General features: G+C 61.7%; 73 protein-coding genes (1 of these 73 running past the window's edge). 7 read left to right on the forward strand and 66 right to left on the reverse strand.

The features are described from left to right. Window positions 1–64: 64 nt before the first annotated feature. The 9 genes from B5E43_RS07205 to B5E43_RS07245 all read right to left on the reverse strand — a co-directional run bounded on the left by B5E43_RS07205 (window position 65) and on the right by B5E43_RS07245 (window position 6,835). A complete protein-coding gene (locus B5E43_RS07205; RefSeq protein WP_087395092.1) occupies window positions 65–1,141 on the reverse strand; it encodes an aminotransferase class V-fold PLP-dependent enzyme in 1,077 nt (358 codons plus the stop codon). 79 nt (window positions 1,142–1,220) lie between these two features. Then, complete coding sequence (gene jag, locus B5E43_RS07210) at window positions 1,221–2,228, reverse strand: RNA-binding cell elongation regulator Jag/EloR (protein ID WP_087395095.1); 1,008 nt, start codon at window positions 2,226–2,228, stop codon at window positions 1,221–1,223. A gap of 5 nt (window positions 2,229–2,233) precedes the next feature. Then, window positions 2,234–3,727 carry a YidC/Oxa1 family membrane protein insertase gene (locus tag B5E43_RS07215; protein ID WP_242964757.1) on the reverse strand — a complete coding sequence of 498 codons (1,494 nt, stop codon included), beginning with the start codon at window positions 3,725–3,727 and terminating at the stop codon, window positions 2,234–2,236. Window positions 3,728–3,774: 47 nt separating this feature from the next. After that, window positions 3,775–3,993, reverse strand: coding sequence for a membrane protein insertion efficiency factor YidD (gene yidD, locus B5E43_RS07220; protein ID WP_087395099.1), 219 nt, complete (start codon window positions 3,991–3,993; stop codon window positions 3,775–3,777). Continuing rightward, entirely contained in the window at window positions 3,990–4,346 is a 357-nt protein-coding gene (gene rnpA / locus B5E43_RS07225; RefSeq protein ID WP_087395102.1) for a ribonuclease P protein component, read from the reverse strand. The genes yidD and rnpA overlap by 4 nt, the downstream gene beginning before the upstream one ends. Before the next feature lie 188 nt (window positions 4,347–4,534). Next, the gene (rpmH, locus tag B5E43_RS07230) at window positions 4,535–4,669 is read right to left on the reverse strand and encodes a 50S ribosomal protein L34 (RefSeq protein ID WP_040649988.1); all 135 of its coding nucleotides are present in this window, start codon (window positions 4,667–4,669) and stop codon (window positions 4,535–4,537) included. A 480-nt stretch (window positions 4,670–5,149) separates the two neighbouring features. Further along, window positions 5,150–6,184, reverse strand: a complete 1,035-nt coding sequence (locus B5E43_RS07235; RefSeq protein WP_087381002.1) for an IS30 family transposase — start codon at window positions 6,182–6,184, stop codon at window positions 5,150–5,152. A gap of 54 nt (window positions 6,185–6,238) precedes the next feature. Beyond that, window positions 6,239–6,481: a helix-turn-helix transcriptional regulator gene (locus B5E43_RS07240; protein ID WP_087395105.1), complete on the reverse strand. Its 243-nt coding sequence runs from the start codon at window positions 6,479–6,481 to the stop codon at window positions 6,239–6,241. Between the two features lie 150 nt (window positions 6,482–6,631). Next, the gene (locus tag B5E43_RS07245) at window positions 6,632–6,835 is read right to left on the reverse strand and encodes a hypothetical protein (protein ID WP_087380998.1); all 204 of its coding nucleotides are present in this window, start codon (window positions 6,833–6,835) and stop codon (window positions 6,632–6,634) included. 178 nt (window positions 6,836–7,013) lie between these two features. Here B5E43_RS07245 and B5E43_RS15655 point away from each other — a divergent pair, with 178 nt between their 5' ends. Both B5E43_RS15655 and B5E43_RS07250 read left to right on the forward strand, forming a co-directional pair. Next, entirely contained in the window at window positions 7,014–7,139 is a 126-nt protein-coding gene (locus B5E43_RS15655) for a hypothetical protein (protein WP_275533000.1), read from the forward strand. A 127-nt stretch (window positions 7,140–7,266) separates the two neighbouring features. Next, on the forward strand, window positions 7,267–7,812 hold the full coding sequence (locus B5E43_RS07250; protein WP_087395108.1) for a hypothetical protein: 546 nt from the start codon (window positions 7,267–7,269) through the stop codon (window positions 7,810–7,812). A 37-nt stretch (window positions 7,813–7,849) separates the two neighbouring features. Here the strand turns inward: B5E43_RS07250 and B5E43_RS07255 are convergent, their stop codons facing one another. The 24 genes from B5E43_RS07255 to B5E43_RS07365 all read right to left on the reverse strand — a co-directional run bounded on the left by B5E43_RS07255 (window position 7,850) and on the right by B5E43_RS07365 (window position 26,354). Further along, the gene (locus B5E43_RS07255; RefSeq protein ID WP_087395111.1) at window positions 7,850–8,188 is read right to left on the reverse strand and encodes a hypothetical protein; all 339 of its coding nucleotides are present in this window, start codon (window positions 8,186–8,188) and stop codon (window positions 7,850–7,852) included. Between the two features lie 18 nt (window positions 8,189–8,206). Continuing rightward, on the reverse strand, window positions 8,207–9,187 hold the full coding sequence (locus tag B5E43_RS07260) for a LysM peptidoglycan-binding domain-containing protein (protein ID WP_087395114.1): 981 nt from the start codon (window positions 9,185–9,187) through the stop codon (window positions 8,207–8,209). A gap of 16 nt (window positions 9,188–9,203) precedes the next feature. Beyond that, window positions 9,204–9,614 carry a hypothetical protein gene (locus B5E43_RS07265; protein WP_087395117.1) on the reverse strand — a complete coding sequence of 137 codons (411 nt, stop codon included), beginning with the start codon at window positions 9,612–9,614 and terminating at the stop codon, window positions 9,204–9,206. Window positions 9,615–9,630: 16 nt separating this feature from the next. Further along, window positions 9,631–10,053 carry a hypothetical protein gene (locus B5E43_RS07270; RefSeq protein WP_087395120.1) on the reverse strand — a complete coding sequence of 141 codons (423 nt, stop codon included), beginning with the start codon at window positions 10,051–10,053 and terminating at the stop codon, window positions 9,631–9,633. Continuing rightward, window positions 10,050–10,223, reverse strand: a complete 174-nt coding sequence (locus B5E43_RS15090) for a hypothetical protein (RefSeq protein WP_158098991.1) — start codon at window positions 10,221–10,223, stop codon at window positions 10,050–10,052. Before B5E43_RS15090 ends, B5E43_RS07270 begins: the two co-directional genes overlap by 4 nt. A 5-nt stretch (window positions 10,224–10,228) precedes the next feature. Beyond that, window positions 10,229–10,633 carry an isoaspartyl peptidase gene (locus tag B5E43_RS07275; RefSeq protein ID WP_087395123.1) on the reverse strand — a complete coding sequence of 135 codons (405 nt, stop codon included), beginning with the start codon at window positions 10,631–10,633 and terminating at the stop codon, window positions 10,229–10,231. A gap of 3 nt (window positions 10,634–10,636) precedes the next feature. After that, window positions 10,637–11,266, reverse strand: coding sequence for a carbohydrate-binding protein (locus tag B5E43_RS07280; protein WP_087395125.1), 630 nt, complete (start codon window positions 11,264–11,266; stop codon window positions 10,637–10,639). Continuing rightward, the gene (locus tag B5E43_RS07285) at window positions 11,263–12,390 is read right to left on the reverse strand and encodes a reverse transcriptase domain-containing protein (protein ID WP_087395128.1); all 1,128 of its coding nucleotides are present in this window, start codon (window positions 12,388–12,390) and stop codon (window positions 11,263–11,265) included. Before B5E43_RS07285 ends, B5E43_RS07280 begins: the two co-directional genes overlap by 4 nt. Before the next feature lie 413 nt (window positions 12,391–12,803). Beyond that, window positions 12,804–13,262, reverse strand: a complete 459-nt coding sequence (locus B5E43_RS07290) for a hypothetical protein (protein WP_087395131.1) — start codon at window positions 13,260–13,262, stop codon at window positions 12,804–12,806. A gap of 81 nt (window positions 13,263–13,343) precedes the next feature. Then, the gene (locus B5E43_RS07295) at window positions 13,344–15,863 is read right to left on the reverse strand and encodes a bacterial Ig-like domain-containing protein (protein WP_087395134.1); all 2,520 of its coding nucleotides are present in this window, start codon (window positions 15,861–15,863) and stop codon (window positions 13,344–13,346) included. Window positions 15,864–15,878: 15 nt separating this feature from the next. Then, complete coding sequence (locus B5E43_RS07300; RefSeq protein WP_087395139.1) at window positions 15,879–16,532, reverse strand: phage tail protein I; 654 nt, start codon at window positions 16,530–16,532, stop codon at window positions 15,879–15,881. Next, window positions 16,525–17,670: a baseplate J/gp47 family protein gene (locus B5E43_RS07305; RefSeq protein ID WP_242964758.1), complete on the reverse strand. Its 1,146-nt coding sequence runs from the start codon at window positions 17,668–17,670 to the stop codon at window positions 16,525–16,527. The genes B5E43_RS07300 and B5E43_RS07305 overlap by 8 nt, the downstream gene beginning before the upstream one ends. 4 nt (window positions 17,671–17,674) lie before the next feature. Then, window positions 17,675–17,980, reverse strand: coding sequence for a hypothetical protein (locus B5E43_RS07310; RefSeq protein ID WP_087395143.1), 306 nt, complete (start codon window positions 17,978–17,980; stop codon window positions 17,675–17,677). Then, a complete protein-coding gene (locus tag B5E43_RS07315; RefSeq protein ID WP_087395146.1) occupies window positions 17,977–18,372 on the reverse strand; it encodes a phage tail protein in 396 nt (131 codons plus the stop codon). Before B5E43_RS07315 ends, B5E43_RS07310 begins: the two co-directional genes overlap by 4 nt. A gap of 3 nt (window positions 18,373–18,375) precedes the next feature. Beyond that, on the reverse strand, window positions 18,376–18,714 hold the full coding sequence (locus B5E43_RS07320; protein WP_087395149.1) for a PAAR domain-containing protein: 339 nt from the start codon (window positions 18,712–18,714) through the stop codon (window positions 18,376–18,378). Between the two features lie 15 nt (window positions 18,715–18,729). Further along, the gene (locus tag B5E43_RS07325; RefSeq protein ID WP_087395151.1) at window positions 18,730–19,122 is read right to left on the reverse strand and encodes a hypothetical protein; all 393 of its coding nucleotides are present in this window, start codon (window positions 19,120–19,122) and stop codon (window positions 18,730–18,732) included. 10 nt (window positions 19,123–19,132) lie between these two features. Further along, window positions 19,133–20,425, reverse strand: a complete 1,293-nt coding sequence (locus tag B5E43_RS07330) for a hypothetical protein (protein WP_087395153.1) — start codon at window positions 20,423–20,425, stop codon at window positions 19,133–19,135. Next, window positions 20,422–20,634, reverse strand: coding sequence for a tail protein X (locus B5E43_RS07335; RefSeq protein ID WP_087395156.1), 213 nt, complete (start codon window positions 20,632–20,634; stop codon window positions 20,422–20,424). Before B5E43_RS07335 ends, B5E43_RS07330 begins: the two co-directional genes overlap by 4 nt. 10 nt (window positions 20,635–20,644) lie before the next feature. Further along, window positions 20,645–23,107: a phage tail tape measure protein gene (locus B5E43_RS07340; protein WP_087395160.1), complete on the reverse strand. Its 2,463-nt coding sequence runs from the start codon at window positions 23,105–23,107 to the stop codon at window positions 20,645–20,647. Window positions 23,108–23,227: 120 nt separating this feature from the next. After that, window positions 23,228–23,587: a phage tail assembly protein gene (locus tag B5E43_RS07345; RefSeq protein WP_087379261.1), complete on the reverse strand. Its 360-nt coding sequence runs from the start codon at window positions 23,585–23,587 to the stop codon at window positions 23,228–23,230. Beyond that, on the reverse strand, window positions 23,587–24,108 hold the full coding sequence (locus tag B5E43_RS07350; protein WP_087395163.1) for a phage major tail tube protein: 522 nt from the start codon (window positions 24,106–24,108) through the stop codon (window positions 23,587–23,589). Before B5E43_RS07350 ends, B5E43_RS07345 begins: the two co-directional genes overlap by 1 nt. A 3-nt stretch (window positions 24,109–24,111) precedes the next feature. After that, window positions 24,112–25,584 carry a phage tail sheath family protein gene (locus B5E43_RS07355; protein WP_087395166.1) on the reverse strand — a complete coding sequence of 491 codons (1,473 nt, stop codon included), beginning with the start codon at window positions 25,582–25,584 and terminating at the stop codon, window positions 24,112–24,114. Between the two features lie 15 nt (window positions 25,585–25,599). Beyond that, window positions 25,600–25,860: a hypothetical protein gene (locus tag B5E43_RS07360; protein ID WP_087395169.1), complete on the reverse strand. Its 261-nt coding sequence runs from the start codon at window positions 25,858–25,860 to the stop codon at window positions 25,600–25,602. Beyond that, window positions 25,857–26,354 carry a hypothetical protein gene (locus B5E43_RS07365; protein ID WP_087379273.1) on the reverse strand — a complete coding sequence of 166 codons (498 nt, stop codon included), beginning with the start codon at window positions 26,352–26,354 and terminating at the stop codon, window positions 25,857–25,859. Before B5E43_RS07365 ends, B5E43_RS07360 begins: the two co-directional genes overlap by 4 nt. A gap of 118 nt (window positions 26,355–26,472) precedes the next feature. Here B5E43_RS07365 and B5E43_RS07370 point away from each other — a divergent pair, with 118 nt between their 5' ends. After that, window positions 26,473–27,201 carry a hypothetical protein gene (locus B5E43_RS07370; protein ID WP_087395173.1) on the forward strand — a complete coding sequence of 243 codons (729 nt, stop codon included), beginning with the start codon at window positions 26,473–26,475 and terminating at the stop codon, window positions 27,199–27,201. 32 nt (window positions 27,202–27,233) lie between these two features. Here B5E43_RS07370 and B5E43_RS07375 read toward each other — a convergent pair whose 3' ends face one another. From B5E43_RS07375 to B5E43_RS07530, 33 genes are all read right to left on the reverse strand, one after another. Next, window positions 27,234–27,878 (reverse strand): hypothetical protein, encoded by a 645-nt coding sequence (locus tag B5E43_RS07375; RefSeq protein WP_087395175.1) that lies wholly within the window; start codon window positions 27,876–27,878, stop codon window positions 27,234–27,236. After that, window positions 27,875–28,210, reverse strand: coding sequence for a hypothetical protein (locus B5E43_RS07380; protein WP_087395178.1), 336 nt, complete (start codon window positions 28,208–28,210; stop codon window positions 27,875–27,877). The genes B5E43_RS07375 and B5E43_RS07380 overlap by 4 nt, the downstream gene beginning before the upstream one ends. Continuing rightward, entirely contained in the window at window positions 28,210–28,683 is a 474-nt protein-coding gene (locus tag B5E43_RS07385; RefSeq protein WP_087395181.1) for a hypothetical protein, read from the reverse strand. Before B5E43_RS07385 ends, B5E43_RS07380 begins: the two co-directional genes overlap by 1 nt. A gap of 14 nt (window positions 28,684–28,697) precedes the next feature. Beyond that, the gene (locus B5E43_RS07390) at window positions 28,698–29,030 is read right to left on the reverse strand and encodes a DUF2190 family protein (protein ID WP_087379289.1); all 333 of its coding nucleotides are present in this window, start codon (window positions 29,028–29,030) and stop codon (window positions 28,698–28,700) included. Window positions 29,031–29,053: 23 nt separating this feature from the next. After that, the gene (locus tag B5E43_RS07395) at window positions 29,054–30,610 is read right to left on the reverse strand and encodes a hypothetical protein (protein WP_087395183.1); all 1,557 of its coding nucleotides are present in this window, start codon (window positions 30,608–30,610) and stop codon (window positions 29,054–29,056) included. An 8-nt stretch (window positions 30,611–30,618) separates the two neighbouring features. Then, complete coding sequence (locus B5E43_RS07400; protein WP_242964760.1) at window positions 30,619–31,248, reverse strand: HK97 family phage prohead protease; 630 nt, start codon at window positions 31,246–31,248, stop codon at window positions 30,619–30,621. Then, complete coding sequence (locus tag B5E43_RS07405; protein ID WP_087395189.1) at window positions 31,196–32,692, reverse strand: phage portal protein; 1,497 nt, start codon at window positions 32,690–32,692, stop codon at window positions 31,196–31,198. Before B5E43_RS07405 ends, B5E43_RS07400 begins: the two co-directional genes overlap by 53 nt. A 4-nt stretch (window positions 32,693–32,696) precedes the next feature. Continuing rightward, on the reverse strand, window positions 32,697–32,930 hold the full coding sequence (locus tag B5E43_RS07410; protein ID WP_087379299.1) for a peptidylprolyl isomerase: 234 nt from the start codon (window positions 32,928–32,930) through the stop codon (window positions 32,697–32,699). Window positions 32,931–32,942: 12 nt separating this feature from the next. Beyond that, window positions 32,943–34,781: a terminase gpA endonuclease subunit gene (locus B5E43_RS07415; protein WP_343214284.1), complete on the reverse strand. Its 1,839-nt coding sequence runs from the start codon at window positions 34,779–34,781 to the stop codon at window positions 32,943–32,945. Beyond that, window positions 34,778–35,485: a hypothetical protein gene (locus B5E43_RS07420; RefSeq protein WP_087395194.1), complete on the reverse strand. Its 708-nt coding sequence runs from the start codon at window positions 35,483–35,485 to the stop codon at window positions 34,778–34,780. Before B5E43_RS07420 ends, B5E43_RS07415 begins: the two co-directional genes overlap by 4 nt. 401 nt (window positions 35,486–35,886) lie before the next feature. Then, window positions 35,887–36,396: a hypothetical protein gene (locus B5E43_RS07425; RefSeq protein WP_087395197.1), complete on the reverse strand. Its 510-nt coding sequence runs from the start codon at window positions 36,394–36,396 to the stop codon at window positions 35,887–35,889. A 2-nt stretch (window positions 36,397–36,398) separates the two neighbouring features. After that, window positions 36,399–36,875, reverse strand: a complete 477-nt coding sequence (locus tag B5E43_RS07430) for a DUF1064 domain-containing protein (protein WP_087395200.1) — start codon at window positions 36,873–36,875, stop codon at window positions 36,399–36,401. After that, the gene (locus tag B5E43_RS07435; protein ID WP_087395203.1) at window positions 36,876–37,130 is read right to left on the reverse strand and encodes a hypothetical protein; all 255 of its coding nucleotides are present in this window, start codon (window positions 37,128–37,130) and stop codon (window positions 36,876–36,878) included. 3 nt (window positions 37,131–37,133) lie between these two features. Continuing rightward, window positions 37,134–37,934, reverse strand: coding sequence for a DUF5131 family protein (locus tag B5E43_RS07440; protein ID WP_087395204.1), 801 nt, complete (start codon window positions 37,932–37,934; stop codon window positions 37,134–37,136). Next, window positions 37,915–38,097 carry a hypothetical protein gene (locus B5E43_RS07445; RefSeq protein ID WP_087379316.1) on the reverse strand — a complete coding sequence of 61 codons (183 nt, stop codon included), beginning with the start codon at window positions 38,095–38,097 and terminating at the stop codon, window positions 37,915–37,917. The genes B5E43_RS07440 and B5E43_RS07445 overlap by 20 nt, the downstream gene beginning before the upstream one ends. Window positions 38,098–38,106: 9 nt before the next feature. Next, a complete protein-coding gene (locus B5E43_RS07450; protein WP_087395207.1) occupies window positions 38,107–38,370 on the reverse strand; it encodes a hypothetical protein in 264 nt (87 codons plus the stop codon). Then, window positions 38,363–38,740: a hypothetical protein gene (locus tag B5E43_RS07455; RefSeq protein WP_087395210.1), complete on the reverse strand. Its 378-nt coding sequence runs from the start codon at window positions 38,738–38,740 to the stop codon at window positions 38,363–38,365. The genes B5E43_RS07450 and B5E43_RS07455 overlap by 8 nt, the downstream gene beginning before the upstream one ends. 27 nt (window positions 38,741–38,767) lie before the next feature. Beyond that, window positions 38,768–40,603 (reverse strand): DNA cytosine methyltransferase, encoded by a 1,836-nt coding sequence (locus tag B5E43_RS07460; RefSeq protein ID WP_087395213.1) that lies wholly within the window; start codon window positions 40,601–40,603, stop codon window positions 38,768–38,770. After that, on the reverse strand, window positions 40,600–40,902 hold the full coding sequence (locus B5E43_RS07465; protein ID WP_087395215.1) for a DUF4406 domain-containing protein: 303 nt from the start codon (window positions 40,900–40,902) through the stop codon (window positions 40,600–40,602). The genes B5E43_RS07460 and B5E43_RS07465 overlap by 4 nt, the downstream gene beginning before the upstream one ends. Before the next feature lie 12 nt (window positions 40,903–40,914). Then, entirely contained in the window at window positions 40,915–41,664 is a 750-nt protein-coding gene (locus B5E43_RS07470; protein WP_143382969.1) for a hypothetical protein, read from the reverse strand. A gap of 201 nt (window positions 41,665–41,865) precedes the next feature. Then, window positions 41,866–42,525, reverse strand: coding sequence for a DNA methyltransferase (locus tag B5E43_RS07475; protein WP_087395222.1), 660 nt, complete (start codon window positions 42,523–42,525; stop codon window positions 41,866–41,868). Continuing rightward, window positions 42,506–42,898: a hypothetical protein gene (locus B5E43_RS07480; protein ID WP_087395225.1), complete on the reverse strand. Its 393-nt coding sequence runs from the start codon at window positions 42,896–42,898 to the stop codon at window positions 42,506–42,508. Before B5E43_RS07480 ends, B5E43_RS07475 begins: the two co-directional genes overlap by 20 nt. A gap of 2 nt (window positions 42,899–42,900) precedes the next feature. Continuing rightward, window positions 42,901–43,476: a hypothetical protein gene (locus B5E43_RS07485; RefSeq protein ID WP_087395228.1), complete on the reverse strand. Its 576-nt coding sequence runs from the start codon at window positions 43,474–43,476 to the stop codon at window positions 42,901–42,903. A 14-nt stretch (window positions 43,477–43,490) separates the two neighbouring features. Beyond that, on the reverse strand, window positions 43,491–43,763 hold the full coding sequence (locus B5E43_RS07490; RefSeq protein WP_087395231.1) for a hypothetical protein: 273 nt from the start codon (window positions 43,761–43,763) through the stop codon (window positions 43,491–43,493). After that, a complete protein-coding gene (locus B5E43_RS15660) occupies window positions 43,760–44,671 on the reverse strand; it encodes a transglycosylase SLT domain-containing protein (protein WP_087395234.1) in 912 nt (303 codons plus the stop codon). The genes B5E43_RS07490 and B5E43_RS15660 overlap by 4 nt, the downstream gene beginning before the upstream one ends. Further along, complete coding sequence (locus B5E43_RS15095) at window positions 44,668–44,844, reverse strand: hypothetical protein (RefSeq protein WP_158098992.1); 177 nt, start codon at window positions 44,842–44,844, stop codon at window positions 44,668–44,670. The genes B5E43_RS15660 and B5E43_RS15095 overlap by 4 nt, the downstream gene beginning before the upstream one ends. Continuing rightward, a complete protein-coding gene (locus tag B5E43_RS07500) occupies window positions 44,841–45,449 on the reverse strand; it encodes a TraI domain-containing protein (RefSeq protein ID WP_087395237.1) in 609 nt (202 codons plus the stop codon). The genes B5E43_RS15095 and B5E43_RS07500 overlap by 4 nt, the downstream gene beginning before the upstream one ends. 3 nt (window positions 45,450–45,452) lie before the next feature. After that, on the reverse strand, window positions 45,453–45,671 hold the full coding sequence (locus B5E43_RS07505) for a hypothetical protein (protein WP_087395239.1): 219 nt from the start codon (window positions 45,669–45,671) through the stop codon (window positions 45,453–45,455). 9 nt (window positions 45,672–45,680) lie between these two features. After that, window positions 45,681–46,619 (reverse strand): DNA cytosine methyltransferase, encoded by a 939-nt coding sequence (locus tag B5E43_RS07510; protein WP_087395242.1) that lies wholly within the window; start codon window positions 46,617–46,619, stop codon window positions 45,681–45,683. Beyond that, window positions 46,597–46,947 (reverse strand): hypothetical protein, encoded by a 351-nt coding sequence (locus B5E43_RS07515; protein ID WP_087395245.1) that lies wholly within the window; start codon window positions 46,945–46,947, stop codon window positions 46,597–46,599. Before B5E43_RS07515 ends, B5E43_RS07510 begins: the two co-directional genes overlap by 23 nt. Then, window positions 46,948–47,367 (reverse strand): hypothetical protein, encoded by a 420-nt coding sequence (locus B5E43_RS07520; RefSeq protein ID WP_087395248.1) that lies wholly within the window; start codon window positions 47,365–47,367, stop codon window positions 46,948–46,950. Next, the gene (locus B5E43_RS07525; protein ID WP_087395250.1) at window positions 47,357–47,821 is read right to left on the reverse strand and encodes a hypothetical protein; all 465 of its coding nucleotides are present in this window, start codon (window positions 47,819–47,821) and stop codon (window positions 47,357–47,359) included. Before B5E43_RS07525 ends, B5E43_RS07520 begins: the two co-directional genes overlap by 11 nt. A gap of 23 nt (window positions 47,822–47,844) precedes the next feature. Next, window positions 47,845–48,120: a helix-turn-helix domain-containing protein gene (locus B5E43_RS07530; RefSeq protein WP_087395252.1), complete on the reverse strand. Its 276-nt coding sequence runs from the start codon at window positions 48,118–48,120 to the stop codon at window positions 47,845–47,847. A 263-nt stretch (window positions 48,121–48,383) separates the two neighbouring features. Here B5E43_RS07530 and dnaA point away from each other — a divergent pair, with 263 nt between their 5' ends. From dnaA to recF, 4 genes are all read left to right on the forward strand, one after another. Further along, window positions 48,384–49,697, forward strand: a complete 1,314-nt coding sequence (gene dnaA, locus B5E43_RS07535; RefSeq protein ID WP_087395254.1) for a chromosomal replication initiator protein DnaA — start codon at window positions 48,384–48,386, stop codon at window positions 49,695–49,697. A gap of 229 nt (window positions 49,698–49,926) precedes the next feature. Next, window positions 49,927–51,033 (forward strand): DNA polymerase III subunit beta, encoded by a 1,107-nt coding sequence (gene dnaN / locus B5E43_RS07540; protein ID WP_087395257.1) that lies wholly within the window; start codon window positions 49,927–49,929, stop codon window positions 51,031–51,033. Between the two features lie 16 nt (window positions 51,034–51,049). Next, window positions 51,050–51,265, forward strand: coding sequence for an RNA-binding S4 domain-containing protein (locus tag B5E43_RS07545; RefSeq protein WP_087395260.1), 216 nt, complete (start codon window positions 51,050–51,052; stop codon window positions 51,263–51,265). After that, window positions 51,262–51,818, forward strand: the 5' portion of a protein-coding gene (recF, locus tag B5E43_RS07550; protein WP_087395263.1) for a DNA replication/repair protein RecF. It continues 547 nt past the right edge of the window; 557 of the gene's 1,104 nt are visible here — the first part of the coding sequence; its start codon is at window positions 51,262–51,264; its stop codon lies beyond the right edge, outside the window. The genes B5E43_RS07545 and recF overlap by 4 nt, the downstream gene beginning before the upstream one ends.

A 51,818-nucleotide genomic window follows, 5' to 3' on the forward strand; every position in this document is an offset into this window, starting at 1 on the left:
CCTTTGGACAAAAACAGGCGGGAGGATGGTGGTCCTCCCGCCTGACTGGCTTGCTGTGTGGTTCTTACTTCTGACCGGGGGCATAGGCCACCACGGTACGGCGGTTGGGCTCCAGACGGACAAAGGAGTCCTCGCTATCGCTTCCGGTGCAGATGAGGACCACATGGCCCCCGTCCTCCATCTCGGGATAGATCCCGCGCTCCTCCAAAGCCCGGGCAAAGGCAGGGCCGTCCTTCACCTTTAGGGTCAGGCGGGTGGGGTCCAGGGGCAGCTCCCCGCCCAGGCTGGGAAAGCGCTCCCGCAGCCCGGCCACCCGGTCCCGGACCCGGCGGTACTCCCCCTTCCCCTCCCCTTCCAACCAGTCCCGGCACAGGTCCAGGGAGGCCAGAATGGGATAGGAGGGGCTGGAGGTGCCAAAGACGCTGGACCACCGGCGCACCCGGTCCTCCACCCCCCCCCTGTAAAACAGCAGGGCCCCCTGTCCCAGGGCGGGGAGGGTTTTATGGGCGGAAACCACCACCCCGTCTGCCCCGGAGAAGGCGTCCACACCCAAACAGGGCAGATGGGCCCCGTGGGCTCCATCCACAAACAATTTTCCACCCCGGCGGTGTATTTCCCCAGAAATGGCGGGGATATCCGACAACAGTCCGGCATAAGTTGGAGAGGTTATACAGACCGTTTTCACATCCGGGTGGACATCTAGAATTTTTTCCACATCTTTTTGAGAAAAGGGCCCGATAAGGTTTTCTTCTCCCAGCCAGGGTCGCTCCAAAAATACCGGCTCCAGGTCCAGCAGGGCCAGGGCATTGTACACCGAGCGGTGGCAGGCCCGGTCCACCGCCACCCGGTCCCCAGGGGAGGTAAAGAGAGCCAGCCCGGTGTGGATGCCCAGGGTGGAACCCCCAGTGAGAAACTGGCAGTGGTCAAAACCGAAGGCGCGGGCCCACAGCTGCTGGGCCTCATCAAAGGGGGCACCCGCCTCGTAGAGGTTTCCAGTGGGGGGCAGCTCGGTGACGTCCAGGGGGGTGAGGGGGGAAAACTCCGGAGCGGAGAGAGGGGTCCCCTTGTGGCCGGGCATATGGAAGCGGGCGGGATTGGACCGGGCGTAGGCCGTCAGGGCGTCATAGAGGGGGGTGGACATGGGACAATGAAACCTCCTTTGGACAAAAACAGGCGGGAGGATGGTGGTCCTCCCGCCTGACTGGCTTGCTGTGTGGTTCTTACTTCTGACCGGGGGCATAGGCCACCACGGTACGGCGGTTGGGCTCCACACCGGTGGAGTAGGTGGTGACGTTGGGATAGTCCTGGAGGGTGGTGTGGATCACATGGCGCTCGTAGGCGTTCATGGCCTCCAGAGTCATGCTCTTGCGGTACTTGACCACCTTGCCGGCCATCTTCAGGGCCAGACGCTGGAGGGACTCCTCCCGCTTGGCCCGGTAGCCCTCGGCGTCAATGTGGATGCGCACCCGCTTGGACTGGCCGTGGTTGACGGAGTAGTTGGTCAGCTGCTGAATGGCGTCCAGGGTCTCCCCCCGGCGGCCGATGATGGCGCCCAGGCCGGTGCCCTGGAGGATGACCTTGTAGTTGCCGTCCTGGTTGATGTACACCTCAGGCTGGGCCTTCACATCCAGGTGCTCCAGCAGGCCGGTGAGGAAGGAGCGGATCTTCGCCCCCTTTTCGTCCTCCTGAGAGGCCAAGGTGAGGGTCTCCTCCCGGCGCTCCCGGGGCTGCTCCTCTCCAATGAGGACCTCGTCCCCCTCCTGGAGCTGCTCAGAGCGGGGCTTGCGCTGCCGGGGCTGCTCCCGGCGCTCGGGCTTGGGCTGCTTGGCCTTGGGGGGCTGCCAGCCGGGCTTGGCGGCCAAGATGGTCTCCTCCTCCACGGGGGCGGCAGGGGTCTCCTCCTTTGCCGTCTCCACAGGGGCGGGCTCCTCTTTCTTCTCCTCCTTGGGAGCGGCCTTGGGGGCAGGCTGAGCCTTGGGCTCCTCCTTCACCACGGAGAGAACCTCCTCCCGCAGCAGATCCTGCATGGGTTTGGGCTCGCCGCCCTCCTCCTCTACCTCATAGCTGACCCGGACCTTGGCGGGGTTGCCCCCGAAGCCCAGAAAACCGGACTTGGCCCGCTCGATCACTTCAATGGACACGTCGTCCCGGTCCAGACCCAGCTGGATCAGGGCGGCGGCAATGGCGTCCTCCTCGGACCGGCCGGTGGTTTCAATCCATTTGATCATTTCCTTCAGACCTCCTTGTCCTCATCGGTCTCCTCTTCACCGGAAGGGGCGTCCTCCTCCTTGGAAGGGACAGCGGTCTCCTCCGCCGCTTCCTCCTCCGGGGCCTGAACCGGCTCCTCCACAGCGGGGGTCTCCTCCAGAGCCTTGGGCTCCTCGGCCTGGGGGACGGCCTGGACCGGCTGGGACTGCTCCTGTTCCTTCTGTTCCGGCTCCTCCGCCTGGGCCTGCTGGGCCTTGCCCTTCTTCTTGCCCTTGGCGGCCTGCTCCATGGCCTGGGCCAGGAAGAGCTGGTTGGGATCGGTGTAGGGGGTCACTTCGCCAAAGCGGTTGGGGATATAGGACCGGCCCCGGGCATAGGCCCGGATGCCCTCCCGGCTGTCGTTCTTATTCACGCCCTCCTGCTCGGGCTCGTCGTTGGTCTTCTTCTGGGCGGGCTTCTTCTTGCCCTTGTTCTTCTTCTCCTCCTCGATCCGGCGCTGACGCTCCAAACGGGCCTCTTCCTTGCGCCGCTTCTCCTCTTCCTTCTCCCGGCGCTCCCGCTCTTCGGCGGCGGCCCGGGCGGCCTCATAGTCCTTCTTCAGCAGCTTGGCGCAGATGACCTCCTGAACCATGGTGACCAGATACTGGGCAATCCAGTAGATGGACAGGCCGGCGGGGACGGTAAAGCCGATCCAGAGGGACATGAGGGGCATGGTGTACATCATCATGCGGTTGGTCTTGTCCATCTGGTCGTTTTTGACCTGATTGTTGATCTTGTTGGTGGCCATGGACACCTTCATGGACAGGAAGGACACGCCGGTGGACACTAAGGGCAGCAGGAACAGGCCGAAGGCGCTCAGACCGCCCACCCAGAACTTCCAGCTGGGGATGGAGGCCAGGTTCAGGCCCAGGAAGGTGAAGTCCATGGCAAACAGCTTGGACCCCGCCTCGCCCATAGCGGCCTGGAGAGCGGGCAGGTTGCCCTCGTTGATGAGGGAGGCCAGATACACCTGGTTGTAGGAGCCGTTCTGGAAGACGGTGGTGATTTCACCGTTGGAGAGCTGCTGGAGCAGCTTGTCCATGTTGGACTGGGACACCCAGCCGTGGGCCACCGCCTCGGTGGACCAGTTGAGCTGCTCGGCCAGCAGGGCGATCTCCTGGGCGGACAGGCTCATAAAGTGGGTCAGGGGCTCCCGAATGATATAGAACAGGGCGATCAGCAGGATCAGGGGGATCAGGGACCACAGGCAGCCGCCCATGGGGTTGACCTTCTCCCGCTCATAGAGCTTCTGGACCTCCAGATTATAGCGCTCCCGATCCTTGCCGTACTGCTTTTGCAGCTGCTGCATTTTGCCCGAGAGCATGGTGGTCTGGATCATGCTCTTCTTGCCCTTCAGGGTGACGGGGAAGAGGATGAGCTTAATGACCACGGCAAAGAGGATTAGAGCCAGACCATAGCTGTTGAAGGTCTCATAGAAGAACATCAACAGCCAGGAAAAGGGTTTCAGGATAATTTCCACAATCATACCTCCGCAAGCTCAAATATAGCCGACAGGTCCTGCCCCTTTTAGGGCACGGGATCATATTCAATGGACTTCTGCCGGTGGAAGGGGTGGCACCGCAGCACACGCCGCAGGGCCAACCAGCCCCCCTTCACCGCCCCATATTTTTCCACCGCTTCCAGGGCGTACTGGGAGCAGGTGGGAATAAAACGGCAGCAGGGAGGGCGCATAGGGGAGATGTTGCGACGGTAAAACCGGATCAGCCAGAGAAGTATCGCCTTCATACCGGCCGCTCCTCCCGGGGCACCGTGAGCCCCAGCTTCCGCATCAGCTGCTGAAAGCTGTGCTCCAGGTCGGAATAGCGGGCAAAGATAGCCCGGGTGCGGGCCACCACTACAATGTCGTAGCCGGGCTGGAGCTTCCACTCGTTGGTGCGGTAGAGCTCCCGAATGCGGCGGCGGACAAAGTTCCGCTTTACCGCCTTGCCCAGCTTCACCCCTGTGGTGATGCCCAACCGGCTGTAAGGACGGCCGGTTTTGCGGCAGTAGACGGCAAAATAGGGCGACACCGCGCTTTTCCCCTTGTTGTACAGGCGGCGGAACTCATGATTTTGTTTCAGGGAAACGGTATGCTTCATGACGGACCTCCAAACAAAAACGGGAACAGCGGCCGAAATTTCGACACATGCGGCAATTGGGGCGGGGGAAAACTCCCACGCCCCTTTCTGCGCGATCTATGCAGCTGTGTCCTCTTTGCCGTATCCAGTCTGAACCGGTCTTGTCCGGCACGCGGACGCTTCAGCGGGCAAAAAAGCCCCTGGAAGCATCAGTGGGTCAGACGAGCGCGGCCCTTGGCACGGCGGCGGGCCAGCACCTTGCGGCCATTGCGGGTGGCCATACGCTTGCGGAAGCCGTGCTCCTTGGAACGCTGGCGCTTCTTGGGCTGATAGGTACGAAGCATGGGGGACACCTCCTAATCCAATTTCAAGCCGGCTTTCCCGGCCCAACAACAGCTCCCTCCAAAAGGAGACAGCTGCGGTCTTTGTAGTGTTCCGGCTGCCAGAGCCGGTGCCTCCGGGAAAATGGGCAGAAAGCCCCCTTTTCAGGAAAGCGTTATTCATTATAGACGATATCTTTCCCATATGTCAACCATATTTTTTGATTCTTTCCCCCTCTTTTTTTCTTTTCTTCCCCCGTTCTCAACATCTTGTAGTCCTATTTCCACTTATACACCAATTATGCTATACATTTAAATAAAAAAATTGAAAAAGTCAAGGATAAATTACAAAATATCAAGAAAAATTTTTGACGTGCGGTATACTGGGGCCGCTCCACTATGGTGGAGCGGCCTTTTTCTCCCGTTCCCGGCGATCCCAGGGCGTGAAAAATCACCGGCGGCCAAAACCCGGCCCCGGCCGTCCCGCTCCCGCTGTTCAGATTTTCAGGCGGCCACGTACTCCTCGAACACGGCCCCGGCGGATCTCCACCCCAGGATCCGGCGCGGATAGTTGTTCATCCACTCCGCCGCCTGGGCCACCTCCGCCTCCGTCACCTGGTCGAAGTTGGTCCCCTTTGGGAACCACCGCCGCAGGATCCGGTTCATGTTCTCGTTGCTCCCGCGCTCTTGCGGGGAATAGGGGTGGCAGTAATAGATTTTCGTCCGTGGGCCTTTCAGCCGGTATGATCGCTGGAGGCCGGCGCAGTCCATGAACTCGCTGCCGTTGTCCACGGTGATGGTGCGGAACACTTCCCGGAACCGCTTTCCCATTCTCCGCTCCACCCGGTTCAGCGCCCGGACCACGCTTTCCGCTGTATGGTCCGGTACCCGTATCACCAGCCCCCACCGCGTCAGCCGCTCTGTCAGCACCAGCAGGGCCGCCTTTGACCCCACTGGCCCCATAATACTGTCCATTTCCCAGTGCCCAAACGTGTTCCGTGCCCGTACCTCCGGCGGCCGGTCCTCGATGGTGTCCCCCGGGGCCTCTTTGGCCCGCTCTCGCTGCTCGTAGTCCCGCCGCCGCTCCCCTTTATAAAGCAGGTGTTCCTCCGTCAGTTCCAGGAACACGTCCCCCCGGTATATGTAGGAATAAAGGGTCGTTTCGCAGATATGGGTTTCAAACTCCAGGCCGGCCGCCTCGATATAGGCCAGCACCGCCCCTGGGGAATAGTGTTCTTCTATGATCTTCCGCTCCACGAAGTTGGCGAAAGCATGATCCCGGCCCAGTTTGATCTCCGGCCCCTTGGCCCTCAAATGCTCCTGGTACTTCCGCTCCGCCACCTCCGCGCAGTATTCCTCCTGGAATATGTATCCCTCTTTCTGCTGGAGGCATAGGCCCCGCTTGATCTCGTTGTATATGGTCTTGACGCAGACCCCCAGCATTTCCGCGATCTCCGCAGGCTTGCCCCCGGTTTTCAGCGCCCCCTCGATTTTCAGGCGGTCCTCCCATTTTAGATGGTGATACCCTTTGTAGTTCATATTTTCCCCCTTTGCGCGGAAAAGCGGCCGGCGTGATTTTCACGCCGGCCGCTCTCATTCTATCCCTAATAGCCATAACACGGGCACGTCCAGGACCTCCGCTATTGTGACCACCTCATAATCCGTGACCAGGCGATCCCCCATCTCCATCCGGCTGATCACGTCCCGCTCCATCGGAACGCCCTCCAGTTGAAGGAGGCGGGCCAGGTCCGTTTGTGATAGCCGCTTCCCCAGCCTCGCCATGCGTATGCGGTCCCCGCAGATATTCTTTTTCCCGTGATATAGAAATTTCTTCACCGCCGCGCCTCCGTGTGGGAATAACCAGACTTTTTCTTAACTTTAGCACGGGATCAGGTGAAAACCCGTGGTAATAGTCTGAACGAAGAAAAAATGATTATTCCGGCGGGGCGCCCTTGGGCGGCCCCTACACCGGCGCGTGTGGTGCCGTTACTCTTTCCCCAGGATTTCGTCCGCCAGGCGGTCCATGGCAGTTTCTATAAATTCATTCAGGCTGCTATATCCTCCAGCCGCCGCCGCGTCCTTGTACCGCTGTTTTTTCCCTTTCTTCACGAAGGGGGAAAGCCTCTCATAATTCGCGGCCGCATACTTGTTTTTTGCTCTGGTCGCCGCCGTCCCCTTTGTTCCTTCCATGGGATCGCCTCCTTTTCCTGTATTATAGCGCCTTTTGTGTACTTGTTCAAGTATATAATCTACACAAATATACTTGTGTAAGTTTGTGCAGGTTCACTCTTGCAAATATACTTGTTCAAGTATATAATAATACTCGTAAGGCAGGGGCGGCCAGCCCCTTACGAAAGGAAGTGAGGGAATGGACGAAATGACCACAGCGGAACTCAATCAGTTTTTAGAGAATATCGCAAAACTGATTGAGGCCACCGCCTCGGACCCTGCGGCCGCCGCAAAGATCGTGCGGGATAGCAAGGTCAAGGCATAAAAAGCGGTGCGCGGCCCCACCTCGCAAGTGAACCGCGCACCAAACCCAAACAGGGCGGCCGGCAGCCTTACGCCGGCCCACCCTGATTTTACAAGAGTAAGGCGAATAAATCAAGGGGGTTTCCAGAATGTCCACTTTTGAAGTCGGAAAATCTTATTACACCACCAGCGCCTGTGATCACAACTGTGTTTTCGTGGTGGAAATCGTCAAGCGCACAGCCAAAACGGTGACATTCCGCCGGGATGGTCAGGAGCGCCGGGCGAAGATCTACACGGACCATAACGGGGAGTATATCGTCCCGGAACGGTACAGCATGGCCCCCGTGTTCCGGGCCTCCTGTGAATACGCGGAGGACCAGGAGGAGGTGGAGGAGGCCGCCCCGGCGGATCCCTTGTCTGCCTACATTCCCCAGGACGCCCAGCCCTCCGCGCACCCCGGCCTGGTCATGGTCGGCCAGCCCGTGATCGGGAACTTTGGCGCCATGTACCCCCAGGAGGTCGGCGTGATCGTCGGTTTCCTGGAGAGGGAGGCCACCCGCTGGACCCCCGCCGCCACCATGGCGGTGATCCGATGGTCGGATGGCCGCACCTCTCGGGAGGCCCTGGAGGACATTCACCCCGCCGGGTGGCGGTCCCCCTCCGGCAGCCCCTTGGGCGTGTTCTTTGCCCGATAACGAACCCCCGGCACCTACACGGTGCCGGGGGTCCTCTTTACTCCGTTTTGTCTTTGCCCCAGTTGGTGATCTGCTCCAGGGCCTCCCGGAGTTTGTCAAAGCCGAACATGGCCGCATAACTCACGAACAGGCCCAGGGCCACCGCGCCGGCCACCATGTACCAGGTGACGGCCCAGCCCATGATCTGGCACACCGCAAAGAACGCCAGCAGGGTCACGGCCATGGCCACCAGCACCGCCAGAATGTTGGTGGGGATCTTGTCCCAGGTGATTTTCTTGACCACCTGGGTGATGATGTTGGTGATCACGGTCAAGATCAGGGCCACCAGCAGGATGGCGGACACCGCCAGGGGAATGTACTGCATAATGGTTTCCATGTGTATGTCCTCCTCTGATTATTTCACAGCCCCGCCCAGCGCCTGCAGCAGCAGGTCCAGGCTGGGGAATGTGCCATAGTTGGCCAGCCAGTATTCCGGCGTATTGATCACGCCGGCGGCCACCAGCGCGGCCACGCCCTCCTGGGGCGTATCCGTCCGCACCCCGGCCTTTGTGATGGTCTGCGCGGCCTTTTTCATCAGAATGTCCAGGTATTGGACCTTTCCGGCCTCCGCCGCCTCCGCCCAGTAGTCCGGGGAGTTGATCACACTCAGGGCCTCCAGTTTGTCGGCCGCCGCCCGGGGCGTATCCTGGAGCATAAGTACCTGGCCCACGCGGATCAGGTTCTTGTTTTGGATGGCGTTGATCTCCGCCAGGGCGTCCACGGTGGTGCCATACTTGGCCGCGATCTTGGAGAGGTTGTCCCCGGCTTTCACGGTGTAGATGGTCGGCCTGCCGGCCTCGCTGGTCCCGCCGCCGGTTTCTGTCGCCTTGCCGGCATAGTCCGGGGTGCCGAACCCGCGAATATATTTCCCGTTCACCTTCATGGTGCGGTGCCCCACGGCGTTGGACATATTTCCCTCGATCACGGTGAAGGTGTTCCCAGACACCTTGGTGACGATCCCCACATGGTCGGCAGAGGCAGTCAGGTCCGTGGTGGCGTAGTTGGCGCCGTCGTCCCAGTTATAGAAAATATAATCTCCCATTTTCGGGGTGTAGGTGTCATTTTCCTGCCACGCGCCCAATTTCTTGAAAAGTTCAATGTGCTTTTCGCACCCGCACTCCGTCGGGATAATGTCGGTCATGCCCGCCTTGATGGCCACGGCGGAGGCGTATGTGCTGCACCATGCGTCCGTGTACTTTACTTTATAGCCTCGGGCCAGGGGTTTGTGGGCGTTGTAAACGTCAATGATCTTTTTGTGGCTCCCGTCGCCCTCCTTGCACCCCAGCCACGCCTCTGCTGTGTCCACGATCTTCTGCCTCAGTTGGTTCTCTGTCATTGGTAAAACCCCCTTATTAAATTCCTACGTCTGGCGGCTCCGGCCGCTCCTTTGGCGGTTCCTCCGGTGCGGCAGTCTGGCCGCTCCCGCTCGTTCTTGCGGCCGCCTGTTTTTCCTTTGTGGTCTTGATCCATCCCATGACCCCGTTTTCAAAACCGCACACGCCGAACACGCAGGCGGTCAGGGTGGCAGGCTCGTTCCCGGTGTGCCAGAACACGGCCAGGTCCGCCGCCGTATAGGCCACCAGGATCACGCCCTCCAGGATCAGCACCTTGTCCATGGTCCCCATTTTCTTCTTTGCGGCGGTGGCCAGCCGTGCGGCCGCTGCGTGGCTTCCTCCGGCCAGCCTTGTGGCGGCCCAGCACAAGGAAAAGCCCAGCAGCGCCCCGCCGGCCATGGCTGCCGCCGCGATCAAAGGCATATTCATTCCTGCGCCCCCTTTTTTACAGAAAATCCGCCTTTGCCAGGCAGTCCTCGTAAATATCCTTGATCCGCTGGGAGGTCAGCACGGTGGTGTTGTTCTCGAAATGCGGGTGGTCGTCGCAGTATCGTTCATAACTGGTAATGTCCCGCAGGATCTGGTCGAAATGCTCCTTTGTGTGGCGGACCCCGTGGATCGTTTCGTCCCCGAAGTGGAGGATCCGGGACCGGCAACTGATCGCGTCCCGCTCCTCCTGGGCCGCTTTCATGGCCTCCAGGTCCCGCTCCAGTTGGTCCACCTTGGCGATCACCTCCCCATTGATGGCGCGGCCGATGGCCTTGGCGACGGCGGACCATGGATTTACCTTGATCGGTGCCACCTGGATCATCGTCATGGCCGCCAGCAGCGCCCCGCCGCCGCCCAGCAGGATCTCCTCCAGGTTCAAGGTCCCACCCCCTCACCGACGGCCCTGGCGTACTGCCGCCGCACGGCCGCGATCTCCTCCTCGTGGGCCAGCGCCCCGAACTGGGCCAGTTCCATGGCCTGGGCCTGAATGATCACGTTCATGCGGTCAATGACGGCGCACAGGTCCGCGATCACTTTTGTGCTGTCCATGGCCGTCACCTCCTCGCGCCGATCAGATCCGCGATGTGCCGCAGGTCCTCCACCGGGGCCTCGAAAAAGGCGTGGCCCCACAGGAAATGATCTTCATGGTCCTGCCGTCGGTACTTTTGGGCGGTTTCATCCTCCCACACCCGATCCCAGCGGGCTTGATGGTCTTTGTCCCGTTTTTCCAGTGTGGAGGTGATGGCCAGCGTCAGGGCGCCCCGCTCCCGCCCTTGGCCGTCGTCGTCCCTGGCCAGGTGCAGGTGTGCGTTCCGGCTTGTGACGGCGCAGACGGCCGCACCCTTGTGGATGATCATTCCGTCCACGGCCTCCAGTCGTGTCCCATAGGGGAGATTGACGTGGCCGCCGATCCCCTCCAGCCTCATACGCTTTTTTACGATGTACGGTATTTTTTCCACGGCTTACACCTCCGCCGCGTCGTCTGCGGCCTCCGTCCATCCATACACGCCCGGCTCCCACACGTTTGCCGCCACGTCACTGATCCAGTGTTTCCCGTTGTGGCTTACCTTGGCCCCCTGGGCATAGGCGTCATGTGCCCCCATGGGCTGGGACCACTCCGGCCACTCCTCCGCCGGGTCCGAAATGCTCACCCACAGGCTCACCGCCGTGTCCGGCGTCCAGTCGGCTTGACTGGTATGGGCCTGGAGGCATTTATACAGTTTTCCGTCCGTATAGCGCCGGATCTGCCCCGCTGTGTAGTTGACGGGATAGGCCCACGGGGAGAACAAGTCCGCGTGTTCCGCCGCCGTCACGTCGTCAATGTTCCCGGCCTCCGCCATGGTGGTGAACACGATCCCGTTGGTCGTGGCCGTCCGCTCGATCTCCTCCCCGGCGTCTGTCTCCTCCAGGATCACGCTCTCCGCGCCCTCCAGGGCCTCCCGGCCCAGGAGGTGGTACACGGTTCCGTTGTGGGCGATCCCCGTGGCCTCCGCCTCCTGGCACAGCACAAAGCACCCGTTTTCCGCCTGCCGCACGTAGGTTGGCGCCTCGGTCATTCCCAGGCTTGTCCCGTCTTTGATGATCTTGATCATGGTTCTGCACCTCCGTAAATTGCATGAAATATCCGGTTCAGCCGGAGGACCCGGCCGTGGTCGTTGTAGTTCTCGAAATAGGCGATCTGGCTGGTCAGCCACGCCCGCACCTGCTGGACGGTCATTTCCCCGGCGTCCACCTTGGCCTTGAACGCCCGCAGTTTCCGCCGCGCCCGTTTCATCCCGTCCCGGTTCCCGTGGGTGATCACCCTCCCGGTGGGCGTCAGGTAGAATTTGACCTTGCAGAACCGGAAGGGTTTGGACAGTGGCACGATCCTGGTTTTGCTCCGGCTCACGGTCAGCCCCATGGCCTCCATGCGCTCGGTTGCGGCGTCCCGGAACGCCTCCGCCTGCTCCTTGGTTTCCGCGATCATGTGGTAGTCGTCCATATAGTGGGCCGGCCCTTCCGCCCGCAGTTGGCAGGCGATCCAGTTGTCCACGGCGGACGGCAGGGACACCATTTCCATCTGCGACGGCTCCACGCCCAGGGGCATACCCACGCCGCCCGGCACAGCGGCCACCACCGTGTCCGCCACCGCCCGGATCTCCGGGTCCAGGATCAGGCGCCGGTGGCGCTCATAGATCGCCGCATGGGGCGCGGAGGGAAAGAACTGCTTTAGGTCCATAAGGACCACGTAACCCTCCCGGCCGTGTTTCCTGAAATGCTCCCGCAGGATCCGTTTCAGTTCCTCATGGTGGAAGGACAGTCCTTTTCCCTTTTGGCTGGCGCCGTTCCGCCGGATCATGCCCGGCGTGTATAGCGGCTCCAGCACCTCCTTGGTCAGGGTTTTGTGGATCTGCCGGTCGTTGATGTGTGGGGCGTCTATGGGCCGGATCTTGCCTCGCTCCCGGAGAAGGAAGTGGGCACCCGGCTTTGGCCGCCACTTCCCGGATAAAACTTCCCGCCGCCTGCGGGCCGTGCCGGAAAACAGGTGCCGTTCAAAATTCTGCGTGGATTGTTTCCACCGGACATTGTTACAGCACTTCTTTCCCCATTTGAACATTTTTCGGAAACTGAACGCCTGGGCGATCCCGCCCAGGTCCTCGCTGCGTTTCCTCCGCCGCGCCTCCCGTGCGGCCTGTCGTCTATGGTATCGCGCCTCCCGGCGCTCCTCACTGGTCATATATTTTTTTCGCGCCTCCGTGCGGTTGTGGTGTAGGTGTGCGGCTAAACGCGTAGCCCCTTCACATGAAACGGGGTTAGCACAATAGGCCCGCCATGCAAGCAGCGTCCGTGAAGTGGCCACAGAGTGCGGTTTCGGGTTTTTGGCCCGGGCAGTATCTCTCCTTTCACAAAGGGTCCGGTTCGTTTCCTACTGCATTTGACCCGTTCCCCTCGCGGGGTTGTGAAATCCGGCGGCCACGGCCCAGGAATTGTTCGCGTTGTTGTTGTTGGCGTTGCCGTTGGTGTTGACAAGGCAGAAATTGTTCGTGTTCGTCGCATTGACGGACCGGCACCACGCATTGGCCGCCGTCAAAGCACCCGCCGCCCTGCCACCCGGCACGTTTTCAGAGATACACCCAAATGGCCAGTGATTTATTTTCTTTTCCGGTCGCTCTCCAGAACGGCCCGGATCAGTTCATTTTCCCGGTCGATCTTTTCGCCCAGGCTTTGCGACATATCATCCAGTTTCTTGGTGGCCTCCGCCGGCGGTACGCTTTTCCCGTCCGGCTTAGTAAAGCACCCCTGCGGGTTCAGCGCCAGGATGGTGTAACAGTGTCCCAGGCGCACGTCCAGGGCCATAAGCGCGGCCCTGGCCTCCAGCAGGTGGCCTTTCCGCAGGCCCAGGTTCGGCTCTCCCTTTGGAAAAATGCTGTTCGCTTTTTCCGTCTGGTCGATCACCTCCCCGGCCAGCGCCGCCACCGGCTCCGCCAGCAGGCGGGCGTACCTGGCGGAAAGCCGGGTCAAAAATGCCACGGTTTCCGTGTAAATCTCATTGGCCAGGTTCACATACTCCGCCTTGCTGGTGGATCGCTTGCTTTTCAGGACAGACATGGCCGCCCCTCCTCTCGGTGTGTGTTCGGCGGGATCCCGCCCACTTCCGTGGGCGGGATTTTCCCCGATTGCTCCGCCGGATTAGGCTGCAAAGCCGGCGGCCACGGCCCAGGAATCGCTCGCGTTGGAGTAGTCGGCGGCGCCGTTGGTGCCGACAAGGCAGAAATAGCTCGTGCCCGTCGCATAGACGGACCGGCACCACGCCCTGGCCGCCGTGCCGGTGGCGTTGTGCTTGTAATGCACCTTGCTGTTGCCCGCCTGATAATAGGCGTACTGCTGCTGGAAGTTCTGCTCCGCGCTGTTGGCATAGGTCCGGGTTCCGTGGTACTCGAACTCCGAAAGCAGGGGCAGGTAGTCCGTGGTGCTGGTCACATAACTGGCCGTATTGTTGCCGCCGCCGGTGTTGTCCGAATACTTGGTGATCGGTTTCATAACGGCCCGGAGGTCCGCCGGCAGGGCCGCCAGCAGGGTGTTGGCCCGGGGGCTGGTGGGGCTTGCGTCGGACCCCAGCACCGTCTTTCTCATGTGGCTGTTGGCCCACCCGCCGCTGTTGGTGTTGCTGGTGTTCATCGTGAACGCGCCGGAGGTGGAAGTATAATTTCCGTATTCACTATCACAGAGGCCCACCTGGGTATTGCCGATTTTGCCGATCTTGAAGTGGATCCGGTTGGAACCCTCCCGGCTGGCGTTGTGGTTGAACCCGATAATAAACACGTTGATCGCCAGGTTGGAAATGTTCGTATTCCCCACCTTTCCGTTGATCGTGATCTGCTTGGTGTCGCCTACGTCCCAGTAGTTGTCCCCCTGGCCGGCGTCGGAAACGGCCTTGATAGTGGCCCATGAATTGCTGTTCAGGGTGTTGGAGATCGTGGTCACGGTGATGGCCTGGGTGTCGGTTTTAGTCACCCCGCCCTCCGAATATGACACGGTGATCGTGTTGTTTCCCGCCGCCAGGGCGCCGCTGGGGGAATAGGTGTACCCAGACACCGCCGCGCTGCTCCCGTCGTTGTAGTGGGCCGTCACCACCATACCCGCCGGGTTGAAGGTTTCCCCGGAGAAATAGGCGGTTTTAGTGGGCGGCGTGGTGATCTCGATACTGTCCAGCACCTTGGACACCGTGATGGCCTGGGTGGTCTGCTCGGTCACGCTGCCCTCCGAATAGGAAATAGTGATCGTGGTGTTGTTCATGGCCAGGGCGCCGGTGGGGGAGTAGGTGTACCCCGTCACCGCCCGGCTGGTGTCGTCGGTGTAGTAGGCCGTCACCACCATGCCCGCCGGGTTGAAGGTTTCCCCGTAGTTGTACGCTGTTTTGGTGGGTGCCGTGGTCACGGCGATGTGGTCCAGCGTCCGCACGGCCACGGCCACCGTGGCGGTTTTCTGGATCCCGGCCCGCTGATAGGTAACGGTGACGGACTGGGTTCCCTCCGCCATGGTGTCCGGGGAGAAGGTGCAGTCCTCCGTCACGTTCTCGGTGGTGTCGTCCTCAAAGGTGGCCGTCACTACCATGCCCGCCGGGTCGAACGCCTCCCCGATGAAATAAGTGGTTTTGGTGGGCTGTGTGGTCACGGCGATCCCGCTCGTGATCATCAGGTCCACCTCATACAGCAGGGCGCCGCTCACGTTCACCACCTCGGACACGCTTTCCCCGTTCAGTTGGGCGGTCACGGTCCAGTTTCCCACGTTGGGCAGTTCAAACTCCGTGGACCCCGTGCCCTCCAGGGTTGTCACGCCGTCCGAACAGGTCACAGAGGCCCCCGCGCAGGTGGTCACATTGATGGCCGGGCTTTGCACCCCGATGGCCTCTTTCAGCGCCTGCAGGGTGGTCCGCTTGTGCTGGCTGTTGGTCACGTCATAGAAGGGGATCAGGTCCTGGGTGGTCATGGCCTGCGCCGCCGTCAGGGCGTTTGTGGGGGCCTGGTAGTCGGTGCCCGGCGTGGCCGCTCCCACGCTGTACGTGTCGCCGCCCTCTCCGGTGGTCTTGGTCCCTTTCAGGATCCCCTCCACCTCGATCTTGTCCTGCTTGTTCTCCAGGGCGCCGCCGTGTGCGTTCGGGTCCTCGTTGTGTTCGTCGATCAGGTCCTGCAGGCCGTCCTCCAGATCCGGCTTTAGGGTCCCGTTGAAGTAGTCCGCCACGTCCTCGGCGGTCATCCACGCCTCCGCCGGGTATGCCACGTCAACCTGGATCCCGGTGGTGACGGTGATGGAAACGGGATACCGGCGCACGTCCGGGGCGGCCCCGGCCACGTAGGCGCTCACGTACTGCTTGGCGTCGCCCAGGGAACCGTACCCGATCATGGTTTCCGCGCCGTTCCCTATCTTGCCGAAAATGCCAAATTCACCGATCCAGAACCCTTCCTGCAGGCCGCCGTTCAGGTCGGACCGATACTCCACGATCATGTTGACGTTGTTCCCGTCCACCGTCGGCTCGGTGCTGGTGGCCTCCGGCCCCGGGGTGATCAGGTTCGTCAACTTCCGGGCGGCCTCCGCGTTGTCTGCGGTGCCCTCGCCCATGACCGCCTTTGTGATGGTCAGGGTTTGGCCCGCCACCATGCTGGCCAGCAGGCTGTTTCCTGCCTCGGTGATTACAAATCCGTAAAACATGGGTTTTCCTCCTGTTTAGATCGCCGCCGGGATGGCGGTTTGTGTAATGGTGCCGAATGTTCCGCCCGCTCGGATCATGTCCTCCAGGTGGTAGTCCACCGCCGCCTCCGGCAGGGGCGTGGACGTGTAGCCCTTCCCCATGGTCCCCGTAAACGTCACCATATCCGGGTCCATGGCGGTGATCGTGATAATATCATCCAGCCACGACGAAAGGCGCTTGACGGAGGACAGGACCCGCCGGAACTCCTCCAGTTCCCCCGGCCCTACCTCTCCGCCGTCGCCTACGTAGGCGCGGAAGTGGTGGGGATCCCCGTCATACTCGTACCATTCTTCGATGTACCCGGTTTCAAAGATGGTTTCAATGATCCGGTTCACCGCCGCCGGCGTCCCCATCTGCGTGTAAAACAGGAGGGACCCCTGGATCAGCGCCCGTTTGGTTTTCAGGGAATAGTTTTCATCATAGGACGGGGTGCGAAGTTCTACGGCCATATAGTCCAGCAGCCACTCCGGCATGGTCGCTATGGCCGCGTAGGTCCTGGCCGCGTCGGAGTAGGCGCACAGTTTTTCAATCTGCCGCCCCACCGCGTAGGCGAAAGCCTGGGTTTCCACCTGGCTGGCCAGGTTTTCCGGCATAATGTCCGTGAACCGGCTCCCGGAAAGTTTAATCATCCTCCAGCCCTCCGTAACTGATCACGGCGTCCCCCTGGAGGGCGGACACCTTGGTGGCGTCCACGGCGGTGTATGTGGGGGCCGTCACGGTCACGCGCTTGGCGCCCGCGTCCATGACCATGCGGACCAGTTGGGAGGGGTTAATATCCCGCCCGATGGCTCTTTGCCAGGTCTGGTAGTCCGCCACGGCCTGGGCCACCGCCGCCTGGATGGTCACGGCTTTGGCGCTGTCGCTCCGGTTGATGTAATAGGTCAGGTTGATGGTGTACGTGACCTCTTGCGGCGCGGCCACCCGTACCAGGTCCGTCATGGGCCGGATCGTCTTGCCCTGCAGGTAGCCCTCCAGGCCCTCGATCATTTCCTCCCCCGGGGTGCTGCCGTCGGCCATGATGAAAACAATGTCCACGGTCCCCGCCGCCTGGTTGCTGGTGGCCACCACGTCGCCTATGGCGGCGCTGTACGCCTTGGCGTGGTACAGGTATCCGTCCTCCGGTCCGGCCGTAGAATAGGCCCCAGGGGCCAGGAAAACCCGCTCCGCCAGGTCGTCGTCGCTCTCGATCTCCGCGCCGCCCTCGGTGGCCGTCGTGTTGGTCACGCTGGCCACGTATGGGATCGGATCCACAATGGTGGCCAGTTCTCCGGCGGCGAACCCGTTTCCGTCCGTGCCCGCCACCGTGCAGGTGGCCGGCACGTCCACGGCGGTGGACCCCGCCGGGATCTCCGCGTACACGTCCGTTGCGAAGTAGGTGGCGCCGGCCGTGGAAACGCGGGTCCCCTGGGGGATCCCGGTGGCCGTGTCCCGCACCGCCGAAAGGGTAAAGCGCAGGGTGGTGGTGGCCGGCGTGGCCGGGTTCCGGGTCACGCCCTTAAAAATGGCCAGGTTGTCCAGGAAATCCGAATAGGAGTATTTCAGGATACTTTGCTTTCCCTGTCGGTCAATGTACTGCATGGCCTGGTAGATCTGCGCCGCCGCCGCGTAAAGTTCCATACGGTGGACGCTGGACCGCTCCAGGGTCACGGTCTGGCCGGTGGCCTCGGAAATAAAACTTTCATAGTCCGCCACCATTTCCTGCCGCACCTGGTCAATGTCCTTGTTGCCGATGAAAGAAATGTCCGGCAGGCTCTTGATCGCGTTCATTTCGTCAGGCACTTGTGATCACCACCTTTGCAATTAAATTCCCTTGTCCTCCGCTGCTCCATTTGACTTCCTGGACCCGTACCGTGGGGATAAACTTGGCCACCTTCTCCGTGACCTCCGCCGTGTATAGGCTTTTGGCCACCTCCGGCGGCATATCCACAAAGTCCATGTTCAGGCCGAACTCCCGATCCAGGGGCATGGTGCCCTCCCGCGTGGACAGGAGCAGGGCCAGTTGCCGGTCCAGTTCTGCCATGTAGTCGCCGGCGAAGGTGTATTCCAGTTTGAAGTCGTAAACGCCGGTTTCGTTCATGTGTACTCCTCCAGGTTGATGGTCATGGAGGCCCTGGCCAGTTCGCCCCGGTTATACACCACGCCCCAGGTTTCGCTCGATCCGGTCAGGCGGAAGGGGTTGTTTCCCACCGGCCTGTTGCCGATCACCAGGGTTTCCGCCGTGCCGTTCTCCACCATGTTCTCGATGGCCTCCAGCACGTCCCGGGGGCGGACCCCCAGGGTGGCGGAAATGGTGATCGTCAGGCTGGCCGTCTGCAGGCCGGCGCCCAAAAACTCCGGCTTTGGCTTGACCCCCTGGGGTTCGTGGTTGGCCCACCGGCTCGTGATCTCCCGGGTCATTTCCGAAAACGTAAAAACCCGGTCGTCGCTCACCTCAAAAACGATCTTTCTTCCCAGTGTTCCGATGGCCATGGTTTACCCTCCGATCCGCACGGTGGCGCTGCCTCCGGTGATGGTCCCGCTCCCGCTATGGGGGTCCAGGGCGTCGCCGGTGCGGGCCGCCGCTTTTCCGTTGATCCGCACGGTTCCGCTGCCTGCCGCCACCGCTCCCTGGCTGGATCCACAGCACCCGTCCCGCTCGGTGGTGATACTTCCCACCGTCGCGGCCGCCAGGCCGTTCACCCGCACGTCCCCGGAACAGGCCCCGGAGATCTCCCCGGTGAATGGTTCGGGGGAGTGTGGGGGCACGTGCCCCGAATGTTCCCCGTCGGTGGTCCCGTCCACCGCGTCCGTCAGTCTTGCCGCGTTTGGCATGGTTCCCGCCTCCTTTTAGTTCAGGTCGATGGTGGCGCCGTTGATGGTGATGGCCCCGCCGGCCTCGATATTGATGGCCCCGGTGCATTTGATGGTCAGGGTGCTGCCGTCGTACCGGATCATGGCGTCCCCGGGGTTCTGCCCCAGGTCCTTCCGGTACAGGGTGGCCCCGCCCTCCGGCGGCGCGTTCTTCTCGCTCCACGGCCGGCCCAGGACCACGCCGGCCTCCGTCCCGTTGGACAGGTGGACCACAAGGACCTGGGACCCCACCGGGGGCATTTTGTACTCATGGGAGAGAAGGGGGATCAGGCGCGTCACGTCGTCGTCCTTTTCGTGGTACACCACCCGGGCCATGCCCTTGGCGTAGTCGATGGACGATATTTTCCCCAGGCGAATTTCTCCCTTCATTGGCTCCTCCTTACTCGGTCAGGGCGTTGGCGGCATTGATCAGCAGCCGATCCAGCCACGCCAGGGCGCTGTGCTTGCTGGCCCAGTAGTCCGGGGAGTTGATCACGCCGGTGCGGGTCAGCACGTCCAGGGCGTCGTCCACGGTGGTGATACTGCTGCCGCCCAGGTTGGTCTTGATCCGGGTGGCCATGTTCAGGATCAGGCCGTCCAGGTTGGCCACGTCCTTGTAATGCTGCACCCAGTATTCCGGGCTGTCCATGACGCCCACCGCCGCCAGGCGCTCCGTGGCGTCCTTGATCACTTCCTCGGTCATGGCCTCCACCAGGGACAGTTCCATGTCCATGGTGTATCCTCCGCCCACCGTGTGGGTGATACTGTCGATAAAATACTTGCCGGAGAGGCGGCCGATCCCCACCACGGTGACGCACTGGCTGGCCACCAGGTCCGGCCGCCCCATGATGGTCAGGGACAAGGTGGTGGCGCCGTGGTTGGCGTTGGCCACCGCCGCCGTGATCTTGCGCTCCGCGTCGGCCTTGTTGTCGGCCTTGCCGGATTGTTTCAGGATCCGGGTCCCCGTCCCCACCGTGACCTTGATCTCCTCCTCGGTGTTCGGGTCCGTGTAGGTGTATTCCCCGCCGGTATAGGTCCCGTCAAGGGTGGTATTCCAGGAACCGCTTTCGATCTCGCTTTCCCGGATGGTGCCCGCCACGTCCCGCTCCTTGTACTGCTCCCGGTCGTACACCACGATTTTTTGGGCGTACACCTTCATGGAAAGGCCGTATTCCTCGCACAGGCTCATATAAAACTCGCAGTCCGTTTGCTCGGATTGCTCCACGCTTTCGACGGTAATGGGTTCCCCCTCCACGTCCCAGGTCAGGGTAATGCCCGCCCTGGCCGCGATCTCGTTTCCTATGGCCTGCAGGGTGGCCTTTTCCCAGGTCTTGGTCCGCTGCGTCGCCCGGAAAGCACTATCCGCCGGCACCGATACGGCCGAAATGGTCCCGGTCATTGGCCACCACGAAAAACTGTAATTGTCCAGGATGAAAAATCCGCAGTCCAGGGTCCGGTTGTCCCCCTCCCGCTCCCAGTCGTACACCTTAATGGCGGCCGTCAGGGTGTCCCCGGTTTTCGGCATCCACGCCGTGGTCCATTGGCGGTCCCGGTCGTTCATGCTGATCTCCAGGCTGTCCGCCTCGCCGCTGGCCGCGTCCGTATAGGTCACGGTGGCCTTGTAGCCCACCATTTTGCTGGTGACGGCCGCGCCGTTCCAGGTCAGATCCGTTTCCGCTCTCCGTGTCCTCATGCGGTGGTCCTCCAGATCGGCGCGTTGGCCAGGTCGTCGTCCTCCGGCAGGTCCGGCGTTTGGAGGACCACCCCCGCGTCAAACACGAAGGTGTCCAGGTGCGGGAAGTTGGCCTGCATGAGAAAGCCGGTATATTTCACGTCGCCGTACACCCGGAACGCGATGGCGTCCCAGGCGTCGCCCTGTTTCGTCGTATAGGTCTTTTCCATGGCGCCCTCCTTACCCCATCGCAGGCTCCGGCTTGAATTTCTTCCGGCGCTCCTCCGCTTTCAGGCGCTTATACAGGCGCTTGAACTCCTCGAAGGAGATCCTGGTGGCCTCCTCCACCTCCTCGCGGTCCGCTTTGCCGTAGAAGTTCAGCACGGGGGAGAATACGATGGTTTCCCCGTCGCCGCCCTCCTGGCCGTCTGCGCCGCCGGTCGGTTTCGGTTTCTTGGTGTATTCGTCCAGCAGGGCCGCCAGTTTGGACAGGGGCATGACGGCCTCCGGTTCCCCGCCCTCGCCGATCTCCGCCAGGGTGGGGGAGGTGGCCACGCCGCCCTCCGCCAGTTGCGGGATCGTTGGGATATTAAAGCCCAGGGTTTTGCCGCCCACCAGGGGCACCCAGTCCGGTATCGTCACGGAAATGCTGTTGATTTTGGAAAGCACCCAGTTAATGGCCGAAATGACCCCGTTGATCGGCGCCTTGGCCAGGTTCACGATCATGCCGAACAAATTTCCAAAGATGTTTACAATATTCTGCCAGGCCGCGCTCCAGTTGCCGGAAAATACGTTGCTGATAAAGTCGATGATATTTTGAAAAATCGCTTTGACGTTATCCACCGCCGCCTGGATACTCTCCCACCATCCCTGCAGGTAGGCACCCAGCAGGGGGAATTTTTCTCCGATGGCCGCGATGGCATTTCCCACCATGTTGGAAAAGTTGGTCCAGATCTGGTTCACGGTGTTGCCGAAATTCACCAGCCATGCCTTTACGGTGTCCCAGTTCTTATACAGCAGGACCAGGGCGGCCGCCACGGCCGTTATGATCCCCAGCGTCATTCCCATTGGGCTGGTCAGGAATTTCACCGCTGCGCTCATGGCCTTTGTGGCGACGGTTGCCGCCTTAGTCGCCAGTGTGCTGGCCTTTGTGGCCGCAGTCTGCGCCCAGGTCGCCGCCGTTGTCTTGGCCCGGATCAGTACGTCCTTGACCTCCAGCGCATACAAATAAGCGGTTTCTGCCTTGTCTTTGACCTTGGCCGCAATCAACTTTGTATATACCGGAACGATCTTTTGCAGGTTTGCCAGCATACCCTTTGCGTTTTTATAGGCACCCATGGCCTTGTTGGCTGCGCCCATTCCTACGGAAAGGGCTTTTGCACCAGCGGCCACGGCCAGCACCGTCCCCTTATGCTCCCACAGGAAGGACAGGAACGGCTTGGCCTTTTCGTATGCCTTGCCCGCCCAGTTTGCAAAGTCGCGGATCCCGTCCACCAGGACCGGCAGGCCGTCCGAAATGGCCCCGCCAGCCCAGTCGGCAAAGTCCCCGGCGATTTCTGCGATCACTGGGGACACCTCCTCCATGGCCTCCGTGATCTCCGGCATACTGTCCATAAGGGATCGATACACGGCGTCCGCCGCCGGCAGCAGGGCCACCTCCATCTGGCGGCCGATCCCCTGGATCGCGCTGTCCAGGTCGTTGTACTTGACCTGGTTGATCTTCTCCAGGGCGCCCTCGGTATCGTAGGCGGCCTGGGACGCGCCGGCCATGGCCTCCATGGCCTCCGTCCCCAGGTCCTCCCACATGGTGCCGAACAGGGCCACGCCCAGGGCGTCCCGCTCCACCTGGTCGTCAACGGCCATAAGGGTGTTGATCACGTCAAAAAATGCTTTGTTGGCCCCCTCACCTCCGGCGGCAAAGGTGGCCATGATTTCCTCCGCGTTGTACCCCAGGGACGCGAACGCCTCCACCGTGCTGTCGCTCCCGTCAATGGCCCGGATCGAAAACTCCTTGATGGCGTCGCCCACCTTGTCCAGGTTCCAGGCGGTTCCGTCCGCCCCCGCCTGGAGAATGTTAAACATTCCATCTGCGTCAAAGCCCAGTTTTGCAAACTGGGAGGAATACTCGTTGATGGTGTCGATCAGTTCCCCGGAGTAGTCCAGGCCGTTTTGTGCGCCGGCCGCGATCAGGCTGAAAGCCTCCTCTGCGGAGGAACCGAAGTTCTTTCGGATGGCCTCCGCCGCCCTGGTGCTTTCCGCCACGTCGTACTCGAAAGCGTCCCGCAGGGCCAGGGCGCCCTCGGTGGCCGCCGTCAATCCGTTCTGGTCCAGGTTGGCCATGTTCCGGTTTACCATGGCCACCGCGTCGCCCACGTCGGCCACGCTGTCCCCGTAGTTGGCCGCGTACACGTCCTCCATAACGTCCCGCAGGCCCTCCAGTTCCTTCCCGGCCGCGCCGGTGGAGGCGGCCACCTGGTTGGTGGCCGTCTGCCATTCTCCACCCAGGTCGGCCAGGTACTTGGTGGCGGCGATGGCCCCGGTCCCCATCGCCGCCAGTCCCGCCGTCATGGTGGTGGATACTTTGTTGGCCGCCTTTTGGATGGTCGCCAGTTGCTTGTTGGCCGCCTTGGTACTGGTCCCCAGGGATTTATCTACCTTTCCGGCGATTTTTATGGCCAGTTCCATGACCTTGCTTTTTGCCAATTTCAAGCACCACCTTTGCCATGTCGTTCAGATCGTCCAGCGGCAGGCCCAGGAAGTAGTCCACACCGCTATGCAGTCGGAGAGATAGGGCAACACACCCTTTTTTGATTTCCGGCGGGTTTATTCCTCTCCATCCCCGCCGTACAGAAAACCCGTGACCAGGTTTTTCAACTTCATGGCCTCCACCGGGGGCAGGCCCTTGAAGAACTCCACGGGCTTGTGGCTGGCCCTGGCCGCCATATACATGGCATAAGGCAGGGTCATTTCCGGGATCGGCGTCACGCCCAGTTCCCGGTTGGCCAGTTTGGCCACGGCGCACAGGTCCCCGGCCGTCATGTCCTCCATGCCGGACAGGTCCACCTCGGTGTATTCCTGGCCCTCGAACTTGTAGGGCTTTCGGAATTTCAGGACCAGGCTTTCCTCCTCGGTTTCCTGCTCCGCCGCACCCAGGGCGGCCGTGTTCTCGGTGCTGTTGCTCATTAGGTCATTTCCCTCACTTTCTGCAGCAGGTCAACGCCGTTCACCTTGAAGGTCGGGTTGATCTTGTCCAGTTCCACCAGGGTGGTGCCGTCTACCTCGATCAGGATATAGGACACATTCAGGGTCACGCTGCTTTCCATGGGGTTGGCGTTCTGTACGCTACCCATGGCCAGGGTGGCGCTTTTGCCGCGCACCACCACGCGCATGGACCGAAATTCCGTGTCACCCTCCACGGTCAACGCCTGCTGGGCCGCCCGGAGGGTCAGCCGCACCGCCTTGGTCATGTCCAGCATATCGGTGGCCTCGCGGTCCAGGACGCGGAAGGGGATCTCCATTTCCATGTTGGAGAAATGGCCCACGGTGGGGTCGTCCAGTTCGCCCAGGATCCCGGCGCCGGAAATGGTTTCCGCCATGGCCTCGAAGTCCGGCAGGGTGACTTCATCGCCCACGCCGATCAGGCGCTCCGCGTCGTTGTAGACGTTGTAACTATTGATTTTGCTGGGAATATTGGGAACGCTCATGGTTTATTCACCTCCACCAGTCAGGGCGGCCTCCAGGGCCTCCGTGTCGTATTCGCGGATATTCTCGATGTACTCCGCCGGGATATAGGGCGCCAGGTACGTGTGGACAGTCAGGTGGCCGTCCAGCAGGTTGGTGATCGGGTTTTCGTCGCTCTTGAACTCAGTCCGGTATCCGGCGCAGTAGTCCCGGGCCACGTACCCGTTGCCGATGATATTCTGGCTGTCCACGATGGATTGGATCAGTCGGGTGTTGCCCGGCTTGTCCACCTTCTGGAAATAGGTCAAAATAAAGTTGTTGCCGTCCCAGTCGAAGAACCGCCGCACCGCCAGCCACCGATCCTTGGGGTCAGTGGTGGAGGGATAGGCCGCCGTGTTGTTGCCCCAGGCTTTGTACCCGTTTGCGTTGATGGCGGTGATCACGCCGTTGGCGTTCAGCAGGTCGTTGGCCTGCTGCTGGTCCAGCAGGACCTCCGTTCCGTCTTTCAGCACGGTTTTGGTGATCTTCAAATCCTTGTTGGACGGGCTTTCATAGGGAACGTCGCTGTTTCCGGCGTCCGTGTAGGCCGTCAGGGCGGCAAACATGGCGGACAGGTAATAAACCTTGTCGCCCACCGCGCCCATGGGCCACAGGGCCGCCGCGTGGGGAGAGGTGGCGCCCAGGGCCTCCTTGGCGGTTTTCACGTCGGTGTAAACCTCTGCGCCGTCCTCCTCCGGGTCCGTGGAAATGTCCAGGTAGGTCACGCAGTCGAAGTTCCCGTTGATCCCCTCGGTCTTGGCCTGGAGGGCCGCCGCCACGGTGGGGTTGTGGCTCCATCCGGGGGCCAGCAGGATCCCGGGCGTCATGCCGAAACGGGGATAGATCTGGCGCACCAGTTCCAGGCCGGTTTCCTTCCCGGTCAGGGCGTCCACGCCGCCCACAATGTCCGCCGCCGTCACGCCGTCCGGTTTCAGGCTGGTGCTGGCCACTTTCAGGGTTTCCGCCTCCTTGGCGGCCTCGGACAGGATGGTGATCGTCACCGTGCCGTCCTCCGCGTGGGTGGCCACGTAGTCGCTGCCGGCCACCAGGGTGGCGTCCGCGTTCTTGACCACGATGGTGTCCAGGAGGACAAACTGTTTTGCGTAGGCCACGGCACCGTCCGCCACGGCGCACTCCTCCTCCGCGTTCTGCGTGGTGTGGCCGCTCTTGCCGGGGTCCAGCACGTTCACCAGGATAATGGGCGCCACGTTGAACACGCGGAAACAGGCGTCCATGCTCTGGCAAAGGGTGAAGTTCTCGAAGTCGTCCGAATAGCCCATGGCCTGCTGGCACTCCGCGAAGGAATAGCACACCACGGGCTTGTTGACGGCCGCCGCCGGATCCGCCGCCAGGTGGATCGGGGCGGTGCCGAAGATGACCTGCAGGCCCGCCGTCCCCTGGATCGGTGTGGTCAGGCTGGTTTCCTGCTCCTGGTTGTAAACGCCGTGATTATAAGGCATAGTTGATCCCTCCCTTTAGGTTCTGCCCTGTACGGCTTTATACAGGGTGTGGATACGGCCGGATCTCTGGCGCAACTGGCGCATGGCCTCCGGCAGGTCCTCCAGGGGGACGATCAGGGCGGCCAGGACCTTGTTTTTCTCGGTCGCCGCTTTCAGCCCCTCCGGGATCCCGTTGTTGTAGGCGGTGAACTGTTTGGCCACGCCCTTGATGGACGGGCCGCAGTACACCACCGTGCCGGCGGCCTCCGCCGCCTTTCTGGTTGTTCTCTTGGTCATGTGAATGGCACCTCCTGGCGCACCGCTGGCGCCTCAAATTTCAGCGACATGGCCCCGAAATAATAGGGGTGGGTGTCCTCTTGCTGTGTGACCCACTTGATCGGGTACTTGACGGACCACGGGCCGCCTCTCGCGCCGCCGCTGTCCGCCTTGATCCGCACCAGCGGATTTTTGGCGTACCTCCCGTAGATCTCCTGGATGATGTGCAGCACGTCCCTGTATCCCTGTCGGTTCGGGTTCCGGTCATAGGTGCATACCACCAGGATCAGGTCGATCTCCTGGGCGCTGTTGGCGTCTGGAATGTTTCCCTCATTGGTCCGCACGATGATGTACGGCTCCGGGATCTCCTCGGCCCGGTCCTCGGTTTCGTCCATTCCCTCAATGATCGGGAGGTCCTGGGGGTAAACCCGGATCGGCCGCCGGTCCCCGGCGGAACTGGGAAGGGTCTGCCCCTCGAACAGGTCCGCAAGGTCCGCCACAATGGCATCCTGCAAAAATTCCGGTGTCGTGGTGTTCGCCTCCTTGACTTTTTGGCGCTTTTTGTGGTAAATTCTTTGTGGTAATACTCTGCATATCGTGGCAATAATCAGAACAGAAAGGAACGAAGAAACGATGAAAAAATCCCTTGCGCTCTTGCTGTCCCTGGCGCTGGCCGTTTCCCTGTCCGCCTGTACCATTTCGGACGGCGAACAGACGCCGGACGCCTCTGGCGCTCCCGCCGCCTCCGAAGGTTCCACCCAGGACACCTCCACACCTCCCGCCGATCCCGAACCGATCACCGTTGACCAGGAATTTTCCAGCGGCAACTATACCGCCGGCATTGATTTCCCGGCCGGTACTTACGACATTGTAGCCGTCAGCGGCGGCGGGAACGTCAGTTCCAGCAACGCCTTTAGCGGCGGGATCAATGCCGTCATGGGGACGGAGGATCAAAACGAAATGGTGGATATGTACGAACAGGAATATAGCAACATTGACCTGCCGGAGGGCGTGGTGCTGTCCATTTCCGGCGTGACGGTCCGCCTTACCTGTGACGACGCCAGCGGCGCCCCGTTGACTCCCCGCAATCAGGAGATCACCGAAACGGTGGAACTTGGCAACGGCAACTTTGTGGCCGGTGAAGATTTCCCTGCCGGTGTGTATAACATTGTGGCCGTCAGCGGCGGCGGGAATGTCAGTTCCAGCAATCTGTACGACGGTGGGATCAATGCGATCATGGGGACCGAAGATCAAAACGAATTGATGGATATGTACGAACCGGAGTACAAAAACATTGACCTCCCGGAAGGTACGACGCTCACCATTGATGGCGTCCAGGTTCAACTTGTTCCCAGCGTATAAGGTTCTTTCGGCGGCCCCGCTCGGGGCCGCTTTTATTTCCCCTGAATGGTTTTTTCAATTCTCTTTTCGATCTCTCTGTCCAGAACGTCGTAAAGAATGGTTCTTGTCCGTTCCTGCACTTCCTCGTTTCCCATCATGCTGGGTACAGAGGGGCCGGTCAGCACCTTAATTCTGGTCATATCCGGCCATTGTCCGCGTCGTGGCATACCGTATTTTTCCACACGGTCCGCAGCCCCGCTCGTTGTATAGGTTTCTCCTATCCTCCGTTGTGCTATGGCCACGTGTGTACTTCTGAACGTCACCTTAAAGGCCGTTGCCCCGGCGCGCTCCAGCAGTTTTTTTCCGCCGTCTTTGCGAACCTTTGTTTTAACGCCGCGGCTCCCTTCCTCTGTCAGAAAGTCTGATAACTCATTTACTGGGCCTTTTGAACGGATTACCGCCATAATATTTCCCGGTTTTGCTGTCTGGACGGTCGGGGCGCCCCTTTTCCGGTCTTTCAACACACTTGGGTCGATGGTATAGGCGTCCTCCACGTTGTCCGGGATCTGCTTTCGGACCTTTCTGGCCGCCGCGTTGATGGACAGGCGAAGAACGTCTGGGGCTTTTATGGCCTGCCATTCCAGCCTTTTTGCTATTTTTTCAATTTCGGCCTGGGTGTCAACCTCGATATGGATCATGTGCGGATCGCCTCGATTTCAATGGTCAGGACGCCGGCCGCCTCGTCTGCCTGTACCACGCGATACTCCCGGCCGTCCAGGTTCAGGATCTTGCCCGACATGGGCCGCCCGCCGTAGTCGGTCTTATCCACATACAGCAGGCGCCGCGTCCGGTATGTCCCATCCGTGTGGACGCCTCCCCGGGCCGCGTCCCGCTCCAGCAGGGCGTCGTCGTCCACCACCGCGTCCATTTTCCGGCCGTCGATGGTGTGGGTGTCTGCAAATTCCTGGGTATTCAGGAATACGCCGTGAATATCCGCCGCCACGCAGTCTTTGAAGGAGGGGGCGCCCATTACAGGGCACCCCCGTTTTCATCCTCTGCGGGGGCGTAGACTTCCGCCGCCGTGATCGCGGCGATCAGGTCCGCCTTGGTCTTGGCCTTGGAAATATCCAGGCCCATATCGTTGGCCATGCGCTCCAGGTCAGCCTTTTTCAGGCCCTCCAGGTCTTTGGGATCCAGGTGCCCGGCGATCATGCCTCCGGTTTCGCCCTCTCCGGCCTGTTCCCGGGCCTCCTGGCCGCCGTCTGCCGCTCCCTGGCCCTCGGTATCCCCGGATACCTCCGTGGTGTTCTCCGGCCCCCTGGGCGGCTCCTGGGCCTCCTCCCGGCCTCCCATGGCGGTGTCCTGTTCCGCTCCGCACAGTTCCGCGCTGTCATTTTCCAGCCACGCGGCCACCATTCTGGTGTCGTCGCCGGGCAGGTTCTCCCCGTCCCGATACATACGGCCCCGGTACAGGATCGGCCGCTTTGCAATCAATCCTTTCATGGCCTGGCCCTCCTTTAGCCCAGCAGTTTCACCAGCACCGTGGCGTCACTGGACCCGGCCGCCGCCACGGCCCAGCCTGCCGGGGTGTTCGCCGGGCTGCTGCCCGCTGCGGTGGTGATGTTTTCCGCCGCCTTGTCCCAGTAAAGGGCCTGGCCCACCGTGACGGCGCCGGTGGCCTTGGGGATCTCGAACACGCCCACGACGTGGACCGCGCCGGTTTCGCCGGCCGGAATGTCGTTCCCAGCCACGCCGATCCGGGTGGCCAGGTCCACCACGTCACCGTTTGCCAGGTCGTCGGTGGGGGTGTAGTCGATGGTTTCGCCTCTCTGCCAGTATTTCGCGCTCATATCTGTTTTACCTCCTTACTGCCTTACAGCGTGATGGTGGTTCCGGGGTTCTTGGCAATACCACGGAAGTCCACGGCGGTGATACCCCAGTCCAGCCAAATGTCCCACACATAGCCCAGTTGGCCGGCCACCTCCATGCGGCGAATGGTCGGGGTTTCCTGGCCGTTCAGGTAGTCCACCTGGATGGAACGGGCATAGGTGGGATCGCCCGCGACGAACCAGGGCACCGCGTTGGAACCGGCCAGGGCGTTCAGGGTGCCCTCCTCGATCACCTGCAGGCGGTTCCGGTACTGATACAGGGCGTTTGCGGTGTGGCTGCCGATCCCGTCCACGTCGATCTGCGCGGTTTCCAGGATCTGCGACATAAGGAACCCGTAACCCACGGGCACAATGATGTACCGGGGCTGCACCATAATGCTGTCCCCGAAGGGGTCCTTCTGGTTCAGCAGTTTGATCATAATGGCCTGCAGGGTTTCAATGGACGGGGCCGCGCCGGTGGTGATCAGGTTGTTGTGGTTGGCGTGGAACAGGGCCACACCGTCGAAGATCGTGGGGTTGTTGAACAGGATGGAATACACCTGCTTGTTGATCGTGCGCTTGGCGGAGGCCGCGTACATACCGGGCACCTGGGTGATAAAGCCCACGTCGTCGTTGATAAACGCCTCCCGGGTCATGGAGAACTGGCGGCCGTAGGTTGCCACCTGGCGCTGGGGGAGAAGTTCGGTCTGCGGGGTGTCGTGCTTCAGTTCGCCGCCCTCGCCCACGCGCAGGAACTCACCGGCGCCGCCGGCCAGGTACTCGTGATCCTTGGTGGGCTTGAAGTCGGTCACGCTGCCCTTGGTGGTCCACACCTGGAACGTGGTGGGGACAGCCTGGTATCTCTGCACAATGGCCTTGCGGATCGTGTTGTCCAGGATCGCGGGGAAGGCCGCCGTGGGGTTGAAGAACTGGCGGCAGGCCATGTTCCACAGGTCGTCCTTGGACATACGGAGAAGGGAGGCCGTGGTCCCCAGGCCCTCCCGGGCCATGCACTCAATGGCCAGATCGCGCAGGGACAGGCCGCGCATTTGCTCCGCGTTCTCGCTGGGGCGCTCCACCTCCATGCCGCTACGCATAAGCAGGCCGTCCACGGCCGCCTGGCGGAAGTTGTCCTGCTCCCGGCTGTTGTCGGACATTCTGGCGCCCACGGGGCCGTTGTGCTGGATCAGGAAGTCCACGGCCGCCGCCCGCACGGTGTCCATGGTGGCGCCGCTGCGGATATACTCCTCCGCGTCCATGCCGGTCTGGCGGCACAGGGCCATAATGTCGGCGGTGCGCTGGCGCTCCGCCTGGATCGCTCTCTGCGTGTCTGCCACGCTGGGCTGGTTGGTGCCGGCCGGGGCGCCCTGGCCGCCGTTCTCCGCGCCGCGCTCACCGCCGGCGGGCTGGCCGCCGGCCTCGCCGCCCTCGTTGCCGGCGTCGATCACGGCCTGGCAGCGGTCGAACTCCGCCTGCTCCTCGGCGGTCAGGTCCCGGCCCTCGTTGCGGGCCAGGGTCACAAGTTCCTGCTGGCGGGCAAGGGCTTTCTGCAGTTCATTCATGGTTTTTCTTACCTCCTGTTGAAAATCAGATTTTTGTTTGCTTGGATCTGTCGCTCATACACGGAGAGGGGGGCGCACGTCTGGCCCGTGTCAGCCCGTCCCACTCCCACAGTGGGATCCGCAGGCACGGACACCACGGACACCTCCAGCGGCGTCCACTTCCGGGCGATCTGGCAAGGGCCGGTAAATCGCCCATCCGCAGATTGTTTCCCGGCCACCACTTCCTCCCAGGCGTCCACGCTGTACCGCACGGACGTGGTTTTCAGTGTGCCGGACCGCACTTTCCCGAAGATCTTTTCGGCGTCGTCGTCCGTGTCGAACTCCACTTCTGCCATGCCCCGGTGGTTTTCCACCCAGGCCCGGATCACCTTTCCCACCACCTTGTCGGTGTTGTGGTTGAACAGGAGAACGCCCACGCTGTTCAGGCGGGACAGGTCCACCGCGTTCTCCCCGTGGTCCAGGATCTCCATGCCGAAAAAGCGCCGGTATGGCTCCTCACTGGAAAAACTGATTGTCCGGCGTCTGCTCTCCTGGGGCTGGTCCTCCCGGGAAAGGATCTGGCCCATGCTCCTGGTTCCATGGTCCTTATCCCTGGGGCGGTTGCCCTCCGGCGTTCTGCTGGGCTGCTGCCGTTCCATTTCCAAAAATTACACCTCCCATCTCAATGCCTTTTTCTCGGCCATACTCCAGGACCTCGGCAGTTTCGTCGATGGCCTGGCGCCAGTCCTTGCCCCGCTCGGCGCAGATCTCTTGGTAGGTCTTTTGCCCGCTCTGCAGGGCGGTTTTGTCGGCGGTGCTTTCCTTGGCCGGGTCGATCCACTTTTTCGGGGATTTCACCCAGTCATGGGCCATATACTCCGCCTTTTTATCCCAAAACCCGGGGAAGGTGATCACCCCGGAGAGATAACACGAAATAATAAATTGCTCGTACACCTCGGACATGAACTCCGTCAGCAGTTCCGTGTCCTCCGCGTATGTGTCCTCGTCCTCGATGGCGTTTTGCCGGGCGGAGGAGTAGGTGGACCCGCTCATGTCGCGGGACACCGCCTCATAACTCAATCCCTGGCCCGCGCCGATCAGTCCCTGCTGAACTTTCAGGAACGCGGTGGCGTCGGTGGCCGCTCCCTTGGGATCCACCACCTGGGCCTCGTCGCCGGCGCCCATTTCCATGATCATGCCCGGCCCCAGTTTCTTGCCGGCGTAGTCCACGCGGCCGTCCGGCCCGCGAACCCCGGAACGCCCCAGGCTTGTCCCGGTCGGAATGGTCTTTTTGATCAGCACCGCCAGGCAGGCCGCGATCCGCTCCTTGACGGATACCGCGTTTATAAACTCGTTCACGTCCCGGATCCTGGTGATCGTGTGGGACATATCCGACATTTCCCGGATCTGGCTGGGCCGCCGTTTCGATTTCAGGAAATAGGCGTCCTTGGCGTCAATGTAGATCGGTTGCAGCAGGCGCCACCCCTCCAGGTCATATTGCTGGATCCAGTAACCCACCGGCCGGCGCCAGGAATTATATTCAATCCCGCCCACGACGCGGTTTCCCTGCCGGTGCGGGGCGCTCTGTGTCACGTCCAGTTCGTCCACCTCAATGGCCTGCAACTTGAACGGCACCACGCCGCCGGAGGTGTGGCGGAACAGGAACAGGATCCCGCCGTCCACCTTCTTGCGCTCCACGGCCATGCGTAGGATCTCGGTAAAGGATTGCTCCCCGGTCACGTCGCAGTTTCTGGCCTTGCACCATTGACGCCACAGTTTTTCGATCTGGCGGTTCAGGTCGTCGTCCCCGGTCCTTGCCCGGAGGGTAAAGCCCTTTCCCACCACGTTGCGCTTGTAGGCCAGGACCACGGCCTGGAGAATGTCGCTGTTCCGCTCCAGGTCCCGTGCGCGGGCGCGTACCACGTCCCGGCTGTATCGGTCTGTGATCTCCGCGCTCTCGTTGTGTGCCCTCCACCCGGAATTGATCCGGCCGAACCCGGCCGCGTCATATCCGCGCATAGCCTCCAGCCCTTGGCGCCACGCCTCCCGCTCGTATGCTTTCTTTGGGGACACGGCCGCGATCATGCTGTCAATGAAACTCACCGCTTTACCTCCCCTCGAAAAATGCCATGTAGGTGCGCCCCAGCAGGGGGCCGCTTTCGTCGGCCGCCAGTTGCGCCTCCAGGTCGTCCCGGAGGGTTTTCAACATGGCCAGGTCCGCCCGCGTCAGTTGGCGGCTGCCGATCCGGTAGGATTGCCCGCCCACCAGCACGGTGGTGATCGCCTTGTTGACCTGCTCCAGCAGTTCCGCCGGGGCCGCTGTTGTGTTGTCCAGTTCCATGATTGCCTCCTGTCAGAACCAGTTTTCATTCTGCTGGATCCATGTTTCCTCCGGTGCCGGCTGCGGCTTTGGCGGTGCCGGCTTTGGCGCCTGCTCCTCCGCTCGGTCCGGGTTTTTCAGGAACAGGGACCGGACCTCCAGCACGTCGGCGGCCGCCGCCGCGTACACCTCGCAGTCCAGGTAATGGTTGTCCGCGTGGGAGGATTTCAGCACCCACCGCTGAACCTCTTTTCCGGCGGCCCGCTCGGTGATCTTATGCTCCGCCGTGACCTGCTCCGCATACTCCAGATCACAGTCTTTATGCACCATCCAGGATCCGTTCCCGTTTGGCCGCCTCATGCGCCCGGCGATCATGTCCTTGTACTTGCCGCCGTCCACAAGGACCAGTTGCATACCGTTGGCCCGGCTCCCGGCCTTGTCCACGGTGGAGATCTTGTAATGGCCCTGGAGGGACGGGACGCCCTTACAGGGCCGTACCCAGTCCATGTTCATGGTGCAGAACTCATACACCGCGTCGGTCTGGTCGCCGCTGTCCATCAGGGCCAGGTCCACCATGACCTTTCCGCCGTCCGGCAGGGAAAACTCGGTATTCATAATCCGTTCCACTTCCGCCATGGAAAGCGCCTGGCCATGGGCCACGTTTTGGGAGGTCATAAAGTCGCCCCATGCTCGGATCACCCAGTACAGGCAATTTTCCTGCACGTCGATCCCGCCGGTCAGCAGTTTTGTCCACGCCGGGAGGGACCAGGCCGGAACCTCCGTCTGCCGCTCCATGACCATTTCGGCGTTGGTTTTCAGTTTCGTGTCCTCCCATGGCTCCGCCAGCCACGAATTGACGAAGTTGTGGAGCAGTTCCGGGTCGTCCTTGGCCCGCATAAACTCCCGGGCGATGTCGGAAAACCTGGTAAACGGTGAATACAGGGTATTCATCCAGTAGGCCACGCTTTTGGGCGTCGTCGTGGTCTGCCGGACGATCTGCCACCGGCCCGCCTGGAGCATGGCCGCCTTGTCCCGGTCGGTGATGATACACCCACACGCCTGGCACACGTATGTGGCCATTTCGGCCCGCTCCGCCTGGTCCGGCACGTCGTCCTTGCTGGGCCACTTGATCTGTGCGAATTTCAGTTCGATAAATTCCCCACAATGGGGGCACGGCACAAAGTAGTGTTTTTCCGCGTCCGCCTCCTCCTTGGCTTTCCAGATCGGCCCGGTTTTCAGGGTCGGGGTGGAGGCCATAAAGATCTTGCGGTTGAAAAATGTCTTTGTGCGCTCAATGGCCAGGGATACGGGGTCGGCCTCTTTTTTGGTCGCCCCCGGGAATTTGTCTACTTCATCCAGGAACAGGTATCGGATCGGGGTGGAGGCCAGGCTGGCCGGGCTGTTGGCTCCGGTCAGGTAGACGATCATATCCCGGAACTTTAGGGCCAGGCGCTTGCTGTCATGCTCCCGGTACTTCTCCGCCAGGGCTTTGCACTGGCGGATCATTGGCTCCAGTTTCGCCTCCACCGTGCGCTCTGCCAGTTCGTCCGAAGGGTACACGAACATGGCCGGCGCCGGATCCTGGTCTATCAGGCTCCCCAGGGCGTTCTCCATAGCGGAGGTGCCGCCCACCTGCGTGGGCTTGACAAAGACGATCTTTTCCGTGGTTTCGTCGGAAAAGGCGTCCATGATCTCCACCAGGTACGGGGTGACGTTGTTCCGCCACGGCCCTGGTATGGCGTTTCCGTTTGGCAGGACCCGGTTCTGCTCCGCCCATGCGGATGTGCTTACCCGTTCCCTTGGCCGCAGGATCTCAATGGCCGGCACCATCCACCGGGGCACCTTGTAGGGCTTTACTCGGTACTTCCTCACGGCGCGGCCTCCGGCGGGTCCTCCGCCTGCATGGCGTCCACGTAGGCCGTCAGCATGGTTTCCAGTTCCTTGCGGATGGCCTTTTGCGCGTTGCGGATCGTGATGGCGTCCGCATACCCGGACATGGCCCCGGCCATGCGGGCCGGGATCGTCATGGCGAACTTTTGAAAGGCCGCCATAAACTCCGCCAGTTCCTCGGTGGCCTGCTCCGCCGGCAGGTACTTCCCCTCCGCTATGGCGGTTTTCAGACGGTGTAGGCTGCCCTGGCTCTCTTTCAGGGCCACCTCCGCCTCCAGTTTTTTCAGGTTCAGTTCCGCCAGCCGGCCGCCCTCTCCGATCTCCTGGGCCTTTTGCTCCACATGGGCGATATACCGCTGGATCGTTTCGCAGGTCCGGTACTTCCTGGCCCCGCCGCCGGGCGGGACCTCTGTTTCCAGGATCCCGTCCTGGGTCAACTGCTGGACCCGCCTGGTGGTTTTCCCCAGCAGTTGGGCGATGGCGGTGGAATTGGCCCATTCCGGCACCGTCCCGGTCAGCACCGCCGGCGTCGTGGACCTCTTTGGCGCTGTTTTTTTCGTCGTTCCCGCCACCTGCAGCACCCCCTTTTCCGCCGCCGGCCGGATGGCCCCGCCGGTTTCGCTTTCCGCCTGGTGGTGGATTTCGTTTTTTTGACCTCGTTTCCTCTGGATTTTTTCGGGCCTCACCCCCTTTAGGGGGTGGGTGCCTCCCGATTGCTCCGGCCGGCGCGTCAATGCGTAACGTAACGGCCCGTTTTTCAGGAATTTTCTTGGAGAAAAACGCCGGGCCTTCCGCGCCCCGCATGGTCGCACCCCCTGGGAAGGACCCAAACAGGGGCGCCCTCTCATTTTTCGGAGAGGGGAGGCCATGGGCGCCCATGGTATGACGCCCATGGCCATGTGGTTGCCGGGCTGCGTCCGCTCTGGTACTGTGGACGCTGCGGGGTGAAAGGAGGAAAGCCCCCGCGCCTACGCTCCGCCCGGCTCTGGTATGGAAAGGGGAGGGCCGCCAGGCGTTTCCCTGGTGGCCCTCCCGATTTCCATGGTATCAATATAGCACAGTAAAAAGTCCGATGACGTCCGAACTTTTATCCGTGCTTGTTTTTCTCTTTGCCTGCCATGTATTCCCCCACCAGTTTCCCCGTGCGCTTACAGGCCAGCAGGGTGTCCAGGGCGGCGTTGTAGTAGTCGAATATGCGGGACCGGCTCATGTGTACGGCCTGGGCGATCTTCTCCCAGGGCTTGCAGTCGATGTGCCGCATTTCCACCACGGTGCGCTCCATGGAGTTTTGGGGGAGTATGTCGATCATATCCATAACATGCAGGACGGCCTTGGCCATGGCCTCCCGCTGCTGGTCGATCCGCTCCTCCACCTCGGAGATCCGGTACACAAGGGACACGGCCCCGCCCTCCCTGGCCTGCCTTTTTGCGGTCGGCGTGGTCCTGTATGTGGATCCCACGCCCGGGTCCCTCAGTTCGGCAGATAGGGTGCGGTGGCGCTCCTCCAGTATCCGCTTTTTTACTTTGGCGTCATGGTACTGCTGCAGGTACTCTTTGACGGCCTCCCGCTCCGGGTTCGTGCCCCTTGTCATGCTCATGGTCACACCTCTGTTATGTCGATCCCCAAACGGTCCTTTAGCAACTTCTTTTTCATGGCGTAATCCTTGGTGCGTGTGGCGCGGCTCTTTACGTCCTCCACCACTTTCTCCGCCGGGTCGCCCTCGTAGTATGTAAAATCGGCCCTGTACCGGATGGCCCGCACCCGGCGGCCCTCCGTGTCCGTGTATGCCTCCTGGAGGGTGAAGTCTACCTGCAGGCGCAGGTCCTGGATCTCCCCTCGCTGCTCCCGCTCGATCAGGAAGTCGTACCGTCGGGCCTCTTTCTGGCTGGCGAACTTGATGACGGCCCCGGAGGCCGTCACCCGTGTGGTGGGGGTGTTCCGGTACTTGTTCACCTTCTCGGGATCCTGCACGGCTGCGGCGGAGGGCACAGTCCCCCGCCGCGCCTGCTGTTCCATGTACTTTTTCACGGCCTGGGCCTGGTATTTCGGCGGCAGGTCGGAAATGCTGATGGCCATTTACGTTCCTCCGGCTTTTCCGCCTTTCACTGGCACAAACCGGCATTTGTCCACGGCGAACTCCGCCACGTACCCTATGGCCGTACAGGCCAGCATAATGTCCGCCGTGAGGTCGTCTGCGTCCTCCTGTCCGCGCCCGTCCTTGTTCACCTTCCGCAGGTTCTTTGCTATGATCTGGCCGAACTCGTGCAGATTGTTGGCCGCCTCCAGCCACCGCTCTTTTTCCACTGTGTACCCGATCTCGATTTTCTCCACGGTTCACACCAGCCTTTCAAAACGGCCCATGAAATGGGCGGCCCACTTGGTTGTCGCGCCCTCCTGGTCGCTCCAGGGGAGGGCGGAGGGTGGTAGGTCCGGGAAATAGGCCCGCAGGTTGTCCTTGTAGAAAACCGGGATCTCATTTTCCGCGCAAAACTCCGCGATCTGCTCCACCCATTCCCGGCGCGGCTTTACCTTGTCCATCCGGTTCCCGGTTTCGGCCCCCAGGATCACCCACTGGGGCAGGCCCTCCGCCGCGCTCATGTCCACCGGCCCCAGCAGCGGCTCCATGCTCCAGAATGTGTTGATATTCGCCCATGGCATGGGGTACATGGCCGCCGCGTCCTCATTGGCCACCGTGGACCCGTACCAGAAATTTTCCGCATGGGGGAGGAGGGCCACCCGGTCCAGTTCCAGGTATCGGGCGGGGTTTTTCGTCAAAAACAGGTATCTGTGCTGGGGCGCTCTCTGACAGGCGTCCACCACGTCCCTGATCCACTCCGTCGGCACCCAGCGGCCGAACAGGTCCGCCATGCTGCACACAAAGACGGTCCGGCCCTCTTTCTTCCGCTCCGGCTGGTCCAGCCGGTAGCGGTGCAGGGTCGGCTCGAACCCGTAGGGGTACGGCGCCCCCTTGATCTTCTCCTCCAGGACGTGGAGGCCGCCCAGGCTTGCGCGGTCCTCCAGGCCGGCGTCAAAGCGGTGTGCGGTCCGCCTGGCGTAGCAGTAGGGGCACCCATGGCGGCACCCGGTTACGGGGTTCCAGGACATTTCCGCCCAGTCAATTTTCGTTTCGTTCATGGCGTTTACCTCCGTTCAGTTCCAGCATTTTCTCGCGGACCAGTTTATCCACGACGTGGCCCGGCTCCCGATACCCGCACATGGCGGCCAGCCTGTCCAGGTTGTAGGCGGTCTGCGCTGTCACCAGGAGAGTGACCCGCCGCAGGTTCTTTTTCTCTCTCATGGATCCGCCTCACTTCCTGCCCCTGTCCAGCCCGATCTCCTCCATGTTCATGCGCCCTCTTTTGTCGGCGGCAGTCTGGATCCCGTGCTGCACAGAAAGCAGGATCACGTCGGTGGCCATTTTATGCGGCACGTGCCGGGTGGCGGTCATGATTTGCCACGCGGAGGCCACCGCCACCTCAATGGCCGCCAGTTGGTCTTGCCCCGTTCCCCGGGTGGTCACTTCCAGGCCGCCGTTTTTCTTTTCCACGCTCAAAATAACCTGGTCATTCATCGTCTGGATCCTCCTTCCACTCATTCACGATACAGTCCCGGCAGTTGCAGTCCGGGCAGTAGGTACAAATATCCTCCCCGGCCTTTGCGGCGGCCCGGATCATGGCCTCCAGGTCCGGTATGTTGATCCTCCGGTTTGGGTGGATCAGTTCCACCACCCGGCGGAGATAGGCGGCCGCGTCCCAGTCGCCGTACACCTCCGCCGGCCCGCTCGGTTCCAGCTTCTCCGGGTCCATTGGCCAGATTGCCACCGATCCGCCAGCGGGGTCCGCGTCCCACCGGGCCGTCGATTGATCCGTGATGTTCCCGGCCTTGTCCCGGCAGATCCGCCCCATTTTGGCGGTTCCCACTCCAATCCCGATAACGCCCATTTGATTTCCTCCTTTTCTTTCCGGCGGCTATACCGCCACCGCCTTTTCCAGTTCCTCCATGGTGTTGATCTCAACGCCGCACCACTCCGGCAGGTTGGCCCTTACCAGGGCCGTGGCGAAGGGAGGGGGAACCGCGTTCCCGCACCGTGCCACCTGTTTGGTCTTTGGGTACTCCCGCCCGGTATAGTCCCGTTCGATCTTGTAGTCCTGTGGGAACCCGTTGGCCATATACAATTCCCGGGGCGTCAGCATGCGTAATCCTATGTCTGCCATGAAATAGGCCGTTCCTCCAATCTCGAACAGGATCACGTCCTCCGGTCCCAGTCGATACCCGCAGTAGGTGTTCAGCAGGTCCCGGATCTCCGGCCAGTGTTTCAGATCCGCGTCCCGCTCCGCCTTGGCCACCACGCTGGTGACGACGCCGAAGTGGCCGCCGCCGGCGGTGATGGTCTGCACCGGCTCCGACATGGGGCCGCCCAGGTTGGTCCCCTTCATTTTGACCAGGTGGGTGGCCGTCATGGCGTTGTGGTCCACGGCTGTGACCGTGTGGAGCGGGTCGGACATTCTGGACCCCTCCCCGGTATATGCTCCGCCGTAGAACTTGGCCAGGTTCGCCGCCAGGACGCCCTCCCGGTCTTTTGCGGTGACGGTGTGGAGCGGATCCCCGGCGCTCTGGCCATGCTGGTCGCTCCCGTAGTATTTGACCAGGCTGGTCGCCGCCAGGCCGTAACGGTTGGAGGCGTCAATGGTCATAAGGGGTTCCGCCAGCCCTTGCCCCCGTACCCGCTCGGTCTGCTCGGTGTGGTACTGGATCATGGCCGGGGTGATCACCATTTGATGGCCTCCCGCTCCGCTGCTTGTGATTGTATTCACCGGCTCGGTGATCTTGGTCCCTATGGCGTTCTCGTTGTTGTGCATGGTCAGCGGTGCCATGACAGGGGAGGCGACGCCATACCCGTGCTTTGCCGTCACCGTCTGGAGCGGTTCCGCCGTGTTCTGCCCCCGGAAGTCCCCGGCGTGGTTTACCACCACCAGGAACGGCTCCGGGGCCTTGATTGCGAACTTGTCCACCCCTCGGATCACTCGCCGCATTGTGTTGGGGCGGAGTGGCCGCTGTGCGGAAAGCCCGTATTTCTCCCGGATGGCCTCCCGCGTGTCGAAGATGGAAGGACAGGGCAGGCTCCAGTCTATGACCTCCGCCGCGCTCCTCCACGGCTTTTTCTGCCCCTCCAGCACCTCCCGGCTGCCCGCCGGTGCGTGTGTCGGCTCCGGCCACACAATGGGCGCGCCGTCACACCTTGCCACCAGGAAAAACCGTTTCCTGGTCGTTGGCGCCCCGTAGTCCGCCGCCACCAGTTCCCGCCATTCCACGGCATACCCCAGGGCCTCCAGTTGCGAAAGCCATTTGCGGAAGGTCTGTCCGGCCTTGGATTTCACCGGGTGGCCTTTCCGTACAGGCCCCCAGGTCTGGAACTCCTCCACGTTCTCCAGGATGATCACCCTGGGCCGCACGGTCCCGGCCCACCGCAGAACGATCCAGGCCAGGCCCCTTATGTTCTTGTCTACCGGCTTTCCTCCCTTGGCCTTGGAAAAATGCTTGCAGTCAGGGGAGGCCCACAGCAGGCCCACCGGCCGGCCCTGGCACACCTCGCGGGGATCCACGTCCCACACGCTGGCCTGGTAATGCTCGGTGTACGGGTGGTTGGTCTTGTGCATTAAAATGGCGTCAGGGTCATGGTTGATGGCGATGGTCACAGGGCGGCCGGTGGCCAGTTCGATCCCCGTGGAGGCCCCGCCGCCGCCGGCGAAACTGTCCACGATGATTTCATCCAGAAAGGACACCTGCGCGGTCGTCCGGCTCATTTTGCCCCGCCTCCCGTCATGTCCAGATACAGGGCGCACTCTTTCCCGGTCCGCTGGCACCAGGCCCATTCCACCATGGCGCCCCGGCTCTCCTGATAGTCAGGGAGGAACACGGCCAGGTCCGACGCCTCCAGCATGGCCAGCGCGATCCGCATATAGTCCCCGTCGGTCAATCCGTCCGGCAGGGTGGCGGGGTTCAGGACCACATGGCCGGCCGCCTCCAGGGCTTTGGCTGCCTCCCGGAACTTTGCCCGATACCGCCGATCCCCGGCGATCTTTCCCGCTATGTAAATTTTCATCGGCTTGTCCTCCTATTCGTTGAAAACCTCGAAATATTCCTGGTATGGGTAGCCCGTCATTTCGTGCCACCCGCTCTTGCAGGTTGCTCCGTCGTCGAACTTATACAGGACCGCGCCTTTCCGCGCCTTTGGCTCCTTCCTCCAGGAGGAGGCGGGCACCACCTTGTAGGTGATCACCGGCTTGGCCATGTTTTGGGTCTTGCTGTACCGCTTGCCCCGTTTCCCGATCTCCCGGTACTTTTCCATGGTGGACCGGCTTTCCTTCATCAGGTAGGCCGCAAGTTTCGCATGGTTCCCCCGGCGGTCCAGGGGCTTAAAACTGATACCCCCGCCGCCCCTGGGGACGTTCTCCCATGCCTCGGTGATGATCTCCGGGTCCATCCGGCTGATCACCACGTGTATGTGTGGGTTGGTCATGCGCTTGGTTTCGATCACCACCACGGCCTTGTACTTGATCCCGCGCTTTCGGCAGGCTTTCCGAAGGTTGGCCAGGAAAGCGGCCTTATGGGCCAGGATCTCCTCAAAGGTCGTGTCCTTGTCGTAGTAGTGGAGGACGGCGTGGAGATCCCGGTGGTCAAAGTTCCCATTCAGATCCCAGCGCAGGTGTTCCTCCGCCACCCGCTCGTTGATCCGGGCCTGCCTCTCCGTGGTGGTCCCCTTATTGGGTCCGCGCTTGACCCCCTTGGTGTGAACCCGGACGGATTGCATTTTCCTATGTTCGACGGTCCGGCCAGCCTGCACCATCCTGTGGACGTATGGCATGGTGCCCCTCCTTTACGGGTGCTGGTCACTTTACTAATGCCTCTTACCGGCGCTTACGGGGCCGTGGCCCCGCCGAAAAATTATCCGTTGCGAACCTCCCGGGGAACTGATATAATATAGGTATCCGGGACGGTTTCGCCGTCGCTTATATCGCCACCTGCGCCGTGTTGTCAGCACCAGGCGCAGGTGGCTTTCATTTTCCTAAAAATGTATATTGTAATCAGATACCCCCCCCCCGCCAAACAGGGACATTTGCGCGGTGTGTTGCTGGAACCGCTTTTCCTGGGCCTCGAAATACTCCGGGTCGATCTCGTACCCTGTGAAGTCCAGGCCGGCGTCCCACGCGGCGATCCGGCTTGACCCGCTCCCCAGGTGTGTGTCCAGGATCCGGTCCCCTTGCTTTGCATAGTGTTGAAAAATCCAGGCATACAGCGCCACCGGCTTTTGCGTTGGGTGTATCCTTCCGGCCTGGGCGGAGGATAGCGCCACGCGCTTGCTCGGTCTGTCAAAACTGGTCCAGGCCAGTTCAAAGGAGGCAAAGGACACTTCACTGGAAAATCCCTTGTCCCAGCATATCCAGCACGAACTATCCGCCGCCGGGATCAGGCTCACAAAATGGTTGGCCCCGAAAATGATCTGGTTTTTTGACACCCGCACCAGTTCCGTGAAGTATTCCGGCGGCGGTGGCGTGTCGTCCCAGGTCACTTTTTTGTATTCGCTCGGCCGCTCACCCTTCCGCCGCCCCATGTTGTTGCTTATCTTGATCCCGTATGGTGGATCCACCACGGCCAGGTCGAAACATTGATCCGGCATGGACCGCATGGCCTCCATGCAATCCATATTAAAGGCCCGGTTCTCCATTGGTCCGCGCCTCCATTTCTGCCGCCAGTTCCTCAATGGTGGCCGCCGCGCTCTCCAGTTCCCGGGCCAGCAGGTCGCGGCCGAAACGGTCCCGCTGGTGCATGGCCTCCAGGCGTAGGTCCGCTGCCTGCCTCTGGTATGGGTCCCGGCTCTCCGTTTTCACTGGCCCGGCCCCCGTGTGGATCAGCCCCAGCCACCAGGTCGGGTTGTTCCGCTCCGCCTCGTGCGGGCAGGCGTCGCAGTTCTCCGCCTTGCACTTGTCGCAGAACGCCCGGTGAAATGCGTTGTCCCACGGACCTTCCAGGCAGGGGAGGGAACCCAGGAAAGCGCCCAGGACGGCAGGGGAGGCGGTGATCTTCTCGAACTCCGTCACGGTCAGCCCTCCCTCTTGTGCAGGTCCACGCTCTCCAGGGCCTCCCACACGGTCCGCTCCCACTCCCACGCCCAGGTGGTTTTTCGGATCGCCTCCAGCATGACGGTTTCCCCGTCGTGGCTCCAGGTCAGCGCACGGCCGCCTGAAATTGCGGCCGATCCCATTTCCGCCGTGGCCCGCTCGATGATGGCCAGGGCCGTGGGATCCACGCCATACGCCTGGCGGCCGCTTACCTCCTGGAATAACTGATACCCCCGGAAGGTGACAGGGACATAGGAGGCCATGCTGGCCACCTCTCCGCCCATCCACCCGTCCACGTCGTCGCTCACGATCCCAGCCATGACGGCCTGGGGCTGGCCGTCCTTCTCGATGGCCACGGCCTCGCCGTCGTCCGGGATCATTCCCATGTGTTCCACGATGGTGGCCAGCGCCTTGCGCGGCAGTTTCGTCCACAGGCACCGCATGAACCAGCCTTCCGTGTAGATCGTGACCTCCCCGCCCTGGTTCAGGACAGTGTACCCTCCGTGGCGGTATGCGATCTTGATGGCCCTTACCAGGCCCTGCTCCTCAATGATCACCAGCCTGTCCTCCTTTACGAAATATGTAGGGGCATTTTGGCCGCCGGCTCCGAAGGATCGGCGGCCCACACCTTTGCGTCCAGGATCGTCACCCAGTCACACCGCCACACCTCCGCCGCGTTCAGGATCGCGGCCAAGTTGGAGGCGTGGGGCACCACCACGGACCCGTGGGCAGGGTGGTCCACCCTGGAACGGCCCTGGGCCTGCCAGCGGTGGATCCGTGCCCGTTCCCGGGTGGTCCTCCATATCTGCTCCCGGCTCCCCTCATTGAAGTTGAATGGTTTCACACCAGGACCTCCTCCCAGCGGGCCATGGCCTCCATGACCTTGGCGCTGTACTCGGTGGAGGTGATACCGGCGGCCCACGCCTGGGCGGCCCCGCCCGGTCCCATGTTGTAGGCCATAAGGGCCTTTTCCGGCTCCCCATAGTTGGCCATGTGGGTCCCCAGCAGGTAGGCCCCGCAGATGATGTTACCAGCCGGCGTGGTCGGGTCCTCTCCGGTTTCTGCCTCCAGGTTGATCCAGTATGTATTCTGCGGCCCCGGGTTTAACTGCATGATCCCCACCTCTCCCACGGCGCCCACGGCCTCCATGTCGAAGTGGCTTTCCACCTCCGCCACGGCCAGGGCCAGGGGATAGGGGCACCCGTATTCCGCGCAGGCGGTCCGCATAACGTCCTGGAGGTCGTAGGAAAGCGGGATCTCCTCGGAGAAATACCCCTGTTCCAGCAGGGCGGCCTCGATCTTCTCCGCCTCCATCGGATCCTCCCCCAGGACGGCCGCCGGCGTGGTGATCGTCATGACGGCCACGGGGTCCGGCTGGATCGTTTCCGGTTCGTCGGCACCTGCGGCCGCGCAGGCCGCCGCCGCCCACACTATGGCCAGGATCAGGGCCGCCAGGCAGGCCAGGGCGGCAATCCGGCGGCGCCGGACGATACGCCGGCGGCGCTCATTCCGGCGGCGGTTGGCCTCCCGGCGCTCCGCCTCCGCTTGCTCCTGTGCCCGCGCTCTCTCCCGTTCCTGCTGTTCCCGGGCGGCGGCCCGCGCCCGTCGTCTGGCCGCCTCCGCCAGTTGATCCTCCCGGCGGTGCCGTGCCTCCATGGCGCCGATCCGGCGTTTCAGGTCGTCCACGTCTTCCGCCACACCCTGGTACTGCTCCATGGCCCGGCGGTACTCTTTTGCTTTTCGTTGGCTCATTTCCTGGACCCTCCCGTGAAAAATACTCGCTTGACCTCATAGGGGAGGCCATAGCGCCGGCGGCCGCACTTGTCGCAGGTGATCTTCTCGGACCGTCCGGGCAGTTGCTTGACCTCCCGATCCTTCCGGGCGGCGATTTCCACCGCGCAGGGCTTGCAAAGGACCTTTTTCATTCCTCCGCCGCCTCCCGTTCATCCACCCAGGCCGCGCACATATCCGCCTGGTGGAGGCGCCACACCCACGGGGTGGCCTCCATGGCCGCCGAAAGGGCGCGGCCGTCACCCTTCACCGCGTTGTCATAGGCCCCCATGTGCCACCGGATGGCCATGGCCTCCTCCGGCTCCAGGTCCATGCGCCGCTGGATCAGGTACAGGCTTTTCTCTCCGTGGCCCAGGGGGAGGGGGTCCCGGAACTCATACGGGGCTACGGCGGCCAGGTCCCCCTCCGCTATGGCCTTAAATAAGTCTGTCTTGTGGTACACGCCCACCTTGCACACGTCATGCAGCAGGCCCAGGATCGCCACCGTTTCCTCCACGTCCTCCGCCAGCAGGTCGGAGGTGATGGTCCCGTAGGTTTCCACGCACACGATGGCCCGCAGGCGGTGGTACACGTTCAGGGAGTGTTCCATCAGGCCGCCTGGGTGCGCTCCGTGGTGCCGGGTGGAGGCCGGGGCCTCGAAAAAGTCCGTTTCCCGCTCCAGCCACTCCAGAAGGTCGTCCGCATGGTCCCGCCGGACCCGCTCGGTCCAGATCTTCAAAAACTCCGCTTTTCTGCTCATGGTCTACACCTCCACACCTTGAAAGGTTTCCTTGATGGTTTTCCCGCGCACCTCAAAAGCCACGATGTGGAACCGGCCCCTCGGGTGGATATAGTCCACGCGGCCCCGCATGGGCCGCCGGATGGCCTTTCCCCGCGCCCCATCCTCGAAGATCGTCTGCGGCGTCCGCACCACTTCCTGGCCGATCTCCAGCCCGGCCGGGCGCCTCCTCTGCTTGCTCATTGGCTCCTCCTATTTCATGTGGCGGAATATCTCTGCGATGACCTCCGCCGTCCAGCCGTTTCCGATGGCCTTTGCCCGCTCGGCCTCGGTCGCTCCGTGGGCCGTGTACCCCTCCGGCAAAGTCTGGAGGCGTTCCAATTCCGTCATGGTGAATTTTCTGATTACGCCGTCGTGGTAGACGCACCCCTCGCAATCGCAGGCCAGGGTGTTGCTCTTTCCTTTTACCACCCGTCCCCGCCGGGTCTTTGATGTTGGGAAGGCCAGGTTTATCCCGTCGCCCTCTTTGGCCACTATGTAGCCCATCCGCGTCGCTTGCTTTACCCTCACTTCTCCTTCCACGACGCTGATCAGGTCTGCGGCCGCTTTGGGGATAGCCGGGTCAAATAGCAGGCCGTCCCGCTCCACAAATTCGGATCTGTCCACGTCCCGGTCGATCACGTCCAGCAGGCGGATCCCTCGGTCCTCCGGGACCCCCGCCCCCGGTATGTTCGTCCAGTAGGTACGTGGGCGGTTCTGCGCCGATACCAGTCTGCTGTTGATGTGGATGGGCTGGACCCCCAGGGTCTTGGTGATCACGTCCTCCCACTCCTTTTTCATGACCACGTTTTCCAGCAGGAACATGACGCCCCCTTTCCGAAGTTCGTCCAGGATCCTGGCGAACTCAAAAAACAGGGCGCTGCGTGGGTCGTCAAAGTTCAGGTGCTGGCCCGCCCTGGAGAACCCCTGGCATGGGCTTCCCCCGATTAGGAGGTCGATATGCGGCAGTTTCCGCGTCCTCACGTTCCGCACGTCCCCCAGATATGTGATCTCCCCCGGCCAGTTCGTCTTGGATATGTTCATGGGCGCAGCCTCGATCTCGCTGGCCATGTATTCGTCCACTTTGATACCTGCCATTTCCAGCGCAAGCCGCCCCGTGCTTATCCCGTCAAACAGGCTCAGTACGTTCACGCTCTGCCCTCCGTTTTTCCACTGCGGTGGTGAACTCCTCCACCATGCCCCGCTCCCGGAGGCCCTGCAGGTCCAGTCTGTGAATGTCCCTCTTTTTTATCTTCCCGGTATCCCCGTCCCGGACCAGGATGGAAAGGAGCGGTTTCCCCATGCAGGCGGAGAGGTATGCGCTGGCGCGGTCCCACTCCTGTGTGACCCACTCCAGGGCACAGTCCTTTGTCCTCGGATATTTTATGAAGGTCGTCCCGCTCCGCATGGGCGGGAGGTCTTTCACGTATTCCGCCACCAGTGCGTAAAGTTTCGTTTTATTGGCCGTCAGCCGCAGCATTTACAGGACCTCCTCCCGATACCAGGCCAGGATCCGCTTGGCGTACTTCTTGCGGGTCCGCTTTTTCTTGGTGTGCCGGTAGCGGTAGGCCAGGGGGCGGTTGTAAACGGAGGCCCACCGCATGGCCTCCCGGAACTCCAGCGCCCCCCAGTAGACCGCCCACACCCTGGCCATCGCCTTTCCAGCCCGCTCCAGGGTTGTGCATATCGCGTCCCACGCCCCCGTCAGTGACTTCATGGCCTCGCCGGCCCGCTCCAGCGTGATGGTCATGGACCCGCCGGAGAATACGGCCGACGGTACGGCCTCCACAGGTCCCTCCGCCGCCAGGGAGATCTCCGGGATCTCACCGCCCGCGATCCCCACCGGCTGGCCGTCCATGTAAACCGTCAGCGGTCCGGTGCCCTTTTCGTCAGGTCTCATCCGGCCATCCCTCCCCGTATTCATAGCCCAGGAGCATATTGTGGGCCAGTCCGCCCATTCCCTCCTGTAATGCCACCAGGTGCAGCAGGGTGGTGTACGAAATTCCCGCCCGCTCCAGGTGTCCCCGGAACTCCTTGGCCTCTGCCACGGCCCGGCGGATCGCCCGCCGTTCCTTTTCCGCCTCCGCCGCGTCGAACTCCGCCTGCAGGGCCTCCAGATCAACCTCTCCCGCTATGATCTTCTGGCAGAACTCCACGGCCTCCTCCCACGTCTGGAAAGTCTTGTGGCCCGTGGTCCTTATGTCCCTGCCCTTGCCTTTGGTGTCGTGGCTGTCCACGGAATATCCCTTTCTCGGTCCGCCGCACTGGTACCAGATCTGGAAGATCACACCGTCCTGTCGTCCGGTCATTACCCGTAGGCCCTTCCGCCTCCACTTGATTTCCTTTCGTTTCATGCGGTTCTCCTTTCCGGCGGCCGTTACAGGCCCGCCGCCCTTTTCCCGGTGGTGGGCTTTCCGGCTTTTCTGCCCCGCCGCTCCAGGGATTGCTGCACCTTGCGCTGGGCCAGATCCGCGCTGTACCGCAGGCGCTGGTCTGGCAGGCGCGTCCCATCCCGGCCCCGGGAAAGTTCGGTATAAACTACGTCCAGGGATTTCTCAAAGGCCCCCGCGATCTCTCGCGGCGATCTTCCTTCCTCCCACATTTCCTGTATCTTCCTCCGGTCCTCGATGGTTCTGAAAGCATAGTCGGCCATGTCCTCACCTCCAAACGGGCAAAAAAATTAGGTCACACGCGGTCGAATGACCTTGTGTAACCTAATAGTAATGTCTGCCTTAAATAAAAAAATGTGGGAAATTCTTGCCCCCCAGGCGGTTTTTTGGTATAATGATAGGTAGGAATTTTTGCAATTTTCCCGGGACCGAATGTCCGGTCCCGTTCTCTCTCCGCCGCCTTCCCCACCCCCGGGTGGGAGAAGGCGCTTTGAAAGTTCGGAAACCTTTTTGAAGGAGGAGCCCCATGAATCCTGCCGCAGATATCTGGTCCAAGGTGGTGGAGCTGATGCAGCCCGAGATGACCTCCACCACCATCAACACCTGGTTTGACGACGCCACCGCCGTGGCTCTGGAGGAGGACCGCTTCGTCCTCTACTCCCCCACCCGCTTTAAACGGGACATCATCGCCTCCCGGTATGTGCCCTTTATCCAAAAAGCCCTGTACGAGCTATTTTCCGCCGATCTGGACGTGGTGGTTCTCACGGAAGGGGAGCTGGACACCTACCAAAAACCGGCGAAAACCAACTTTCTCCCCGGTACGGAGGAATATACCTTTGAGCGCTTCGTGGTGGGTTCCTCCAACAAGTTTGCCCACGCCGCCGCCCGGGCGGTGGCCGACAACCCGGGCCAGAGCTACAACCCCCTGTTCATCTACGGGGAGTCCGGCCTGGGCAAGACCCACCTGCTCTACGCCATCGCCCACACCATCCACGCCGCCCACCCCGACTACAAGGTGGTGTACATCAAGGGAGACACCTTCACCAACGAGCTCATCCAGGCCATCCGAGAGGGCCGCAACTCTGAGTTCCGGGAAAAATACCGGGGTGCTGACGTGTTCCTCATGGACGACGTGCAGTTCATCGCCGGTCGGGACTCCACCCAGGAGGAGATGTTTCACACCTTCAACACCCTCTACGAGCTGAAAAAGCAGATCGTCTTCACCTCCGACCGCCCCCCCAAGGAGATGCTCCGTCTGGAGGACCGTCTGAAAACCCGCTTTGAGTGGGGCCTATTGGCAGACATTCAGCCCCCGGACTACGAAACCCGCATGGCCATCATCAAAAACAAGGCTATCCGCATGGGTGTGGAGCTGCCTGAGTTCCTGCTGCAGCTCATCGCCGAGAACATCACCGCCAACGTGCGGCAGATCGAGGGCACCGTGAACAAGATCATGGCCTACCAGGACCTGATGGGGGACACTGTGGACAAGGAGACGGTGGTCCGGGCGGTGAAGGACATGTTCAAGGACAAGTCGGACATCGTGCCCACCGCCGACGTGATCATCGACGAGGTGTGCAAGTTCTATAACATTGAGCCCTCCATCCTCCGGGGCCAGGGCCGGGCCAAGGATATCTCCATGGCCCGCCAGATCGCCATGTACCTCATCCGCCGGATGACCAACCTGTCTCTGAAGGAAATCGGCAAGGAGTTTGAGGGCCGGGACCACACCACTGTCCTCCACTCCATCGAGCGCATCGAGGACCTGGCCAAAAACGACCCGGAGAAGGCGGAGATCATTAAGGATATCACCGCGAACATCAATATCCGGTACGAGTAATCTTTCCACACTTATTTGTGGAATGTTTGTTGACAAATGTGGAAAACAGCCCTCCATATTTTCCCCTGTGGAAAGTGGCTGTTTTTTCTCCACACCCCCTGTTGACGCTTTGTCCCTTGGGGCTGTAAGGTTTTTTCCGACTTTCCACATTTTTTTCGCCTACGGCTGTTATTACTAAATTTATACCGAACCTCTCCCCGGTTTAGGGAGAGAGACTGGAGGAATCCCCATGAAATTTTCCTGTGAAAAGGCCCTGCTCTCCGCCGCCGTGGCAGTCACCTCCCGGGCAGTTGCCGCCAAGAGCTCCATTCCGGCCATGGAAGGGATCCTGGTGGAGGCGGGAGCCCAGCTCCGCCTCACCGGCTACAACCTGGAAACCGGTATTCAGGCCACCGTCCCCGCCGAAATTACCCAGCGGGGCTCCCTGGTGCTCTCCGCCCGGCTGTTTGGGGAGATCGTGCGGAAAATGCCCGACGATGTGGTGGTTTTCTCCTCCAACGGATATATGGTCAACATCCAGTGCGGCCTGTCCCAGTTCAACATCCTGGGCACCGATCCAGAGGAGTTCCCCGAACTGCCCACCGTGGACCAGCAAAATTCCCTCACCCTGCCCCAGCCCACCCTCCGCTCCATGATCTCCCAGACCCTCTTTGCCGTCAGCGACAACGAGAGCCGCCCCGTGCACACCGGTTCCCTCTTTGATGTGGAAGGAAATAGCCTCACTGTGGTTTCGGTGGACGGCTACCGCCTGGCCCTGCGCCGGGAGGAGGTTGTGGAAAAGAAGGGACTGGAAAACTTTTCCTTCGTAGTTCCCGGCTCCGCCCTCAGCGAGGTGGAAAAAATTTGCTCCGGGGAGGAGAACATCACCGTCACCCAGGGCGCCCGCCACGTCATGTTCCAGACCGGAGAGATCGTCCTGGTCTGCCGCCGCCTGGAGGGAGAGTTCCTCCCCTACCGCAACGCCATCCCCCGGAACAACACCATCAAGGTGGAGTGCGACACCCGCGCCCTCCTCTCCTCCATTGAGCGCGTCTCCCTCATCATCAGTGAAAAGCTGAAAAGCCCCCTGCGCTGCGTCTTTGGGGATGGAATGGTGTCCATCACCACCAAAACCGCCATTGGCGACGCCGCTGACCAGTGCCCCATTAAAGGGGACGGAGAGGGATTGGAGATCGGCTTCAACAACAAATATCTGATGGACGCCCTGAAAAACGCCCCCGCCGACAAGCTGCGCCTGGAGTTCACCTCCGGGGTGGCCCCCTGCGTCATCCTGCCCGCCGAGGGGGAGGAGAAATTCGTCTATATGGTCCTGCCCGTGCGGCTGAAGGCCAACTGAGAAAGCCGAGGGTATTATGGAAAGCAATGAAATTAAAATCCACACCGAATTTATCAAGCTCCAGGACCTGCTGAAATTTGCCGGGGCGGTGGAGACGGGGGGCGACGCCAAGCTCATCATCCAGGAGGGCCGGGTCACCGTCAACGGCGAGGTGTGTACCATGCGGGGCAAGAAGCTGCGCCCCGGCGACCGGGCGGCCATTGACGGGGAGACGGAGCTGGTGGTCACATGATGCTCCGCAGCCTGGAGCTGGACTTTTTTCGCAACTACCCCCACCTGGAGGCCTCCTTTGACCCCAGGGTGAACCTCATTTACGGAGACAACGCCCAGGGCAAGACCAACCTGCTGGAGGCCATCGCCTACCTGTCCACCGCCCGCTCCCACCGTTCCCGGTACGACCGGGAGCTCATCATGCTGGGGGTGGACTCCGCCTTTGTAAAGGGGGAGGTGGACAGCCGGGAACGGACCTTCACCCTGGAGGCCAAGCTCTTCCGGGGTCGGGGCAAGCAGCTGTTCTCCAACGGAGTGCGGCTGAAGACCGCCGGGGAGCTGGCGGGCATCCTCACCACTGTGCTGTTTTGTCCCGAGGATCTGTACCTCATCCGGGAGGGGGGCGCGGCCCGGCGAAAGTTTCTGGACAGCGCCATCTGTCAGCTGCGGCCCCGGTACGCCGCCGCTCTGGGGGAGTATAACCGCCTGTACGACCACAAGACTCGGATTTTACGGGACTGGCCGGAAAATCCCTCCCTCCTCCAGACCCTGGACGACTTCAACCTGCGCCTGGC

The organism is Flavonifractor sp. An100, from assembly GCF_002161175.1.
GTDB lineage: Bacteria > Bacillota > Clostridia > Oscillospirales > Oscillospiraceae > Lawsonibacter.

What these genes read in the sequence shown, in the direction of transcription:
- B5E43_RS07245 (WP_087380998.1), bottom strand. Translation starts at nt 6,835, where the DNA reads ATGGAAGGAACAAAGGGGACGGCGGCGACCAGAGCAAAAAACAAGTAT.
- B5E43_RS07520 (WP_087395248.1), bottom strand. Translation starts at nt 47,367, where the DNA reads ATGAGACCTGACGAAAAGGGCACCGGACCGCTGACGGTTTACATGGAC.
- B5E43_RS07265 (WP_087395117.1), bottom strand. Translation starts at nt 9,614, where the DNA reads ATGAATATGCCTTTGATCGCGGCGGCAGCCATGGCCGGCGGGGCGCTG.
- B5E43_RS07400 (WP_242964760.1), bottom strand. Translation starts at nt 31,248, where the DNA reads ATGGAACGGCAGCAGCCCAGCAGAACGCCGGAGGGCAACCGCCCCAGG.
- B5E43_RS15660 (WP_087395234.1), bottom strand. Translation starts at nt 44,671, where the DNA reads ATGAGCCAACGAAAAGCAAAAGAGTACCGCCGGGCCATGGAGCAGTAC.
- B5E43_RS07455 (WP_087395210.1), bottom strand. Translation starts at nt 38,740, where the DNA reads ATGGGCGTTATCGGGATTGGAGTGGGAACCGCCAAAATGGGGCGGATC.
- B5E43_RS07305 (WP_242964758.1), bottom strand. Translation starts at nt 17,670, where the DNA reads ATGAACGCGATCAAGAGCCTGCCGGACATTTCTTTCATCGGCAACAAG.
- B5E43_RS07310 (WP_087395143.1), bottom strand. Translation starts at nt 17,980, where the DNA reads ATGAACGAAACCGGCGTTTACGACTTCAAACTGGAATACACCTTCGCC.
- B5E43_RS07460 (WP_087395213.1), bottom strand. Translation starts at nt 40,603, where the DNA reads ATGAGCCGGACGACCGCGCAGGTGTCCTTTCTGGATGAAATCATCGTG.
- B5E43_RS07205 (WP_087395092.1), bottom strand. Translation starts at nt 1,141, where the DNA reads ATGTCCACCCCCCTCTATGACGCCCTGACGGCCTACGCCCGGTCCAAT.
- B5E43_RS07395 (WP_087395183.1), bottom strand. Translation starts at nt 30,610, where the DNA reads ATGAATGAACTGCAGAAAGCCCTTGCCCGCCAGCAGGAACTTGTGACC.
- B5E43_RS07410 (WP_087379299.1), bottom strand. Translation starts at nt 32,930, where the DNA reads ATGGAACTGGACAACACAACAGCGGCCCCGGCGGAACTGCTGGAGCAG.
- B5E43_RS07295 (WP_087395134.1), bottom strand. Translation starts at nt 15,863, where the DNA reads ATGTTTTACGGATTTGTAATCACCGAGGCAGGAAACAGCCTGCTGGCC.
- B5E43_RS07315 (WP_087395146.1), bottom strand. Translation starts at nt 18,372, where the DNA reads ATGGCCATCGGAACACTGGGAAGAAAGATCGTTTTTGAGGTGAGCGAC.
- B5E43_RS07300 (WP_087395139.1), bottom strand. Translation starts at nt 16,532, where the DNA reads ATGATTAAACTTTCCGGGAGCCGGTTCACGGACATTATGCCGGAAAAC.
- B5E43_RS07235 (WP_087381002.1), bottom strand. Translation starts at nt 6,184, where the DNA reads ATGAACTACAAAGGGTATCACCATCTAAAATGGGAGGACCGCCTGAAA.
- B5E43_RS07280 (WP_087395125.1), bottom strand. Translation starts at nt 11,266, where the DNA reads ATGATCAAGATCATCAAAGACGGGACAAGCCTGGGAATGACCGAGGCG.
- B5E43_RS07440 (WP_087395204.1), bottom strand. Translation starts at nt 37,934, where the DNA reads ATGAACGAAACGAAAATTGACTGGGCGGAAATGTCCTGGAACCCCGTA.
- B5E43_RS07260 (WP_087395114.1), bottom strand. Translation starts at nt 9,187, where the DNA reads ATGACAGAGAACCAACTGAGGCAGAAGATCGTGGACACAGCAGAGGCG.
- B5E43_RS15090 (WP_158098991.1), bottom strand. Translation starts at nt 10,223, where the DNA reads ATGGACAGCACAAAAGTGATCGCGGACCTGTGCGCCGTCATTGACCGC.
- B5E43_RS07515 (WP_087395245.1), bottom strand. Translation starts at nt 46,947, where the DNA reads ATGCTGCGGCTGACGGCCAATAAAACGAAACTTTACGCACTGGTGGCG.
- B5E43_RS07525 (WP_087395250.1), bottom strand. Translation starts at nt 47,821, where the DNA reads ATGAAACGAAAGGAAATCAAGTGGAGGCGGAAGGGCCTACGGGTAATG.
- B5E43_RS07330 (WP_087395153.1), bottom strand. Translation starts at nt 20,425, where the DNA reads ATGAGGACACGGAGAGCGGAAACGGATCTGACCTGGAACGGCGCGGCC.
- B5E43_RS15655 (WP_275533000.1), top strand. Translation starts at nt 7,014, where the DNA reads ATGGACGAAATGACCACAGCGGAACTCAATCAGTTTTTAGAGAATATC.
- B5E43_RS07450 (WP_087395207.1), bottom strand. Translation starts at nt 38,370, where the DNA reads ATGAATGACCAGGTTATTTTGAGCGTGGAAAAGAAAAACGGCGGCCTG.
- B5E43_RS07335 (WP_087395156.1), bottom strand. Translation starts at nt 20,634, where the DNA reads ATGGAAAAGACCTATACGACGAAACAGGGCGACGCCTGGGACGCCATC.
- B5E43_RS07375 (WP_087395175.1), bottom strand. Translation starts at nt 27,878, where the DNA reads ATGATCCATATCGAGGTTGACACCCAGGCCGAAATTGAAAAAATAGCA.
- B5E43_RS07445 (WP_087379316.1), bottom strand. Translation starts at nt 38,097, where the DNA reads ATGAGAGAGAAAAAGAACCTGCGGCGGGTCACTCTCCTGGTGACAGCG.
- B5E43_RS07545 (WP_087395260.1), top strand. Translation starts at nt 51,050, where the DNA reads ATGGAAAGCAATGAAATTAAAATCCACACCGAATTTATCAAGCTCCAG.
- B5E43_RS07430 (WP_087395200.1), bottom strand. Translation starts at nt 36,875, where the DNA reads ATGGCCATCAGCATTTCCGACCTGCCGCCGAAATACCAGGCCCAGGCC.
- B5E43_RS07505 (WP_087395239.1), bottom strand. Translation starts at nt 45,671, where the DNA reads ATGAGCAAGCAGAGGAGGCGCCCGGCCGGGCTGGAGATCGGCCAGGAA.
- B5E43_RS07390 (WP_087379289.1), bottom strand. Translation starts at nt 29,030, where the DNA reads ATGAGCGCGAAATACTGGCAGAGAGGCGAAACCATCGACTACACCCCC.
- yidD (WP_087395099.1), bottom strand. Translation starts at nt 3,993, where the DNA reads ATGAAGGCGATACTTCTCTGGCTGATCCGGTTTTACCGTCGCAACATC.
- rnpA (WP_087395102.1), bottom strand. Translation starts at nt 4,346, where the DNA reads ATGAAGCATACCGTTTCCCTGAAACAAAATCATGAGTTCCGCCGCCTG.
- B5E43_RS07350 (WP_087395163.1), bottom strand. Translation starts at nt 24,108, where the DNA reads ATGAGCGTTCCCAATATTCCCAGCAAAATCAATAGTTACAACGTCTAC.
- B5E43_RS07250 (WP_087395108.1), top strand. Translation starts at nt 7,267, where the DNA reads ATGTCCACTTTTGAAGTCGGAAAATCTTATTACACCACCAGCGCCTGT.
- B5E43_RS07500 (WP_087395237.1), bottom strand. Translation starts at nt 45,449, where the DNA reads ATGAGCAGAAAAGCGGAGTTTTTGAAGATCTGGACCGAGCGGGTCCGG.
- dnaA (WP_087395254.1), top strand. Translation starts at nt 48,384, where the DNA reads ATGAATCCTGCCGCAGATATCTGGTCCAAGGTGGTGGAGCTGATGCAG.
- B5E43_RS07470 (WP_143382969.1), bottom strand. Translation starts at nt 41,664, where the DNA reads ATGCCATACGTCCACAGGATGGTGCAGGCTGGCCGGACCGTCGAACAT.
- B5E43_RS07380 (WP_087395178.1), bottom strand. Translation starts at nt 28,210, where the DNA reads ATGGGCGCCCCCTCCTTCAAAGACTGCGTGGCGGCGGATATTCACGGC.
- B5E43_RS07475 (WP_087395222.1), bottom strand. Translation starts at nt 42,525, where the DNA reads ATGGAGAACCGGGCCTTTAATATGGATTGCATGGAGGCCATGCGGTCC.
- rpmH (WP_040649988.1), bottom strand. Translation starts at nt 4,669, where the DNA reads ATGCTTCGTACCTATCAGCCCAAGAAGCGCCAGCGTTCCAAGGAGCAC.
- B5E43_RS07290 (WP_087395131.1), bottom strand. Translation starts at nt 13,262, where the DNA reads ATGTCTGTCCTGAAAAGCAAGCGATCCACCAGCAAGGCGGAGTATGTG.
- B5E43_RS07345 (WP_087379261.1), bottom strand. Translation starts at nt 23,587, where the DNA reads ATGAGCAACAGCACCGAGAACACGGCCGCCCTGGGTGCGGCGGAGCAG.
- B5E43_RS07530 (WP_087395252.1), bottom strand. Translation starts at nt 48,120, where the DNA reads ATGGCCGACTATGCTTTCAGAACCATCGAGGACCGGAGGAAGATACAG.
- B5E43_RS07285 (WP_087395128.1), bottom strand. Translation starts at nt 12,390, where the DNA reads ATGACCAGTGAGGAGCGCCGGGAGGCGCGATACCATAGACGACAGGCC.
- B5E43_RS07320 (WP_087395149.1), bottom strand. Translation starts at nt 18,714, where the DNA reads ATGCCAAACGCGGCAAGACTGACGGACGCGGTGGACGGGACCACCGAC.
- jag (WP_087395095.1), bottom strand. Translation starts at nt 2,228, where the DNA reads ATGATCAAATGGATTGAAACCACCGGCCGGTCCGAGGAGGACGCCATT.
- B5E43_RS07465 (WP_087395215.1), bottom strand. Translation starts at nt 40,902, where the DNA reads ATGAAAATTTACATAGCGGGAAAGATCGCCGGGGATCGGCGGTATCGG.
- B5E43_RS07370 (WP_087395173.1), top strand. Translation starts at nt 26,473, where the DNA reads ATGAAAAAATCCCTTGCGCTCTTGCTGTCCCTGGCGCTGGCCGTTTCC.
- B5E43_RS07255 (WP_087395111.1), bottom strand. Translation starts at nt 8,188, where the DNA reads ATGGAAACCATTATGCAGTACATTCCCCTGGCGGTGTCCGCCATCCTG.
- B5E43_RS07385 (WP_087395181.1), bottom strand. Translation starts at nt 28,683, where the DNA reads ATGAAAGGATTGATTGCAAAGCGGCCGATCCTGTACCGGGGCCGTATG.
- B5E43_RS15095 (WP_158098992.1), bottom strand. Translation starts at nt 44,844, where the DNA reads ATGAAAAAGGTCCTTTGCAAGCCCTGCGCGGTGGAAATCGCCGCCCGG.
- dnaN (WP_087395257.1), top strand. Translation starts at nt 49,927, where the DNA reads ATGAAATTTTCCTGTGAAAAGGCCCTGCTCTCCGCCGCCGTGGCAGTC.
- B5E43_RS07355 (WP_087395166.1), bottom strand. Translation starts at nt 25,584, where the DNA reads ATGCCTTATAATCACGGCGTTTACAACCAGGAGCAGGAAACCAGCCTG.
- B5E43_RS07425 (WP_087395197.1), bottom strand. Translation starts at nt 36,396, where the DNA reads ATGAGCATGACAAGGGGCACGAACCCGGAGCGGGAGGCCGTCAAAGAG.
- B5E43_RS07325 (WP_087395151.1), bottom strand. Translation starts at nt 19,122, where the DNA reads ATGAAGGGAGAAATTCGCCTGGGGAAAATATCGTCCATCGACTACGCC.
- B5E43_RS07360 (WP_087395169.1), bottom strand. Translation starts at nt 25,860, where the DNA reads ATGACCAAGAGAACAACCAGAAAGGCGGCGGAGGCCGCCGGCACGGTG.